This window comes from Photobacterium sp. MCCC 1A19761 (assembly GCF_037389125.1).
GTDB lineage: Bacteria > Pseudomonadota > Gammaproteobacteria > Enterobacterales > Vibrionaceae > Photobacterium.
Genome location: NZ_JAZGTF010000019.1, coordinates 1 through 57,671 on the forward strand (window position 1 = coordinate 1; position 57,671 = coordinate 57,671).

Sequence of the window (57,671 nt, forward strand, 5' to 3'; positions counted from 1 at the left end):
AACCAGCGGCTGGTGAATCAAGTGGTCAAGGTACTTGACCGGCCCGATGGCACCATCGCCATCCAGTATGGCCATCGTAAACTGGCATTTAAAACCTTCGACAAGCTGGCTGATGTTGATCAGGGTCAGGTTGTCGAGAACAAGCGTTTGGGCGCCGTGCTGAAATTTGCCCAGGCCAAGCAGGAAGAATTCGAGCAGCAACAGAAACGCTGCCGTAGCAAAAAAGCGCCGAAACGTACCGCGCAACAACGTGCTATCCGGCAATTGGAAGCGCTGAACCCGGTACTCGTTCACCCTGAACAATTCAGAGCTAGTAGCCGGAAGAAACCCTGACTTCCCTACTCTATAGCCAGTTTCTGAGCAGGATGAACTACCTTGGAAAGAGACACTTGAATCTGGGAGTCAAACAGGACATTTTAAATTAGGGTAAACAGAGTGGTACTTTTTTAACATGTAATGAGTCACTTTGGAAACCCACAAACCCCAGCCTTAGAAACCCTTTGGAAACAGTTATTTAAATGAAGTCTTGGCCGTTTTCGGCTTGTTGGCAAAACGGTAATTTCTTGTGCCTGATATCAAGGCTTTGCTGACCATGATGGTAATTCTTTGCGGATTCCGCTGATTGATAGTCGTCATGAATCATCACCCTTGCAATCAATCGAAAAAAACTTTGATAAACGAATAAATTTTGCGAGGTTCATCATGCTGCATGAATCATTTAAAAGACTCTTTTGGCGTACTTTCGATGGCATTGACCAAGCGGCTGCATGGTTTCATGTCCGCCCTATTACCGTTAAACGCTGGCTGTCCGGCGAAATTGATGTGAATCCGATGGCTGAAAAATTGCTGATTATCCGGGCCCGTGGCTACCTGCCGGATGATACCCGTTGGCAAGGCTTCCGGATTGATGAGGAATACTGTGTGATTGTCACGCCCGAGGGTCGCCGCTTTAGTCCCAAGGAATTGGAATCGTGGGCGCTCCGCTATGATGAGTATCACGCGCTGAAACGGATGTACGAGCTCGACTATGTCCCGGTGCGAACCAATGTTGTCACGCCGCTGCCGTTTCGTGGTGGTCGTCGCCTGCAATCGCCACAAAGTGACACCGTGACAAAAGACAAAAAGAAGTCTTATCGCAAGGCTCAGGCCAAACGTGCCAGCAAATAACTCGCCCGCCTGTAGTTATGAAAAAGCCCGCGATTGCGGGCTGATTGGTTTATCTTGCCATCGTTTTTCTGGTTGGCCTTGGGGGTGGTAATTTCTCTTTGCTCCAACAGTTAAATGCAATTAGGCCATATTTGGATGAAGCTATGCGTTTTGCCTGATGTAAGTCTAAATGGGTAAATCCATTTTTTTGCAACTCCTGAAGTAACATTGACTCATCAAACTCATTCGGTAGGTTCGCGAACATAACATCTAGGTTTGTCATACTGCCTCCTTCATTGTGTTGGCAATATCAAGTTACGACCTAAAAAAACCAAAGTCAACAAACTATTTAAAATCAACAACTTATATATCAACTATCCTACACTTTTGCCATTTTCGGAGCTTTTCCACTCCAGTTTCATAATCCGCTTCTCATGCTGGGCCAGCATCTTGCGCAGCTCATCGAGCACGGTTTCGTGGGCTTTGACTGCCCGGAACAGCAGATAACACATAATCAGGGTTGGCGGGTTGATACCCAGCTCGGAAAACAGTTTAATCAGCTCGCCCATGTAAGCCCCCTGACCTGTTTTTATGCCAATTTTCGATAGCCTCCCGCAGCATCCGGCGGAATCCAAACGAGTCGATATAGACCATTGCCAAGCCGTACCAGTAGTATTCCGGCACTGTATTTAAGGCGTCGGCACCATGCCGGGCACGAAGCACAGAACCATCGGCGTGGTGGTAATCAACAGCAGGTATTCGTCCTTCCAGCCGCGCTGGGCGATACTGAGCTGGTCCAGTTCGGCGGCGTTGTCGTCGCTGGTTTCAATCCAGCGGATTTCCGCCTGGGTCTTAGCTTCCCGGATGCGGTCGATATGCTCCCTCGCCTTTGCTGAAACAACGACAGACCGCCGGAAGCCACTAAACTGAATAATCACGGCTGCGGTGTCGTCGCTATCGACTTCGACCACTTGGTGTTTGGCCGTAGCCGGTCCAACGGCTAGCCTGTATTCAGCATGTCACCTACCCACCCGTTCTATGCCTGGTGCGGTTAGAACTACTCAGCCTCACCATGCTTTTGTTCAGATGAATCGTAATTTTTTGTCGCCAAATTTACACAAAGCTTCGTGTCTACGACTATTCTATTGATAACGGATGCAGTAAAAAATCATGAGATGCTGCGTAACTACATCTTCATGAGGTACCAAGGACCGACGTCGTTTCCTTGGTGAAGTATGAAATCGTGATGAGTTTGTTCAGATGGATAGCCATAGCTTTGATGCCTTGCTTGGTTCATTGGATTCGCTGACAGAGCACCAGTTAGATCGGTTAAGAAGTGAGATTTCGTCCTGCCGACGAGTGACTCACGATCAAGTCCTATCGGATGAAGAGCTGCTGATGTTCTGCGAAATGTTTGATGCCAATGAGCATTAAACATTCTTGTCCATCACACCCATTTTATTGACCGTTCGAGCGGGGCTTCTGTGTTCTAACGGACAGCACTTTAGACTCAATTTTTGTCTGTCGAACCTTACTCGATCTCGTCAATCGCTGTGGAATTCCATCCGTGGTAGCCATAAGAATAAACAGTTACGTCGTCACAAAGTCAGTTGATATCACCCAACCCCTCCCCTCAATACCTTTTCTCGTTGATATGATAATTTGCGACAGTGCCTCAGAGTACATGTTGTGACACTGTGACGATACATCTCCGGGAACCAACCAATGACTCAGGTTTTCTCAAGAGACAGATATAAAAAAGCCCGCGGTTGCGGGCTCATTAACTGACGGGTTCTACGAGTTGACTGAAGCAATGCGAGCAGCCTTCCACATTGGCGTAAATTTCTTTTGCATGCATCAAGGCTTCATCATGATTTCCATAATAACCGACGCAGGTCATTTGTTCTGGTGCTGGGAGTTGCGTGCAATCGTTTTTGTGGAGCTGGTGACGGCGTGTCACACGATCTGGTCTATCGCTGACAAAGTACAAAGAAAAACCCATTGAATCACTCCTTTCTGTTGGTACATTCATATTGTGTTATTTTTGTGACAATATTATGACAACAGGTGCATTTCAACCCTGCGGTTAGAAATTTAAAATAGTTTAAATTCAGGGAGTTGATTCATACTCAGCTCGAAATTGGTGACGTTGTCACAACTCGCTCACCTGGTCGTTTCGCGTCGTACAAGAACGCCTCGACTCGACCTACTCTCTCCTAACCATCATCCAAGTTGATGGTGATTTGGGTTTTGACTGAGTTTGCGATAAAGCAATGTTGGTGTGCCAGATGATGCATCTTTTCCAGTTGTTGTTTCGTCGGCTGTTTCGCGCTTGAGAACATGATTTTGGGGCGTAACGTTACATGTGTCACGGCGCTCTTCCCGTTGCAGTCTTGCTCTAGTATTCCAGCAGCATTGTCCTGGTAAGAGGCAACGACAAACTGCTTCTTGGCTGCAATGCCCAGGAAAGTCAGCATATGGCAGCTGGATAAAGCAGCGACAAATGCTTCCTCCGGATCAACATTCTCTGCGACGGAGTATGGCAACGGCACAACATGAGGGGATGACGAAGCCGGCACTTCAACCCCACCATCAAATCCCCACGTGTGGCCACGACTAAATTGATGATCACAGAAGGCTTCCTGAGCGCCTCGCCGCCATTTTATACATGCAGTAAATTCCGTCATCCTGACTCCGGTAGCAAATATCTTTTCGCGTCAGCGCATTAAATCACAACAAGCCTAAAACCAGTAACCAATATTGGCGCTTACAGGAAATACGTGCTTCCCCCATCGCATGACAGTCCCATGCCTTGAATAACATACGCATCTTGTCTAATATGTCGCGCGCACATTGAAGTGGGCTAATAATAGCTTGAATTAAAGGAATTTATCGGTTGAAACAAACTCAGGGATTTACATTGCTGGAAATGGTCATTGTTTGCCTGGTGGTCGGCATTCTTGCCGTGACTGCGGCCCCTCGCTTTCTCGGTCTGTCCGATGATGCCCGTTATACCATGCTGCAAAATCTCAAGAGCAATTTAAGAACATCGGTCGATCTCTTTCATGGTAAGTGGATGATCGACGGCGAACCGGATCCGAACGCCAGCGAAGGCCGTGATGGTGAATGGGGATATCTCATTTCAAATCTGCATTTTAACAAGTACGGGTATCCACGTATTATTGCTGAGCTCCAGGAGTGTGATCATATTTTGCAGAACCTACTGCCGGAGTCGACGTTTTTGCAGGAGAACACGCTGGAAATCAGCATTGTTGGGGATAGTCTGGATGGCAACAAATGCGTCTATGCCCTCACATCTTCATCGTTTGAGCTGACTTACTCAGAAACAGATGGACAGTTTGCAATCGTTCAACGTTAAACGTGACAGTGTCGCACCGGTATGAATCAGCCTGGACTCTCCGTCTATCGCTGAGTCAGTGATCATCCCTGGAGCACGAAACAGTCTCCACTACCAAATCGCATCGACTAGAGCGAAATCTACCCCGCGCAAAATATCACGCTTTGATCATGATTCAGGTAAACCCACTTGTGTCGTGATGGGCTGTGTTCTATCTTTATATGCATGAAAATCAATATGCTATCGGTGGCGTTGGTGTAGATGAAAAAAATACTGATCATTGAAGACAATGAGTTGATGGCTGAGATTCTAGCGCAGTTCATACGACGCTGTATAACATGCGAAATTTTGAAGGTGAATACGATCAACTATGCTCAGAAGTCACTCATCAGTAGTAGCCATTTGTTGGATGGGATCTTTCTGGATTTAAGTATCGAAAAGCCTCTTGATGGTCTGGATTTATTGAAGTACATCAAGCAGAACCTACCGGAAATGCCGGTTGCCATCATTACCTCTGAAAGCCAGGCTGAGGTCGTGAAACAAGTTCTCGCTCTGAGTCCTCGTGACTATCTCATCAAGCCTATTTCTGTGCAGAAAGTGCAGCGTAGTTTGTCGAAGTTTGAAATGGCCAAGGTTTCTGAGTCTAAAACCTAACGGCTTGTGTAGTCTTTGCGAATGAGAGGTCCGGCATTAACGATGTCTCTTTTATTCTCTCTCTTCCCCGGCCTCGTCTTCGAGTAAAAAAACACGATACTGAAGCGCGGATAATTTAATAGTATTACCTTGTCACCTATCAGGGTTTAAACGATAATTTCGAGCCATCAAATATGAGTTGTGCTAACAGCGTTTTGACCTGTTCCAGCCCATAATCATCAAATAACATCCCGCAATTATTGGCACCGCCGGACTTGTGAATACTCTTGATATGGCCAGACAGATGGTAGATTTTCTGAGTATTCGGGTGTTTGATACTGACGGTGAGTTTATGCCCTTCATCGAATTGCGGACCATTCATATCGTAGCGAAAGCAACACCCATTTTTCGACAGGTCTTTAAAGTCCACCAGCAGAGCTCTCTGTCCCAGGAGAATCCGCCCCTGGAGTTGCACTTCGTAACGGGCTTCACTGCGAAGCTGGAGTAGATCCATTGAGCGCGGTAAGTCGAGAATGAGGAATCGGACAGGCTTTTCGACAATATGAGCAATTTGGGTTTTGAACGAGATTTGTGCACCTTCGCCTTTCTCGGAAATCGCTTTTACCGTGAGCCAGAACCCTTCGTGAAAGTAGTCCATTGCAGCTTGCGGGCTAACGACCGGATATTCGAGGACAATATTGTTTTTGCCATTGGAGCCGATGAAAATCGTTTCCGCCCTCAGTAAGCGACCTAAGGGGGTTTTAATGCTGAATGTCACTTTGCTACCATGATTCATCATGGCAATTCCCTGAAGTCCGGTGACTGTTTTTTCTCTTTCCCGACTTGCGAGCAGTCGTTTTTTTAACTGGCTATCTTTGGCGTTCAATCTCGTCCCTATTGAAACATTACCACCCTGAATGAATTCTAATGGCAATGACTTAGATTACAAGTACCTATTAAGGCTTTTAATTCATAGGGTTAGATATTCTTTGGGTTGTATGGATAGTATTTTAGATGATTAACCTAAGCATAAAGTTATAGTGCGTTAGGGGTATACTCTGAAATACCAGCAGATACGAATCCATTTGATGCCGCATTCCAGTCTGAATTGCTATCAAACCAAGAAGTTCGGTAATATTCTCGCTCGAGAAAAGTCCATCAAAGTTATTGATAAGCTGGTGTTTTTATATAAAATGCTTTCAAAAACAAAACAATGATTTACTATGGCAATTACAATTCGAAATACGGAAGAGCATTACTATATGATCCGGGAGCTCAAAGCCCTGACTCAGAGTAATGTCACCACAAAAGCACTCATTAAGGGCGGCTATCTCGCCGTTGAGCTGGGACAACAGCTTGAAGACGAACGCCAACGGCGGATTCAGGCGGAATCGGAACTAGCGGATCTCAAGGCAACCATCGGCCAATATCTGGACAGTCACCAGGCACTGAAATCAGCGATCGATTAAACACATTTTTTGCGGCTCACGAAAGCAGCCTTCCCCCTGTTTTAAACTGATCAACGACTCAAAAAAAGCCCTCTCATGAATGAGAGGGCTCTTGGACTACAAGTTGTAGAATTACAAGACGAAGCGTTTCACTTCGTTTTCAAGTTGCTGAGAAAGCTCATTGAGACGTTGCGCTGCATTCGCACTTTGAAGCGCTTCCCCTACCAACTCGTCAGAAACACTACGAATGGCTTCGGTGTTGCTGTTTAACTCATTGGTTACCGAGCTTTGCTCTTCTGCAGCAGATGCAATCTGGGTCGCCATATCGCTTATATTCTGGACTGATGCATTAATGCGCTCCAAACTTTGGCTCGCGAACTCAGCATCCTGGACGCTGGTTTCGGCAAGTTGGCCACTTTGCAGCATCAGGTTCATGGCTTCCTGGGTCGTACGTTGCAGCGTTTCAATCGTTCCCTGAATCTCTTGGGTTGAATCATGGGTACGCTGTGACAACACCCGGACTTCATCCGCAACAACGGCAAAGCCACGACCTTGTTCCCCCGCTCGCGCTGCTTCAATCGCAGCATTCAGTGCCAGCAGGTTTGTTTGCTCTGCAATGCCCTGAATCGCGGCAATGATGGAGTTAATGCTCTGAGCGTGATCATTCAGATTCTCAATCACCTGGCGGGCACGATTTACTTCATCTGCCAGGTGATTAATCGATTGCTGGCTTTTGACCACTTGATCAACCCCGCCTTGACTGATTTTAATGGCTTCCTCAGCGTTTTGCGCTGTATTGTCGGCATTACCGGCAATCTCATGGGTCGCAGAAGACATTTCAGTCACGGCAGTCGCGACCAGGTTAATTTCATCCAGCTGTCTGGCCACAGCGTCACTGTTTTGCTTCGCAACATTAGCAGATGTGTTTGATTGAGTTTTCAGCTCATCCGCGATGTCGCGCAGTTTGACGATGATACTATGCAGACTATCGACAAATAGGTTGAAATTCACCGCTAGTTTTCCAACTTCATCGTTAGACTGAGGTTCTATCCGCTTGGTCAGGTCACCGCCACCGCCTGCAATTTCTGCCAGAGCCTGTGATACGCGCATGAGGTCTCCCATCAAGTGCTTCACCGCCAAAGCTGCAAGAGCAACTACCAATAGCGTCAGAATTGTCGATGTGATGATAAAGCTGGTCACCAGTTCGTTGCTGGCTTCGGTTTCAGTATGCTCATCAAGAATCACACCCAAAATCCAATTTACGTCCTGAATCTCTTCGAAGTAGACTAATTTTTCCACACCATTGATAGTTACAGGCTCAACTTGCCCCTGCCGGACCATCTCATTAATACGTGGCAACGTCAGGTTCGAAGCAATATCAGTCGAAGGTTTTAAAATTTTGTCAGATTCCGGGTAAGCAATAATACGCCCATCTTTTTCCAAGAGGATCGCCTGGCCGTTCCGGCCGACTTCCAATGCATTGATATCACTGATTAGGCTCGCAATGGAAACGTCACCGCCAACCACACCGGCAAGTTGTCCATTCTTCCGGAAAGATTTGGAGATGGTTATCACCAACTCCTTCGTCAAGGCATCAACGTACGCTGCTGAGAGTTCTATATTGTTTGAATTCTCTGCGGCTTGATACCAAGGACGAACGCGCGGGTCATAACCGACACGGTTATTGGGCGTCGAGCGAATCATCTCTCCAGTCGGCGTACCAATGTAAACTAACTCAAACTTTCCGCTCAATTCAGCTTGTTTCAGTGATCGTTCTCGCTGCTCCGGCGCGCTATAGCGGATCACGGTATCGACAATACTTTGTTGGATATCCATCCAGCGCTTAATGCCCTGAATCGAAGCGTCTGCAATACCAGCCACGCGAGACTGAATCGCGGTCTGTTGTTGATCACTAAGCCTGGAACCAGCCAATTGCGTCAGCACGGATGCAATGACCAGGAGTGCGATAAAAAGCAATGCGGTCAGCTTCTTCTGTAGGGAAATGTTTTTCATGATGTGGCTATATACACTCTATGATGAGATCGTTGGGATAACAGGAAAGTGCTGTCTTTTTCAACACAGCATACATGGATTCAGCTCACGCCAGTTTACATCGGCACCAGTAATGATTCGATGACAATCTTGTTTATAACTGTGATGCTCTGTGAAATATGAATTAATCAGACAATTTTTTTAGCACGAACAACTCTAGAAATATTGACCAATCTAGCAGTTTCAGGGATAGGCGCTTTTCGTGATACAAGTGTGAGCAAACCAAACATAAATCTTTTAAAATCAATCGGTTGATTTACTGATGAACTTATTGAGTGACGAGTTTTGAAACAACCAGTTCATCAAATCCCGTCTGAGGATCAAACTCCCGCTGAAAAACCAGGTTTTCATAACTGGCCAGGCAAACCTCGGCAGTATAAGACACACGTCCCTCGACAAGATGCCCGCCATATACCCGACCGGCTTGATCGGCGACCGAGATATGCAGGTGTGCGTGTTTCGGCGTTAATGTGCCGCTCAGCGTCAGGATCTCCAAGGGGCCATCCAGATGCAGCACCTGCCGTTCATCAGCTAGACGAATATCCACTTCAGTCAGGCAACCGACCCCACTGAGCATCGAGCTGGCTTGAATCGTGTGTTGAGAGAGATAATCGAGAATCGATTGTTTCAGGGGTTGCCCTTTGCTCAGGCGAAACGCATGTGGAGTCAGCATTATCTTCTTTATCAGTTATTGATGATGGATACAAAAAAGGCTTCATTTCACAGAAGCCTCTCTCACAAGCATCGGTTGCAGCCCTTTTCAGGCCTTTCGGCCCCGTTTCTTCGTCGAGGAAGCATAGGGAAAAACATTATGAATACGCTGCTTTACCTTTGAAGGAATCGTCTTGGAAAAAACTAACTTGGTGGTAAACCGATTTCTGTAGACTTTGATTTTACCGGAAAACGGCTCTTTATGGGCAATATCCTTACACCCGCGCAAAAAACCATTCGGGATTTGGCCTTTAGAATTCGTCAGCTCGCCATTTTCAAACGTCAGTACCATCACCGGACGATCTTTAAAAACCAGAAAAACGACTGCAATGGCGAGAAGGATGACATATTCCATTCCCATACTCCTTTCTGTATCAACACGCCGCTTATAGGATAAGCGTAATCAAAAAAACTGCCTGAATCGGTTTTCACTGTATGAAAACGGACATCGCCTGAGCCCGGGTTTACTCAAAATCGAGCAACTCATGGAGGTCATTTCTGATATCGAGTACCTTTTTACTGGCCTCTTCCGAACGATTACTTTCACTAATCAGATATTCAATCGTATCGGATAAGGTGCAATCCAGCATTCGGGACTTTTCTGCCAGCTTTTCCCAAACCCGGTAATCCAGGTCAATGGACTTTTTGCGGGTATGCTTCTGCTCGGCATTAAAATGGCGTTTACGCTTGGCACGGATGGCTTGTTTCAGCTTTTTATCCAGATCCGGAGCCATATGCTTGCTAATCCACTTGATTACCTTGGTCGGCTCGTGTTCAATAGCAAGTAAGTCCTGCACCGCGGCTTCTGCCTCACTGGTGTCAATATAGCAGGTGATCACCTCACCTTCTTTCCATTTTTTGACCAGGTACTTCCACTTCCAACCGGCTTCCAGGTTCTCAAGCTGCTGATATTTCATAGTTCGATGATTCTCAAACAAGGCTACACTTAAACTGTGACAGTGTAACTGTAGATGGATTAAACCTCAATTCCCTTCTACAAATTTACCGATTGTTTTCAGTGTGTTCCGAGTTAATTCCAAAAAATGATGAAACCCATGATACACCAGCTCTATGACAACCGATCTCCGGCAACTGATCTTCCTGGCGATCGTAAGCCATTGCGAATAAAGCTGCCTAATCCGTAATTCATGCGACGACTGCCTATTATGCAGTCATTGATTCCTTTATACTGCTGTCTTTTTCACAGTAACGACATAAAGCTATAGCCCATGCATGAACAAACCTGGCGTACAATGACTCCAGACTACTCGAAGTTCCAAACTATCCTTGATCAATATGACGATCTGACCCCTGCACCAACGGGAACCTTGCAAGATCGCCTCTCGGATGCGGTACGCCGGTTTACAGCCGTTGAGTTACAGCCCCGCGTGCTTCGGATCACGGCGCCAGACAATAAAGTGTATCGTGACTATGTCATCGAACTGCTGACACACTACAACAACCATCATCAAAAGCAGCAGTCCGCCCCGGAAAGCAGCCCGATTATCATCGGCGAAAATGTGACCGAGCAGAGCCTGTTCGGCGCCGTCTACCCGCCACTTGAAGAAAACAAGCTGGCGAAATCACAAATCAAACACGGCTTAGTCCATCAGGCCAATCATGGCTACCTGGTTCTCTCTGTCACCAGTATTCTTGCCAACCCGAAGCTATGGCCACGACTCAAAAGTGTTCTGATGAACGGCACGCTGGACTGGCAGCCGGCGAGCACAAAGACGTTATACCCCCTGCCGCCGGCTGAACAACTGAACGTCAAGCTGGTGCTGATTGGGGATCGCTATCTAATGGCTGAGCTGGAGAATGCTGAGCCGGACATCACATCAGGTTTCTCGATGTATGGTGAGTTTGAGCAGGACGTCGTGCTCGACAATCAAACTTTGCCGCTCTATCTCACTTACCTCAAGGCACTGACCCAAAAAGCGCAGTTGCCTGAGCTTGCCGATCACCACGCACTGCAAGTGCTGATGAAAGCCGGCGCCCGTTTCACAGAAGATCAACGCCGGGTGCCGCTGTGTCCAATCTGGCATCAGAGCCTGCTGTGCGAAGCTGCCATTGAATCCCAGGGTGAGAGCATCACTGCAGCACATCTCAAAGCCTCATTCAAAGCCCGGGAGTACCGGGAGTCATACCTGCCTGAGCGCGCGATTGAAGACATTCATCACGGACAGGTTGTAATTGACTGCCAGGGTGAGCAAGTTGGCCAGGTCAACGGTCTGACCGTTGTCGAGATCCAGGGCCACCCGACTGCCTATGGTGAGCCGGCGCGAATTTCCTGTGTTGTCCACTTTGGTGACGGCGATATCTCAGACGTTGAGCGTAAGGCTGAACTGGGCGGGAACATTCACGCCAAAGGCATGATGATTATGCAAGCCTTTATCAGTACGGCACTGGATCTGGACCAGCCGCTGCCTTTTGCGGCCTCGATCGTATTTGAGCAATCTTATTCTGAGGTCGATGGTGACAGTGCGTCGTTGGCTGAACTATGCTCTTTAGTGTCGGCGCTAGCGGTGCAGCCGATTAATCAGCAAATTGCAGTGACTGGTGCAGTCGATCAATTTGGACGTGTTCAGGCCGTAGGCGGGATCAACGAGAAAATTGAAGGCTTCTACAAGGTTTGTGCGTTTCGCGGCCTGACCGGCAAACAGGGTGTCATTTTACCGAAAACAAATCTGGGTAATCTGTGCCTGAACGATGAAGTGATTGAGGCGATCCGCGCCGGTCAATTCCATCTGTGGGCTGTTGAAAGTGTTGATGACGCCTTACCGCTACTGACCGGACAAGTCTTCCGGGATGAGAACGATGACGCGGAAACCCTGCTCAACCGCATTGCTGAGCGGATTGAAAACATTCACCGCGGCGATCATGATCATCATAATCATTGGGTTACGCGTATTCGGAACTGGTTTGTCCAGCACTGATCCGAGTTGTTAGGCGTACATGTGTAAGCTAAATTGCCTCCATACATTTCAAGGAGCTAAATAAGTCTGATGAAACGCCAGCAATCTTATAACTACGAAGAACTCGTTGCATGTGGCAAGGGCGAACTATACGGTCCGGATTTCCCATCCCTGCCATCTGACAACATGCTGATGATTGACCGAATCATTGAAATCACCGACGAAGGCGGTGACCACGGAAAAGGCTTCATCCATGCAGAGCTGGATATTACCCCTGATCTTTGGTTCTTTGACTGCCACTTCAAAGGTGACCCTGTCATGCCGGGCTGTCTGGGTCTGGATGCCATGTGGCAGCTGGTTGGCTTCTTCCTGGGCTGGAACGGCGGCGAAGGTAAAGGTCGTGCGCTGGGTGTCGGCGAAGTGAAATTCACTGGCCAGATCCTGCCGGAAGCAAAGAAAGTGACTTATGAAATTCAGCTGAAGCGTGTGATCAACCGCAAGCTGATCATGGGTGTTGCTGATGGCCGTGTCCTGGTCGATGGCAAAGAAATCTATGTTGCCAAAGATCTGAAAGTTGGCCTGTTCAAAGACACGTCTACATTCTGATTCTTGCTCAATGCAGTACATCGAAAAGGTCGCTCACGCGGCCTTTTTTGTGACTGTCTATTGTGACCCTGTCACCCATCCTGTGGCGTTCGTGTAGGGCTTACTTGACTATCATTAACTCATGCCACAGCAAACCACTTCCCCGGTCGCCTGGTGCTTGTGCTTTATTCGCAATGTCATTCGCTGACAGTACCTTCTCCTACTGATAATGCTCTCCGGTGCGTTTGGTGATTCAGATCGCTCCGTGACACCGTCACTCAGAAATGCGTGGCAATAGACTGAGACTTGAGTATTCCGGTATTCCCTATCTTTCCAGGATGCCAGACGCCGGATAACAAAAAGCCCCTTCTCCTGAAAGGGGCCATATAAGGGTGATATGAAGGGATTTATTTATATAGGCCAGAGTGCAAGTCTTCCCTTGCTTCTCGCCAACCACCTAGCCAATTCGTACGGGCATCCGCCGCCTGATAGGGGCATTCTTCACTGGAACGACCATTAATACCAGCTTGATAGCCACGAGCCTGAGCGCGTTCCAAACGATCCCGCTTTTGTCTCTTCATAGTACAATTCCTCATCCTTATCTGCGTTTCTTGCAATTAAGTGTCATACTGATGGAGTTTTTGTGACTCCACTCTGTAAGAATTGGCCAAACGGCACTAATGATCAACCCCTGAAACAAGTCAGGCTCACAAAGTGTGAGCCTGTATGAAAAATGAGCAATTTTGACAAAAAATTACTTTTTACGACAGAACCCGATAAAACCCAACAGAGTCAGGGCCAACATGCCCAATGACGCGCCGCTGCGCTCCACTGTTGTGGCCTGTGCCGGACGCTGTTCGATTTCACCGCCAGCCACAGGAACCAGCTTCACAGCGACCACACGCTCGTCCGTACTACATTTCGCTTCTTTGGTTTGATCCTGATAACCGCCGTCACACTTAAATGCAGTGGCAGAGATCACCCCGGCATCATTAATATCAGTGGCCTGCGCAATGCGGTACACATTGTTCGCATCACCGACACTGCCGCCATAGGTCAGATCATCCAACATCCAGGCCGTGTTACCCTGTAATGGAGAACCTTCCACATTGCTGCCTGCCAGATAGGTAAAGGCACGTTGACGACGCTGGCGTCCATTGGTCTGGTTCACACTTTCCGAGTCAACCCAACCCACCATCTGATCCTTGTTATTGATCGCGGCCGGGAAGCCGTTCACGCCCGTAAAGAAGATTGATGGGTTAATTGCAGAATTCAGCTGAGTCAGGCTGCCGCTGGTATGGTCATACACAAACATGGTTTCAGCGAATGAGCGGTTTTCAGAGTTCACACTCTTGCTCAGGCCAATCACCTTGTTATTGGTATTAATGTCGGTTGCAGCAGAGAACAGCAGCTTGCGCTTATTGCCCTGCTCGATATCCAATCCTGGGATAATCGTGCGCTCCCACTGCCCTTCACCATTGGCCGGATCGAAGTCCGTTTTTGGTGTGTAGATGGCAGCACGGATCACGTAGTAATCCCCATTCACCGTATTTACAGCATTGTTGTTGATTGAGTCAGTCGAGAAGCCTGCCACGACCGGTTTGCCGTCAATCAACGCCACAGCACGAGCTGAAGCCTGGAAAGAGCGCTCTTGCGAACCATCCGGATCCTGCGCCGGGTAGCTGTTGTTGCTCCCGTCTACCCGTTGTGCCAGCGGCACGGCGTTGCCGGATACAGCGCCGGCATTATTAACTGTCCAGAACACCGCATCATTGGCAAATACCGAGAACTGGCACTCCCGCGTGTTATACAGGGTATTCAGGTTATTCGTCGCGTAATCGCCACACTGAGGAAACAGGGAGCTATTCAAGTTCAGGCGATCGTCGCCATTACTGTCGGAAGGCAGCTTATCCGTGTCAGAGAGCTTGCTGGTACTAAATGCGGCACTACCGACCACCAGCAGCTGGCCGTTATATTCCACGGCATCCCAGGCCAGTGTCTGGCCCATCTGCGCCACCAGCGCTTCTGAACTGTTCACCGGATTTAAGCCTTCGCTCGCCCCAGCCGCATTCACAAACCCACGTTTATTAAACTGGCGGGCGTAACGATTGTTACTCTCAAAGAATGCAGAACTGGTGATCCCCAGCTGATACGCATGACCGGAAAACTCACCAATGCGATTCACCACGGCGTTGGTGGTGCTGTGTGAACCCACCAGCGTTCCCAGCTCAGCAACCGCAGCGGCATCGTATTTCGACGGATCACCCGCAAAGGTTGTAATTTGAGATAACGCCCCGGCGGTGGTTTCTACCAGCGGGTAAGCATTGCTGTAGTAGCTGTCGCTCCAGGCCACCTGCTCGCGATGCAGGCCCCCGAAACCACTGCCGTCATGGGGTTGGTTTTCGTTGCTGAACAAGCCGTAGTAATTATCACGAGCCCATTCGTCACAAGTGTTGAAACCCAGGTTATTGCTACAGTAGGAACGCAGCGAGAACTTATCATTAATTTCCTGATAATTATCGCTCAGGAAGGCCACTTCATGGCGATAATCAACCCCGTCGGTCCCGAACCGGCTTTCCCCGAAAACTGAATAAGTCCCGGCATCACAAGCCGTTGCAAAGCAGTTTTCCGTCCCTGTGCTCGGGGAAACACCCTGAGCATAGAATTCAACACGTGACTGCAAATCCGACGTGTTCTTATCGTAATACTGCGCAGAGCCGACACCACTGCCGGTCCCATCAACTTCAACAACCTGATACACCGCCGCTTGCGCCTGCGTGGCACTGGCAATCAGTGCAGCGAGTGTCGATAACTTTAACGTCTTATGTTGCATTAGGATTCCTTCTGCATTGCTTCCAGCTCTTCCCAGCGTTCAAATGCCTGCTCAAATTCAGCTTCAGCCTCAGCAAGGCGGTTCAGCGTCGCTTGAGTATCATTTTTCACATCTTGGAAGAAGGCAGGATCGTTAATCAGTTCCTGCAGCTGGGCAATTTCGTTTTCCAACTCTTCAATTCGCTGCGGCAGGTCTTCCAGTTCCTTCTGAAGCTTATAAGACAACTTCTTCCCGGAACGGGCACGGCTCGCCTGCTGCTGCTTGTTCTCTTCTTTTTTCTTGGCTGATTCAATTTGTGCGGCCTGCTCTTTGGCAAGCTGCGACAATGAATTGGCCCGCTGCTCCATGGCATCGTGGTAACCGCCGACATACTCGTCAATGACACCGTTTCCTTCGAACAACCAGCTCGTTGTCGCTGTGTTATCAACAAATTGACGGTCGTGACTGACCAAAAGCAGCGTCCCCTGATAATTGGCAAGAATTTCTTCCAAAAGTTCCAAGGTTTCGATATCCAAATCATTGGTTGGCTCATCGAGAACCAGCAAGTTGTTTGGCTTGAGGAACAGTTTGGCCAGCAGGAGTCGGTTTTTCTCGCCCCCGGACAGAGCTTTCACCGGCGTACGGGCACGTCGCGGATGGAACAGGAAGTCCTGCAAGTAACCCAGGGCATGGCGGGTCCGGCCATTCACCGTCACTTCTTGCTTCCCGTCAGCCAGGTTATCCATCACTGTTTTTTCCGGATCCAGGATTTCACGGTACTGATCGAAATACGCCACTTCGAGCTTGGTCCCGCAATGCAAGTGACCCTGTGACGCTTCCAGCTGCCCTAACAACAGTTTCAGCAAGGTACTCTTGCCGCAGCCATTCGGGCCAATCAGCGCAATACGGTCACCGCGCATGATGTTAAAGCTGAAGTCTTTCACAATCGGCTTGTCACCATAGCTGTAGGACAGATGTTCAGCTTCAAAGACAATTTTGCCGGAGCGCTTGGCTTCCTGAAGCTGCATGTCTGCCTTACCGACCACTTCCCGTCGTTCGCTGCGTTCGCGACGAAGCTGCTTCAGGGCTCTGACCCGCCCTTCGTTACGAGTTCGGCGTGCCTTGATCCCCTGACGGATCCACACTTCTTCCTGGGCCAGTTTCTTATCAAATTCCGCGTTCTGCTCTGCTTCAACGCGCAACAGCTCTTCTTTATCTTCCAGGTACTTTTCGTAGTCACCCGGGAAAGAAACCAGCTGACCGCGGTCCAGATCAACAATACGGGTCGCCATCGACTGAATAAAGGCCCGGTCGTGCGAAATGAAGACAATAGAGCCACGGAACTCTTTCAGGAAGCCTTCCAGCCACTCAATGGTGGCAACATCCAGATGGTTGGTCGGCTCGTCAAGCAACAGAATATCCGGATCGCACACCAGCGCCCGGGCCAGTGCCGCTTTACGCTGCCAGCCACCCGACAAGTCTTTCAGCTGGGTATTGGGCTCCAGTTGCAGATGCTCAAGCACCGCCGTGATTTTGTTGTCAAACTGCCAGGCATCGGCGTGGTCGATTTTCTCCTGCGCTTTCGCCATTCGGGCAAAATTCGACTCGCTCGGATCATGGCTGACCAGATCCAGAAGGTGGTGATACTCACGCAGTACTTGACCCACTTCTGCCAGCCCTTCTGCCACAAAATCAAACACGCTACCTTCGGCATCACGCGGCGGATCCTGCTCTAAACGAGACACACGCAGTTCAGACTGACGCTGGATCGTCCCGTCGTCCAACAGGACATCACCGGCAATGATCTTCATCAGAGTCGACTTGCCAGCGCCGTTGCGACCGACCAGACAGACACGTTCATTCGGTTGAAGCAGAAATTCGGCGCGATCAAGCAGTGCATGATCGCCATACGCCAACTGCGCGTTACTGATTTTAATTAATGCCATTACTTTCTAACCATGCTGCAAGCTCGGCGGCATCAAACGGCCAGCCAAGTTCAGAAATTGAATCGTCGTGAAGTTGAACAGAGAGCACCGGAATGGTGACACCGTAACGAGAAAAAAGCGCATCATCGAAAGCGATATCCACAACTTTCACGCGCTCTTTCATCCCGGCATCCAGGAGCAGGCCATAGGCCTGCTCACAGAGATGACATCCTTCCGTGCTATATAACGTGATAAGCACTTAGTCTTCCTTGTGTGTGATAATCCAGCAGTTGTGGATCTGCTTGTTACGGGCAAAATCCAGCGGCAGCGTTTTATCAGAGATATTTTGCGCTGTCAGGCCCAGCTCTGCCAGTTTGTCGAAATCCATCTTAAAGTGGCGCTTGTTGTTGGAGAATACAATCTGGCCACCCGGACGCAGCATCCGCTTGAGGTTTTCCATCAGCATGATGTGATCGCGCTGGACATCAAAGCTCTGCGTCATGCGTTTCGAGTTCGAGAATGTCGGTGGATCGATGAAGATCAGGTCGAATTTGTCATCGACTTCCTGCAACCACTGCAAGCAATCCGCTTGGATAAACTGATGCTGACGGCCAACCTGACCGTTCAGCGCCATGTTGTCCTGAGCCCAACGCAGGTAAGTATTCGACATATCGACAGTTGTGGTCGACTTCGCGCCACCGCAGGCGGCATGCACCGATGCCGAGCCCGTGTAAGCGAACAGATTCAGAAAATCTTTCCCTTTGGCCATCTCACCCAATTTACGACGGGTGATCCGGTGATCCAGGAACAAACCCGTATCCAGGTAATCATACAGATTCACTTTCAGCTGCACGCCGTACTCATTCACATTCATGTGACGCTCAGCGCTGGACAGCTTCTGGTACTGGCTCTTCCCTTTCTGGCGCTCACGAACCTTCAGAATGACTTTGTCATTTTCTACACCAGTGACCTGAATCGTCGCACGAAGGATATCCATCAGACGGCGGCGTGCCATTTCTTCAGGGACCGACTTCGGCGCGGCGTATTCCTGAATCACCAGATAATCCTGATACTTGTCGATTGCCGCATTGTAGTTCGGCAGATCGGCATCATACAGGCGGTAGCATTCGACGCCTTCTTTCTTGGCCCACTTGCTCAGCTTGGCAATGTTCTTCTTCAGGCGGTTGGCGAAATCCGGCGCGACTTCGGTCTCTTCCAGCTTCCCTTCCGCTTCGCCTTCAACCTGCTGAACCCCACCACCGGTGATCAGGTAGGTTTTCAGGACACAATCCAGGGCGCCGTTACGAAGCTTGAATTGTTTGTCGGCACGCATCCGCAGGCAGCTCAACAACTCGTTAGACGCTGAATAAATAGCTGCGGTTGAACCGGCAAAGGCCAGTTTCAAACGCTTACCAAATTCTGTATACAGGCTGATCAGCTCCGGCGTCGTTCCCAGACGCTCACCATAAGGCGGGTTACACAGGATCACGCCATTGTCAAAACCAGTCGGACACATCAGCTGCTTCGCATCACCATAATCGAAGTCAATCAGCTCACTGACGCCGGCACGTGCGGCGTTCGCACGGGCAATACTCAGCACCCGGCGATCCTGCTCACGGCCAAAGAACTTGGTTTCGACCTTAGCCGGGCCACGACGGGCTTTGACATTCGCTTCGGCGTGAATTTCCAGCCAGGTTTCACGGTCGAAATCTTTAATCGACTCAAATCCCCAACGTTTACGCTTGATACCCGGCGCAATATCCGCCGCGATCATTGCCGCTTCAATCAGCAAAGTACCGGAGCCACACATTGGATCGAGCAGCGGTTTCTCGGGTGTCCAGCCACTTTTCATCACCAGAGCTGCGGCATGGGTTTCACGCAGCGGCGCTTTGCCGGCATCGGTACGGTAACCCCGTTGATGCAGGCCACTACCGGCCATATCCAGGCCCAGCACCCCTTTTTCACCAGACAGGCGCATATGGATGCGGAGATCCGGGTTCTGACGATCAATGTTTGGGCGTGGCATGTCCGCTTTGGTAAAGCGGTCCACAATGGCATCTTTAACTTTTAAGGCGCCATACTGGCTGTTGCGAATTTCACGGTTGGTCCCGTTGAAATCGACAATAATGCGGGTGTTGCTGTCGAAGTAATTCGGCCAGTTGATTGCCGTCGCACCCAGGTAGAGATCCATATCGTCACGAACGTCAAATTCACCCAGCACCTGGATGATACGGGAAGCGACACGTGTCCAGAGACAACAACGATACGCTTCCGCCTGCTCTGCCCGAAAACGGACACCGGCATGGACAACCTGGATCTGCTGTGCGCCAAGTTGTTCTAATTCTTCTGCAAGGAGGTTCTCAAGACCTCGGGAGGTGATAGCTAGATATTGATTCATGGGGTTCTTTTCACATATATGTTGCCGGGAATTATAACCGAAATCAGACCAAATACCTTGTGCTAAACCGCCCCAGACCGACTGTTTAACTAAAAAAGCGTCAACCCTTTCAACATGCACCATGCATCAGATGCCCCCGGCGGGAAACAATCCGACACCATTGAGCCTGTTTCCTTAGAAACACAATCCAAAAAACCTGTCTCGCTTTATTGTTGATGTGAGTACACACTGCCGCATTTATTGGTCATGCACATCCACCGATAATCACGACAGACAATTGTCCACTCAGAGAAACATGATTATAACTTGTTGTTTTTGATAGACTTAATCTATGCCGATCTATTTATCGTGTGGTAATGACTCAACTCATTCGTGATTGCTTACCAACCCAAGCGTCTTATTTTGACGAATACAGATCCCACTCTTTCCTAATTGGAAATTATTTCAAAACAGGAAAATATGGCACCTGTCATTGAATTTCATGAACGGGGAAAATGGGGAAGATCATCATAATTCCTTAAAAAATAAGCGCTAAAATATTGGTGCTTTTTTGCTCAATTTTGGAAAAAAGAGGCAAAAAAAAAGTGCTAATTTTTTGGAAATTTCGAATTAAAGTCACTTAATTTGTTCAAAAATAAACCTTATTTTCGTCACAAATAAATGTCCTTACTAAAGGCATGGGTGATTATTGAGCGGTTTAATTTCAGTAACTTCCCGAACTCAGTCGTCAGATACTCCCCCCTCTCCAGTCTGAAACAATATGGTGACTTATCTGCATTATGAGCTGGCAGGAGAAGGATCACGGAAGCAGTGTTCGTCAAACGTGCTCAGAAGACATCAGAAGACGCGTCTACCCGATGGTCATACCGTCTTACGGGAGCCAATTCTATGGCGTCAGGCGTTCATGGGGAAAAGGTAGCAGCACTGTCAATTCATCGCTGAGGCAGCGTTTGGCTGCGTATTTGAAAATAACTTGATGGAAGTGTCGCGCAGGTTTGCAGGTGCTTTTGGTATCGGTGGGAATGGTATCGGGACGGGTCACGTCCAACAGGAGATGTTTACCGGATGGCGATCATCCCCTGCTGTCAGCCAACGAGAGAAAAATTCAAATGTTTTTCAACGATATAGACTTGCATGCGATCGTTCATCACCTTGATGATGTCGCAAAATGCCATTTCTTTGGTACTGGTCAGTGATAGCGGCGTCTCTTCTGCCAGCATACAGAGGCTGGCACACCCACTATTTTCGATCACCAGGTATTTTGCCGTTCCGAACTCAGTTTCCAGCGTCACGATATCCGCTTCTTGTGGCTCACACGCCTCTCCCTGAGTGTGGAAAAACCAGCTTTTCGGCATCATGGGCTTGTGAAAACGGCTCGCGGCCACCGCATTGAGGGCCAGTTCGGCTTTACGGGGCTCGGAAAGCTCCAGATCCGCAATACTCTCCACGAAAGTCTGAAACACACTGGCATCATCAACGGTAAAATCTGTCCGTTCATAGGCAGCGGTGATCAGGTGCTTCGTCGGAATAGAGACCCGAAAAATCATTTCATCGCCCAAATCTAACATCAGGGAATCATGCTTTGAGTCAAAATACCATGTCCATGAGTTGTTAGGCTTCAGCATGTAACTACTCCAAAATCAGTTCTTTATACTGCTTATCCAACGACATAGAAAAAACTTTAGGAGAATTTTACTGTGCCGATGTCAAAATAAAAGGGGAAATAAACTGCTGATCTTAATGAGATTCTGCTGAAAGTTTGACAAAAATCGGGCTTATTCGGATCCTGGGATAGTTACAGACAAAAATAAAGCCCCTGCAATGATCATGCATTGCAGGGGCTCATCGAATAACGCTGTCGGAACAATGGTTAAATATTGGTCACGATATCTTTCACCAGCTTCGGACCATGATAGATAAAGCCGGAATAGACCTGTACCAGCTGCGCGCCGGCCATCATCTTCTCTCTCGCCGCAATAGCAGAGTCGATTCCACCGACACCAATGATTGGCAATGCCCCATCCAGCTCTTCAGCAAGGCGACGAATCACTTCGGTACTGCGATTCTGTAACGGACGGCCGCTCAGGCCACCAGCCTCATCACAATGCGGCATATCCTTGATCAGTGCACGATCAAGTGTAGTGTTGGTCGCAATAACGCCATCGATATCATTCTTGATCAGGGACTGTGCAATCTGGCCGATCTCATGATCCTCAAGATCTGGCGCGATCTTCAGCGCCAGCGGCACATACTTACCATGTTTCTCGGCCAGCTCTTTCTGTTTTTGCTTCAGTTGAGACAGCAGATCATCCAAGGCTTCACCGTACTGCAAGGAACGCAGCCCCGGCGTGTTTGGCGAGGAGATATTCACCGCGATGTAACCGGCATATGGATAGACTTTATCCATACAGATCAGGTAATCCTCTGCCCCCTTCTCTACCGGCGTATCTTTGTTTTTACCGATGTTAATCCCGATGACACCGTCATACTTGGCTTTTTTGACATTTTCTACCAGTTGATCAACCCCGAGGTTATTGAAGCCAAAGCGGTTGATAATCCCTTCTGCCGGAAGCACCCGGAACAAACGCGGCTTGTCATTACCCGGCTGTGGACGCGGTGTGACGGTGCCTACTTCGACAAAGCCAAATCCCATGGCGCCGAAGGCATCAATACATTCACCATTCTTATCCAGGCCTGCAGCAAGGCCAACCGGGTTTTTAAATTTGATTCCCATCACTTCAACGGGACGATCAGGAACGTGTTGTCGGTAGAAAAGATCGAGAGGAGTGCCAGTAAAGCGAGAAAGATTTTTGATTGCCAGATCATGTGCTTTTTCAGCATCAAGCTGAAAGATGGCGGATCGAGCGAGGCGGTAAAACATTGTACCTCCTTATAAAGGCCCCGTATAAACGGGATGACATTATTCACAGAAATATCGCTAAATACAACGACTATTTTTGATTTTCTTCATCAAAAACAGCGCTTTTCTTGAAATACTCGTCGGGATTCCATAAAAGTAACAGTTTTCAGGCAAACGATTACGCTGTGGTAACAGGATGATCACGCAGATTCGCAACGGATACCCTACCCGCGTTAAATCATATTCCAGACATCAAAGCAGAAACGGAGAACATCAATACATAGCTTCCTTCCAAAGGATAGGCAAAAAAAAACCGCTATGCCGGGGCATAGCGGTTCATTCATCGGTTCAGCGTCAATGTCGTGCCGTGCCAGGGTGCCTTACACGGCTGGACGACAGTTCAGGTTCAGTAACATCAGCTCACGCAGGGCAACCGAGAACTTGGCAAACTCATGGGTGGTCCCCACTTTGAATTCGGCCAGCACGGTGTTCCAGCGCTGAATTGCAACCTTATGTTCTGCTTTCCAGTCTTTAATCAAGACTTCAGCTTCCTTCCCTTCCGGATATGACGTAATAACAGCTGATGTCAGCTGGCGTTGCTGCCAGTCCAGATCTTCGCGGAACGAGGCGCGTGCCAGGGCCTGCCAGTGGTTCTCAACCGGCTGGTTGTGAACCTGCTGCAGGAACCAGTGCAGGGATAGGTCCGCACCTACCACAAAGTACACGCGAGAGATAAAGTTGATGTCTTTATCCAGTTCTTTAGTGATCTGGGCGATATCCAGTGCCGAGTACAAGCTGCTCAGGCGAGCGATCCCGTGTGCCAGCGCTTCAGGTACACCTTGCTCAATCATGACATTCGCTTGATCGTCATGCTCTTTCACTTCTTCAGTGACAAGGTAACTTTCCAAATTATCCTGTAGTTTCTGGACAACCGGCTGGTAGAACGCAATTTGCTGCTCGATACCCAGCTGACGGTCACGGTTACGCAGCATCCAGCGTGTAACGCGGCGCAGCATGCGACGACAGCGATACAGCATGTCGTACTGCACTTGGGCAGCTACCACATTGTCCAGTTCACGGATCTGGTCGAAGAACTTGTCAAAGCCGTAAATCTCACGGCCAACGGCATAAGCAGAAGCGATTTCAGCAACCGATGCCCCTGTCTCTTCCTGCAGACGCGTTACAAAGTTACAACCCATCTCGTTAGACATCTGATTTGCCAACGAGGTTGCAATCAGTTCCTGACGCAACGGGTGCAGATCCATCTTGTCGCTATACTTCTCTTGCAGCTCTTTCGGGAAGTAAGCCGGCAACAGACGGGCATGGTAAGGATCGTTGGCGATCTCATCGGTCACCATCTCCTCTTTCAGAACCATCTTGCCATAGGCAACCAGAACCGCCAGCTCCGGACGAGTCAGGCCCATACCTGATTTTTCGCGCTCAGCCAGGGTATCGTCATCCGGCAGGTATTCCAGGTTCCGATCCAGCTTGCCTTCTTTTTCCAGGTGATGAATAAAGCGAATCTGCTCTTTCAGCAACTGAACTTGCTGCTGCTGCGTGACAGAAATCGACTCGCTCTGACAATAGGCGTCATCCAGAACAATCTCGCCCACTTCATCTTCCATTCGCTCAAGCAGTTCGTTGCGCTGCTTGTAGGTCAGGTCACCACTGGCCACCAGACCATTCAGCAGGATCTTGATGTTGACTTCGTTATCTGAACAGTCAACACCACCTACGTTATCCACAAAGTCGGTGTTGACCAGGCCGCCTGTCTTCGCGAATTCAACACGGCCCAGTTGAGTCATACCCAGGTTACCGCCTTCACCGACGATCTTAGCACGCAGCTCACCGCCGTTAATCCGCAGCACATCATTCGCACGGTCGCCTACATCAGCATTGGTCTCACTGGCCGCTTTGACATAAGTCCCGATCCCGCCGTTCCACAGTAGATCCACTTCCATTTTCAGGATCATCTGGATCAACTCGTTCGGTGGAACGCTCTGCTTGCGGGTACCCAGCAGTTTCTGGACTTGAGGCGTCAGCTTGATCGACTTGCTGCGGCGGGAGAAGATACCGCCCCCTTCAGAGATCAGACTCACATCGTAATCTTCCCAGCTTGAACGCGGCAGGTTGAACAGACGGTTCCGCTCTTCCCAGCTGCTTGCTGAATCCGGATTCGGATCCAGGAAGATATGCATGTGGTTAAAGGCTGCGACCAGTCGGATGTGTTTCGACAGCAGCATCCCGTTTCCGAAGACGTCCCCGGCCATGTCACCGATACCCGCACAGGTAAAATCGGTGGTCTGGCAGTTAATGCCCAGCTCACGGAAGTGACGCTTCACTGATTCCCAACCACCGCGGGCCGTGATCCCCATCTTCTTATGGTCATAACCGTTCGAACCACCGGATGCGAATGCATCGCCCAGCCAGAAGTTATAATCATCAGACACTGAGTTAGCCAGATCCGAGAACGTTGCCGTCCCTTTATCTGCTGCAACAACCAAATATGGGTCGTCGTCATCATGGCGGACCACATCGGCTGGTGGCAGAAGCTCACCATCGACGATATTGTCGGTTACATCCAGCAGCGCACGAATGAAGCGCTTGTAACAACGCTGTCCTTCAGACCAGATTTCTTCACGTGTTGTCATCTGTGGCTGACGTTTACACACGAAACCACCTTTCGCACCAACTGGCACGATAACCGTATTCTTCACCTGTTGTGCTTTCACCAGGCCCAGAATCTCAGTTCGGAAGTCTTCCTGACGATCAGACCAACGCAGACCACCACGGGCAACTTTACCGCCGCGCAAGTGCACCCCTTCGATATCCGGTGCATATACGAAAATCTCGAAGAATGGAACCGGCGCGGGGATTTCCGGAATTTCAGATGGACGCAGTTTCAGGGACAGCCATGGCTTCGGCTTGTCTTGCTCGTCTTTCTGATAGTAGTTGGTACGCTGGGTCGCCAGGATCATTTCCATGTAGCGGCGAATGATCCGGTCGTCATCCAGGCTTTCAACGTTATCCAGTTTCTTATTCAGTCTCGCGATCAAATCCTGCTCGGCTTTTTCCGTGTGCTTCTTCTTCGGATTGAAGCGCAGCGCAAACAGGGACACCAGATCACGAGCCAGGTCGCTGTGATTTGACAGCGTCTCTTCAATATAGTGCTGACTGAACGGGAATCCGACCTGACGCATATAGCGGGCGTAGCTTCGAAGAATCGTGATCTGGCGACCGGTCAGACCGGCACACAGCACGAGGCGGTTGAAACCATCGCTTTCAATATCGTTATGCCAGATGGCTGAGAAGGCTTCCTGGAAGCGGTCACGCGCTTCTGCCAGATCGATTTCATCACAGGCATTGAGCAACATGGCGAAATCAAGGATCCAGTAAACGGTTCCATTGGCAGTGACGATCTCGTATGGTGACTCACCAATCACGCGCAGCCCCAGGTTTTCCAGCATCGGCATCACATCCGACAGATGGATTGGCTCATCGCGATGGAATAGCTTGAGCTTCACAAAGTTGGAGTTCACGCTTTTTTCCTGAGGACGGTAGAACAGCATCCCCAGTTTATTGTCTTCACTCAGGCTTTCCAGTTGCTCGATATCGGCAACCGCAGAGCCCGGCAGCATTTGTTCTTTATATGAGCGAGGGAAAGCGCGCGCATAGTTCTTCGCCAGCGGCGTGCCTTTGTTTTCACCAAAGTTAGCAACCAACGAGGTACTCAGGCGATCTTCCCAAGCAGCAGCGGCTTCAACCAGGTTGTGTTCGATGGCTTTGACGTCCACATCAAAATTATTGTTATCTACGCGCACGATGTAATGAGTTCTCGCTAGCGGACTTTCAGAGAAGAAAGTCGTAAATTCGACATCTTGATCCGAACCAAAGTACTCTTTCAGGATCTTTTGAGTTTTACGGCGCAACTCGGTGTTGTAGCGCTCTTTGGTGACATACACCATGCAGGAGAAGAAGCGGCCGAATGGGTCACGACGCACAAACAGGCGCAGCAGATCACGGTCTTGCATGCGTACCACGCCGCAGCCGACATCTAGCATTTCTTTCTCGTTGGCCTGGATCAGCTCATCGCGCGGATAGGTTTCCAGCAGGTTGTTCAGGGCTTTCCAGGAATGAGAGCCTTCAGAATAGCCACTGGCTTTGAGGATCCGCGACACCTTATTGCTGATCAGCGGAATATTCATCGCCGTCTGATGATAGGCCGTGGACGCATACAAACCGGTGAAACGGTGCTCGCCGACCACATTACCGTTCTTGTCAAAGCGACGAATACCAATGTAGTCAGTGTAAGCCGGACGATGGACTTTCGACTTACCGTTGCTCTTGGTCAGGATTAGCAGATCGGTTTTACGTGCTTCCAGGCGGGCAGATTCCGGCAGCTCAGATAACGTCAGGGAACGGGCTTTGCCGGATTTACTCAGCAAGCCAAGACCGGTTCCTTCACAAGGAAGTAGCTCGTAGTCCCCTTCAATCGGCAGCAGATCGTACTGGTGGTAACCCATGAATGTGAAGTTATGGCGTGTGACCCAATCCAGGAAAGCAATCACCTCATCACGCTGTGCATCGTCAACCGGCAGCTCAGCCGCTTTCAGTTCATTGACGATCTCCTGCATTTTACCCTGCATGGCATGCCAGTCACTGACAACCAGATCGACATCTTGCAGCACTTGTTCTAGTTCTTCTTTGAGTGCTTTCATTTCCGCCTTATCGTTCAGGCGGTCAACCTCAATATGGAACAGGGTTTGCAAATCACCATCCTGACCACAAGCTTCGGTGATCACGCCCTGCTCATTCCGCTTGAAGTAATACGGGCCATTAAGCATCAGGTGGCTTGTGATCCCGAGACGGGTCAGCGTCATGCGGACCGAGTCAACCAGGAATGGACGATCTGGGGTTACAATTTCAACCACAGTGTGGGTCGATTGCCAGCCGTAACGGCTGAGGGTCGGGTTATAAACCCGAACAGAGATTTGATCCGGTTTGTTTTGCACAAGGTGATGCCAAAGGCTCAGCACTGCACCATATAAGTCAGATTCATTCCTTTGCAGCAGATCGTCGTCTGCCAATTGACCTAATAATTTTTGAGCAAAAACTTCTACTAATGACTGCTGCGGGGTCTCAATCTTGTCCTGGATTAAGCCATACACTTTTTCAAGCAGTACCGGCACTATAGGGTCAGGTGCGGTCATAGCAAATGCTCCATCGTCATATTCTATTATCGATCTAGTATAGGGTTTTTATATCAATCCCATGGGCCAATCGAGGTGTATTGGCACACGGTATCGGTATTCGTTCTGTGAGGGCTATTGTAGGGTGTTTTGTTGCGAAAGGGTTACGATAATAACTCTGTAACAGGAAGAAAAAATCGAATATGTGACTAAGGTTAAGATTTTGACTGGTCGGAATATCTGACGGTGATGAAAAGAGCAGCGGTGCCCCTGAATAACGCGGTTCATTGGTCTAACCAATTATTAATACTGTCAATTTTTGTAGTGGTAAATAGCTGAAAACCAGATATCCCATTCGCTCAAAAACCATGCAATGCTGTCCTGCTGGCCCCATTAGACACAAGCAAATGTTAAAAAACAGTAAACAAAAGTATCGTCAAGTCACCGTCATGGGCCAACGATTGACGTTCCGGTGAATCGTTCAGGTTATTTGTTCGATCGCTTCAATTCGGTTCTGGGCATTCACCGTCACCCGAAACCGCCCTTTGACTCCCAACTGACTCAGGAATGGCCGAAACCGGGATGCCGGCAACTGAAGCTTCAATCCATTATCGGTCACGACCAGAACAGTACTGGCAGCGCCTGAGTAATGACCCAGATACGACTGGTAACTGATGTCCATCGAAAAGGTATAGTGTCTCATCATCTCACTTTCAGTTGTCTTTCTTTATCTGCTTTTCAACAGAAACAGGCCCCCGCTTCCGGAGGCCTGATACATGATGGCTGATGGGTCAGTTTACTGATCCAGCGCTTTCTGTACTTTTTCGAACAGATCTTTCGCCAGGTTCTCCAACCCTGCCAGTTTTTCCAGTTCAGCACGCATCAGCGCCTGACGCTGCGCATCATACTGACGGTACTTTAGGAAAGGTTCAATCAAACGCGAAGCCACTTGCGGGTTGCTGGTATTCAACGCGGTCAGGATTTCAGTCAGGAACTGATAGCCTGAGCCGTCTTTCGCGTGGAAGCGTACCGGGTTGTTGGCACAGAAACTGGCCACCAGGCTGCGGGTCCGGTTCGGGTTCTTCAAATCAAATGCCGGATGTTTCATGGTTGCACGGACATTGTCCAGCGCATTCTCGGCAGGATTTTTACCTTGCAGAATGAACCACTTATCCATGACCAAGCCATCATGCGTCCACTTCTCACTGAAGTCAGCCATCTGTGCTTCACGGCACGGCAGCTGTGCGTCATTCGCCGCGACCATGGCAGCCATGGTATCTGTCATATTGTCAGATTGCTGATACTGAGCCGTCGCCAGCTGATCACCATGTTCGGTGTTCGCCAGGAAGGCGAGGCAACGATTGCGCAACGCACGTTTTGCCATCGCGTCGTGGTCAATCGTATAAGCCGGTTGCGCCAGTGAATGGTAAATGGCCGAGAACTCATCAACCATTTCGGTGGCCAGCACTTTTTCCAGCTCACTGACGACATGGTGAATCGCATCCACATCGACAGTTTTATACCAACCGGCAATTTCATTCTCGCTTGGCAGCGTCAGCACTTCTGCAATAAATGCAGGATCCAGGGTCTCATCCAACAGGACACCACGGAACGCATCCACCACAGATTCAGGCAGCGCGAAGGCTTCGCCCTGTTGTACACGACTGACGTTTTCGCGGATGTATTTCGCCAACAGGCTCTGACCGGCATCCCAACGGGCAAAGGCATTGCGGGCATGCACCATCAGGAAGATCAGATCTTCATCACGGTAATCGTATTCCAGGATCACCGGCGCAGAAAACTCACGCAGCATAGAAATAACCGGCTCTTCATCGATTTGGTCAAACTCGAACACCTGCTCAGCTTCCGTCACGTCCAGCACATGGTGAATGGCTTCACCGTTACACTGTAATGCAATTACTTCGCCCTGGCGGTTATACAGCTCGATATCGAACGGAATATGCAGCGGTAATTTCTCCTCCTGACCCGGAGTCGGTGCAGTCTGCTGCTTAATCATGACGCGGTAACGTTTCTGCGCTGCGTCATATTCAGTTGCGACACTCACCACCGGTGTCCCGGCCTGGCTGTACCAGCGACGGAAACGCTCCAGGCTGATCCCGGACGCATCTTCCATCGCCAGGACAAAATCATCACAGGTTGCAGCTGTACCGTCGTGGCGTTCAAAATACAGCTTCATCCCGGCCTGGAAGTTGGCTTCACCGAGCAAGGTGTGCATCATCCGAATCACTTCACTGCCCTTCTCGTACACGGTCAGGGTGTAGAAGTTATTCATTTCAATCACTTTTTCCGGACGGATCGGGTGAGACATCGGGCCGCGATCTTCAGCGAACTGCGGGCCGCGCATGATCCGGACATTATTGATCCGGTTCACCGGACGAGATCCCAAATCCGACGAGAACTCCTGATCGCGGAACACGGTCAGACCCTCTTTCAGGCTCAACTGGAACCAGTCACGACAAGTCACCCGGTTCCCGGTCCAGTTGTGGAAATACTCGTGGCCAATTACGGACTCGATGCCCTGATAGTCGGTATCGGTCGCCGTGGACGGATTCGCCAGAACATACTTGGAGTTAAAGATATTCAGTCCTTTATTCTCCATCGCCCCCATGTTGAAGAAATCGACGGCAACGATCATGTAGATATCCAGATCGTATTCCAACCCGAAGCGCTCTTCATCCCACTTCATGGAGTTGATCAGCGAGGTCATCGCGTAATCCGCCCGGTCCAGGTTGCCTTTGTCGACGAAGATTTCCAGTACGACATTGCGGCCACTCTGGGTGGTATAGCTATCACGCAGTACATCAAAATCACCGGCAACCAGCGCAAAAAGGTAGCTTGGTTTCGGGAACGGGTCCTCCCACTGAACCCAGTGACGGCCATTGTCCAGATCACCGCCATCAACACGGTTCCCGTTGCTCAGCAGGTAAGGCATGGAAGCTTTGTCGGCAATCACCTTGGTTTTAAAGCGCGCCAGGACGTCCGGGCGATCAAGATAGAAAGTGATTCGACGGAAGCCTTCCGCTTCACATTGCGTACAGAAGCCCTCACCTGATTTGTACAAGCCTTCCAGTAAGGTGTTTTCCTGTGGATTGACTTCCGTTTCAATCGTCAACGTAAACTCAGCCGGGACATTGTGAATTGTCAGACCGCTTTCGGTCTCCTCGTACTCAGTCCAGGTTTCGCCATTGATTTCCAGGCGTACCAGCTTGAGACAATCACCGTCGAGCACCAGCGAAGTGGCCTGCTCTGCCTGACGCTTCACCTGGCTTACCGCAACAACACGTGTTGCCGTGTCATGGAGATCAAACTTCAGGTCAATATCCGTAATGGTGTAATCGGGTGCCTGGTAATCAGCGCGGTATTTGGCTGTTGGCTGTGTGGTGGTCGGTTGTTCGGCCATATTCGTTTCCTTGTTTTTTCCGCCATGGCGTTCATGCCATGAGTGAGCGGCTGACACCTGTCATTATTCTGTCTTCGTGGCTGGCGTTCAAGCCCAGCCTGCCGGTTTCATAGACCGGCCCCCGGGGATTCTATTTTCCGGGGTATCCTATTGTCTATAATTAAAAAAGTGATCATAGATCGCCACATGCCCCGAGATACCATAGCAAATACAGGGTTAAAATGACGAAATCCAGAAGATTACCCTTTAAGAAAATAATATGGTGAGTGGACTTGTTGTTTTCAAGGTTTCGGCGTAAGGTACGTCCCTATTTTTTTAGTCTATTTTCGATGCTTACGGTCAAATTAGACTCAAAACAATGTAATATTCTCGGATTGCGATAGACAACTACATTAGCTATGACTCATACAGGACACACTGGGGTAATCGAATCCCTGCTTGATACTGATGCATACAAATTGCATATGCAACAAGCGATCTTTCATCAATACCCTAATATTGAAGCGGCTGCAGAGTTTCATTGCCGTAGCCAAGAAGACCTTCGTCCTTACTGCCGTGAAATTCAAGCCCAGGTCGAAAAACTGGGGGAGCTTTCTTTTTCTGAAGATGAGCTGGCCTATCTGGCAACGCTGCCGTTCTTTCAAGCCGACTATCTGGACTACCTGAAAACTTTTAAACTCAACAGTGCTCAGGTCGAAATCGACGCATCCGGTGACCAACTGAGCATTATGATCACGGGTAAGTGGCTTGATATCATCCTGTGGGAAGTCCCCTTGCTGGCAGTCATCAGCGAAGTTCGCTCGTCAAAATGCTATCCGGAATCCTCGGCACAAGATGCCATTCGTCAACTGAAGCTGAAGCTGGCGGACTTCTATCAACGTGCAGAAGGCACTGATTTAAGTGAGTTCGCCCTGGTTGACTTCGGAACACGGCGCCGTTTCTCCAAAGAAGTCCAAGAGGCGATTGTCGACTATCTCAGCGAGAACGTGCCGGAGTTCAAGGGAACCTCGAACTACCACCTGGCGCATACGCGCGGCCTTACTCCTGTCGGCACCCAGGCACATGAATGGTTCCAGGCGCACCAACAGCTGTCCGGGGAACTGGCAGATTCCCAACAGCTGGCACTTAACCGCTGGTTGCAGGAATACCCGGATTCACTTGGCATCGCCCTGACCGACTGCATCAATATGGATGCCTTCCTGCGTGACTTCGATCTGCGTCTCTCCGAGCGTTTCAGCGGATTGCGTCATGACAGCGGTGACCCGATTGCCTGGGGTGAAAAAGCCATCCGCCACTATGAATCCCTGGGAATTGATCCGAAGAGCAAGACGCTGGTCTTCTCCGACAGCCTGACTTTGCGAAAAGCGCTGGAGATCTACAAACAATTTGCGCATCGCATTAACATCAGCTTTGGTATCGGCACCCAGCTGACTTGTGACCTGCCCGGCGTGGATACACTGAACATCGTCATCAAGCTGACCGAATGTGAAGGCCGCCCGGTTGCGAAGATTTCGGATGAGCCGGGTAAGAGTATTTGCCGGGATGAAGACTATCTGTCACAGCTGCGCCAAGCGTTTCAACTGGCGAACAGCTAAGGGACTATCATCCCCTGTTCATGAAAAAGGCTTGCCTCGGGGCAAGCCTTTTTTATGCTTCATCTCGGATCTCCGGGTAGCCCCAAACAGAAGTCGACGTCATTCGCGAACCATCACCGCTTCCATTCCGAATTGCTTGTTGGTCAGCGTCAGCGTATTTGACCCCAGCTGGAACTGGCTGTCATGCTGCCCGTCTTCGTAAATCAGCACAATCCGATCGTCTTCGATAAAGTAGATCCCCTGGTGCTCCCGCTTGCGGCCATCATCTCCGGAAACTTTTGCCGAAAACAGAAAATCCGGACGCAGAGAAATCTCCAGCCCGGAGACCCCGTCACCGACATCCCGACCTGTAATTCGTGAGGAGCGCCAGTTGCCCGGCAAATTTTCCGGTGCCAGCTTGGTAAACCGCGCACCATCAAGAACAAACTGGTTATAGCTGAGCAGATAACTATGTTGTTGTTCCGGCTGCCCTTTTGCCCGGAAGGTAACCGAACTTTCATCGATATCGTAAATCCCTTCCCAGGCTTCAACCGTACCATCGACTTGCAGGAGGCGGATCACAAACTGATAGGATGACTTGAACTTGATATTCATTGCCCGGTAGCTGACCCCGTCGGTACTGACTCCGTCATCGGTGCTGCTGAACCAATACCAGTCCCCTAATAACAAAGGGTAATCAAACTCTGTTAAATCATCGGCATACGATAGTGAACTCAAGAATAAAGCAACGGCAATCAGTGTCGACTTCAACATAGCGCTACCCCAACAACAAAATGAAGTTCTTCTTAAACCCTAGTCGGCAAATGGGCGCTATGCCTAAAAATGATGAGCAATATCACACTAATTCGAAGGGCCATCTTATTCTTAAGACAGTCTCAGCCACCAGAACCTGCTGTGAATACAATCAGGTACCGAACATCTCGAACATCGCCAGGCAGATACAGCCCCCACCGGCGCATAAAAAAACGGTACCGAATCCGGTACCGTTTCAATCTTTCAACAAGCGGGCTTCAACCCATGACAGTGCTTGTGGTCTTAGCTGGAGACCTTAATAAGATCGGCCGTAATAGCGACTGCTTCATCAAGGTAAGCATCCGGCGCTTCGTAATCTTTTGGAATATCATCCAAGGTTGCGAACACCTTCTTGCCCATCGCTTTCTGACGCTTGTTCAGGCGAGTCAGACGTTCAACGTCGTCTTTCTCCTGCTCAGCAATCCGCTTCTTCTCATTCAGAGAAATCGTATTGATGTCTTTCTCCTGCTGATAACGCTTGATATCTTCCTGGATAAAACTGAACTCCAAATCACGCTTGATGCGTTTTTCATGGTTCGCCACCAGGTTCGTCAACAATGGGGAAAAGTTATGTACTTTCTGGTACTGCGCCGGTTTGATGCTATCCCAAGGCAAGGCATTGTCTTCAACACTTTCACCGGTTTCTGACGGATCAACGGCAGACGGGAACGGCACATCCGGGACAACCCCCAGGTTCTGCGTACTGCCACCGTTAATACGGTAGAACTTCTGAATCGTGTACTGAACATGACCCAGCGGCTGATCAAACAGATCATAAATATGATTCAGCGAACGGTGCTGCTGCACTGTGCCTTTCCCGAACGATTGCTCACCCAGAACCACAGCCCGACCATAGTCCTGCATCGCCGCAGCGAAAATCTCGGAAGCCGAGGCACTATAGCGATTCACCAAGACCGTCAGCGGATTATCGAAATAAACCCGATCATCAGAGTCGCCATTGACCTTGACCCGGCCATAGCTATCTCGGACCTGGACAACCGGACCACTGTTGATGAACAGACCCGTAAGGGCTGTCGCTTCTGTCAGTGCCCCACCGCCATTATTCCGCAAGTCAATCACGATGCCGTCAACCTGCTGATCATTGAGTTTCGCCAACTCCTTCTTGGTGTCTTCCGACAAGCCGACGTAGAAACTTGGGATCTCAATCACCCCGATCTTCCGCCCTTGCGAGAATTTCACCTCGGATTTCACTGCACGATCTTCAAGACGGATCTTGTCGCGTACAATTGTGACATCGTAACTTTTGGTGCTGCTCCCTTCCGGCAGGATCTGCAGCTTCACTTTGCTGCCTTTCGGACCTTTGATCAGTTGGACGACATCATCCAGACGCCAGCCAACCACATCGACCATATCTTTGCCGTCTTGCGCGACGCCGATGATCCGATCCCCGGCAGAAAGACGTTTCGAGTCGGAAGCCGGTCCACCAGCTACCAGCGAGCGGATCACCGTATAGTCATCCACCACTTGCAGCACGGCGCCAATCCCTTCCAGAGACAGGTTCATCTCGGCCTGGAACTGCTCAGCATTTCGTGGTGACAGATAACTGGTATGCGGATCCACTTCGCGGGCAAACGCATTCATATAGATCTGGAACACATCTTCATTGTGAGTCTGTGTCAGACGCTTCAGCGCATTGTTGTAGCGTTTGCTGAGGGTCTCTTTGATCTCCGGCCATTTCTTGCCGGTCAGTTTCAGATTCAGCGCATCATATTTGACTCGCTTACGCCAAATCTCGTTGAGTTCGTTGCGATCTTTCGGCCATGGCAACTTAGAACGGTCAATCACGAAATCTTCATCAGTATTGAAGGTGATTTCCCGATCCAGCAGTGTCAGGGCGTATTGATAACGGTCGTATCGACGTTTAAGAGACTGATTGAATATATCGAAAGCAGCCGTGTTTTCACCACGTTTCAGCTGATCATCAAGCTGATACTGCCACTGTTCAAACTGCTTGATATCTGAAGCAGTCAGGAAGCTTTTATTGAAGTCCAACATTTCGATATAACGGTCAAAAATGCTGGCCGAGAACTGGTCGTCTAAGCTGAATTGTCTGTAATGCGAGCGAGTGAACCGCGACGCTATCCTTTTACTGGCCGTGGCATGCTGCTTTTCAGGCACCAGCGCCGGCAAATCACTTAGCGAATATTTAGCCTCTAGGGCTTGTGCTGAAGCTGCCAGCATCATGCCGGCAGCGATCAGTGAGAAACGGAATCGACATTTCATACGTCGAGCATTCTCCTTTACGAACGAAGGTGCTCCGCTTTTACAACCATGGTCAGTCCATTGGTCAAACGTACACGAACATCGTCCTTATTAATTTCAACGATAGTCGCCGGCATGTTTCCGGTGCCCATGTTGACACTGACAGACTTACCTACGATAACTTCATCAGCATTCAACGCACGGGTCGTTTCTGCAGGCTTTTTATTTAGCTTAGTCGTTTTTTGTTTGGTGCTCTTAGGTTTAGACGATTTAGCGCGAATTTTTTTCGCCTTGTCCTCACCTTCTTTGCCAGCAGCCGCTTTCGCTTCTGCCTGCTCTTTACGGCGAGCACGAACTCGAGCCTTGCTATCCTCGAGCGCTTTTTTCGCGTGTTCTACGTGTTCTTCTTCCAATACGCCACACTCGTTGCCGTCAAGATCAACACGACTGGCGCCGGCTTTCACACCATGCAGGTAACGCCAGGAAGAAGTGTATTGACGCAGCGCAGTACGCAGCTGAGTCTTACTCACCTTCGGGTCTTCGCTCAGACGTTCCGCCAATTCTTGGAAGATACCAATTTTCAGTGGCTTAGCTTCACCTTCAACGGTAAAGCATTTTGGGAAACGCTCAGCAATGTAGGCAATCACTTCTTTACTGTTCGTTAGCTTTTCAGAGTTTTCCATGGACTTTCCTGACAATGCGAGTGAGACTCGCCTTTTGTACTTTAATCAAAAAGAAATTGTCTCGCTATTATAGTTACCTAGCACTGAAAAACCACTGTAAGCATTCAATTAGAGCCTTTTTTGTAGTTCCTTGACAAAACTCACTAGTCCATCCTCATCGGATTGGTCAAATCTTGACAAACTTGGGCTATCAATATCCAGCACACCGTATAACTCGCCGTTCACACGAAACGGAATCACGATCTCAGAATTACTGGCCGCGTCACAGGCAATATGCCCTTCAAACTGATGAACATCCGCAACGCGCTGCACTTTGTCCTCGGCGATCGCCGTACCGCACACGCCGCGCCCGACCGGGATGCGCACACAGGCTGGATTGCCCTGGAAAGGACCAAGCACCAACTGTTCGCCTTTCAAAAAGTAAAAGCCGGCCCAGTTAATATCTTCTAACTCCATAAAGAGTAACGCACTAATATTAGAGATATTAGCAATCAAATCCGACTCGCCTTCGATCAGTGATACCGCTTGTTTCGTGAGTCTTTCGTAAAACGCTGACTTATTTTCCATGGCTTACTCCTTGCTTAGCCTCTAAAATAAAACCCTTTGCAATAATAGGAATCATTATCACTGTGAAAGGCAACGAAAACCAAATGATTAACTGGTCTTGGCTGGTAACGCAAGCAAAACATCATCGGCCACGGCTCATTGCCGCCAATATCATCGCCGTTCTGGCGACACTGATCAGTGTGCCCATCCCCCTGCTGATGCCGCTCATGGTTGACGAGATCTTGCTGGATAAGCCCGCTCAGGGTATTGAGTTCCTTAACTTTTTCCTGCCTCAATCACTACAAACGCCCACCGCATACATTTTCCTGGTGCTGTTGTTTGTCGTGCTGATGCGGATCAGCAGTCAGGCATTAAATATTTTACAAAGTCGTCAGTTTACCCTGGTTGCAAAAGACATCACCTTCAATATTCGCCGCCACCTGCTCGATAAGCTCGGCCGGATCAGCATGCGCCAGTATGAAGAAAAAGGCAGCGGCGGCATCACCTCGCATCTGATCACTGACGTGGAAACCATCGATAAATTCGTCGGTGACACTCTGAGCCGTTTTCTGGTCGGCCTGCTCACGGTGGTGGGCACCGCGGTGATCCTGCTGTGGCTGAACTGGCAGTTGGGGCTGTTCATTCTGCTGGTTAACCCGGTCGTGGTTTATGCTTCCAAGAAAATGGGCAACCGGGTCAAAACCCTCAAGCGAAAAGAAAACCAGGCATTTGAGAAATTCCAGCAACGCCTGGTGGAAACCCTGGATGGGCTCTACCAGTTACGCGCCTCAAACCGGGAGCGGGAATATCTGACCCAACTCAAAGCCAGTGCTGATAACATCCGCTACGACGCCGACAAATATGCCTGGCAATCCGAAGCCGCCGGCCGGATCTCATTCCTGTTGTTTCTGATCGGCTTTGAGCTGTTCCGGGCCATGGCGATGGTGATGGTACTGTTCACCGATCTGACCATCGGCCAGATGTTCGCCGTGTTCGGCTACCTGTGGTTCATGCTTGGCCCGGTTCAGGAGCTGCTCGGCATTCAGTTTGCCTGGTACGGTGCCTCAGCCGCCATGCAGCGACTCAATGGCCTGATTGCGCTGGAAGAAGAAGTCCGCCCGGTTGCAACCGTCAATCCGTTCAGAGCCGGGGAAAGTCTGCAAATCGATGTCCGTAATCTGCGCTTTGCCTACGATGAAGATAAAGAAGTACTTCGTGGCCTGAACCTGTCGATCCCGGCCGGAAAACGGATCGCGCTGGTTGGCTCCTCCGGTGGCGGGAAGTCAACGTTAATCCAGCTTCTGCTGGGGATTTATCAAAAAGACAGCGGCGATATCCTGATTAACGGCGCTCCGGTTGAAGACGTCAGCTACGAAGCGCTGCGGGAAAAAATGGCGGTGGTGTTACAGCACCCGGTGCTGTTCAACGACACTCTGCGCAACAACCTCTGCATGGGTGCGCACTTTAATGATGAACAGCTCTGGCAAGCCTTGGACATTGCCCAGATGATGGACGTCACCGAACGGCTCACCAAAGGCCTGGATACCGAGATTGGCCGTCAGGGGATCCGCCTTTCCGGCGGTCAGCGGCAACGTCTGGCAATCGCCCGGATGATCCTGGCCAATCCGGACTTTGTGATCCTGGATGAGGCAACGTCAGCGCTCGATACCGCGACAGAAGCTGCCTTACATAAAGCCCTGAATGAGTTTCTGGCCGACCGAACCACACTGATTGTTGCTCACCGTTTATCTGCGGTTAAGCAAGCTGATTTAATCTATGTGCTTGAAGACGGCCAAGTCAGCCAGTCGGGTACGCACGCTGAGCTCGTGAATGAAACCGGGTTATACCAGACCCTGTATGGTTCCATTCAGTCATCAGAACCCCATGCGAACTCAGCCACAGAAGCTCGAGTCGAACCACAAGGGGCTGTAGCCAGAGTGAATGTAAAATAATATAGTGTTCATAATTGATAATAGCGGCCCTTGAGCCGCTATTTATTTGCATAGTAAAGGATTAAACCACCATGTCACTGGCAAGACGATGTCCCGGATGCGATTTAGCCATCATGCCGCAAGTCGCTCAACAAGGACAAAGTGCCTATTGCCCTCGCTGCAATACCCGATTATACCGAGGCGGCACTTCACGATTTAACAGTGAGCTGGCTATTGCCCTGGCGTGTCTGATCCTGTTCATTCCCGCGCATGTATTACCGCTCATTACGATCCGCCTGTTCGGCGTGATGATCCCGGCAACGCTGCCGTCAGGCACCTTTACCCTGGCAGCCGACTTTCCTATTGTCGCCTTGCTCATCCTGTTTTGCAGCAGCATCGCCCCGCTACTGGTCAGCCTCTCGGTACTCGGCGCTCAGGCTGGCCTGAAATGGCGGCGATTTTCTTTGTTCCGTCTCTCGGTACTCACGATCGAGCACCTGCGCAACTGGGCAATGTTTGATGTTTTCCTGGTCGGCCTGGCGATCTCCTGCTTTAAAGTGCAGGATTATGCCGACATCTATGTCGGCCCGGGCCTCTACTCGTTGATCATTCTGCAAATCCTGATGTCATTACTGATCACCCGGGTCAGCGTCCATCGCTATTGGGAAGCCTGGCAACCGGAAGGCGAACATAATGATGACGAGCTGAAAGCCCAGTGCCATAGCTGTCATTTAACCCAGGCTCAGGGCGATCACTGTATTCGCTGCACGGCACCGCTGTATCACCGGATACCTCACTCGATTCAGAAGACCTGGGCGTACTTGATCGCAGCCACGATTTTTATTTTTCCGGCCAACCTGTATCCGATTTCCATTTTTCTCAATAACGGGAAGCGGGTCGAAGATACCATTTTTTCCGGCGTTGCATCACTGGTGAAAAACGGCATGGGCGGCATCGCGGCGATCATTTTCATCGCCAGTATCGTGGTGCCCGTTGCCAAAATTCTCGGCCTGGCGTTTCTGCTGCTGGCCATCCAGTTCAAACGCCGGGTCAACCACCTGCACCGGATGGTGATCTTCCGGATTATTCAATGGATTGGCAAATGGTCAATGATTGATTTGTTTGTGATTTCAATTATGGTCACCCTGATTGACCGTGACCAACTCCTCGATTTTACACCCGGCCCGGGCGCGATTGCCTTCGGGGTTGTGGTTGTACTTACCATGCTGGCTGCTGAAAGCCTGGATTCTCGTCTGATATGGAACAATTATGAACGACAGACTCGATAACCAAGAACCAGAACCTGTAAACATTAAACGAGATCGCGGCATCTCTCCTCTTTGGATTCTCCCTCTGCTCGCACTCGTTTTAGCCGGATGGCTGGTCTACAAAGCGGTCAATGAAGCCGGCCAACGAATTAAGATCCACTTCAGTGATGCGGCGGGCCTGACTGCCGGTCGCACGACCATTCGCTACCAGGGCCTTGAAGTCGGTATGATCCGCGATGTCGTTCTGTCGAAAGATCTGAAAAGCATTTATGTCGAAGCCGACATCTATCCGGAAGCCGTCAAAACCTTGAAAGAAGGCACCCAGTTCTGGCTGGTGAAACCCAAAGCCTCGATTACCGGTATTTCCGGGCTGGATGCGCTGGTGTCGGGCAACTACATTGCCATGCAACCCGGTCAGGGAGACAGTGCCTATGAGTTTACGGCCCTGGATACCCAGCCTTCCGACCTGACGCTGGGCGAAGGGCTGAAAATCCAGCTCCGCGCGCCGAGCCTTGGGTCGGTGAACATCGGCTCTCAGGTCATGTACAAGCAAATCCCGGTGGGTGAAGTGTATAACTACACCCTGAGTGAGAGTAAAAAGCGCGTCCTGATCGACCTGTTGATCAAGCCGCAATATGCTGAGTTGGTGACCAATAAAAGCCGCTTCTGGAATGTCAGTGGTATGAGCGCCAATGTCGGTTTCAACGGCATTGATGTACAGTTTGAAAGTTTGTCGGCCATGATCGGCGGCGCAATTGCCTTTGACTCGCCGGATGAAGGTGTGGCCATTCCCCCCGGAAAACAGTTCCGCCTGTATCCGGATTTGAATACTGCCGGGCGCGGGATCGCGATCACCATCGAGCTCCCGGACAACAACAACGTTAGTGCCAACGGCGCGCCAATCATTTACCGCGGCCTGGAGATCGGCAAGATCTCCGATCTGCGTCTTGATAAGCAGCGCCAGAAAGTTGTGGCGCATGCGGCCATCGAACCGAGTATGAGCGAGCTCCTGACCACCGGCTCACGGATCCTGCTGGAAGAAGCCGAAGTCTCTCTCACCGGCGTCAAGAATATCGGCAACCTGATCCGGGGGAACTTCCTGACCCTGATCCCCGGTAACGGCGAAGACGCGCGACGTTTTGTTGCCATCACCCAGGATCAACTGCTGGAGCAACAACCCGGTATCGCGACCTTCGCCCTGTACGCCGATCACAGTCATGGCGTGAAACGCGGCACCCTGTTGAAACACCGGGGCCTGGAAGTCGGCCGGGTTAAAAGTGTCACGCTGGAAAGCAACCGGGTACGGTTTGATGTGGTTGTGCTGCCGGAGCACACTGCGCTGGTTCGCTCAGCCAGCCGCTTCTATCTAGACGGCGGAATTGATGCCACCATCAGCGCCCAGGGACTAAATGTGAATGTGCCGCCGGCCGATCAACTGATTAGTCAAAGTATCAGCTTTACCAGCAGCGGCAGCCGTAAGATCCTGACCCACTACCCGCTTTACGAGAGTAAACAGCTGGCGACCCTGGCGGCCGAGCAGCAGCAAGGTCAGTCGACCTTTACCCTGTTTGCTGACGAGCTGCCGCCGGTTTCAGCCGGAAGCCCGGTGCTGTATCGCAATCTGCCGGTGGGCGAAGTTAAAGACTACGCCCTGACCCATGACGGTGTCACGGTCAGCCTGGCGATCAAGAATAAGTACCGTCACCTCATTAATGGCGAAACTGTGTTCTGGAATCGTTCCGGCGTGGAAGTTGAAGCCGGGATCGGGGGCTTCAATATCAAGGCCGATCCTCTGGCCACACTGGTCAAAGGTGGTATTGCGTTTGACACCCTGCCGGGCATCGCGAACAAAACCGCACATCGCTTCAAGCTTTATCCAAGCCTGAAAGATGCGAAAAACTTCGGCCTGACCATTACCCTGACCGCGAGTGATGCCAAAGCCGTTTCCGTCAATAGCGACATTCGTTATCAGGGCGTCAACGTCGGTAAAGTGCTGGAAATTATTCCGAACTTCAAGTCCGGAAATGTCAGCATTCAGGCGCGTCTGTTCCCGCAATATGCCGGACAGCTTGCCAAAGCCGATAGCCATTTCTGGCTGGTCACACCGAAGATCAGCCTGTCCGGCACCAAGAACCTCGACTCTCTGCTCAGTAGCTACATTGCCGTTGAGCCCGGCACCGGCAGTTATTCTCAGACCTTCACACTGGGGAAAACAGAACTGGCCAAAACCGGTTTGACAGTGATCCTCGAAAGTGAAGAGCGCGGCTCCGTCAGCGAAGGGACGCCACTGCTGTATCGCGATATGCAAGTGGGTCAAGTCGTCAATGTGTCGCTGGGTGAGCTTGCCGATCGCGTCATTATTGAAGCCCAGGTTGAGGAGTCCTACAGTCACCTGGTTCGCACCGACAGCGTGTTCTGGAATGTTTCCGGACTGGATGTCACCATCGGCCTGACCGGTGCCAATGTGGAAAGCGGCACGGTCGATAGCCTGCTTCGCGGCGGGATTGCTTTCGCAACACCGGAGCAACAGCCTTTATCACCGATTGCCGAACCAGAATCTCATTTCCTGCTGCACCGGCAAGCCAAGCCGCAATGGCGAGAGTGGCGCACTGCCATTCCCCGTCACTGAAACATGACATCCCAGCCATAAGAGTCAAAGGAGTCAAAGGAGTCAAAGGAGCGCACCCGCGCTCCTTTTTTCGTGTGAGTCCCCGCTGAGAATCGATTATTCACCGACTTTGGTATAGACTCACGCCCCAAGCTAGTTAACTGAGACATTCCCTTGCATCCGAACATCCACCTTCCTGAAGCTTACCTTGAGCAGATCCGCCAAATCATGCCAGAGCACCTGAGCATGGATGAGTTCATCGCCTGTTGTAAAACCCCGCTCCGCCGCAGCATCCGGGTTAACACCCTGAAGATCAGTGTGGCTGATTTCCTGGCGCGGGTTGCAGACAAAGACTGGACGCTGACCCCTGTTCCCTGGTGTGAAACCGGCTTCTGGATTGAGCGTGAAGACGAAGACAGCGTGTCGCTTGGCAACACGGCCGAGCATATGGCCGGGCTGTTCTATATTCAGGAAGCCAGTTCGATGATGCCGGTGACCGCCCTGCTCAAAGACAATGATCGCTTGGACTGCGTCCTTGATATGGCTTCTGCCCCCGGCTCTAAAACAACCCAAATCGCCTGCGCCATGGAAAACCGGGGCGCGCTGGTTGCCAATGAACTGGCAGCCAGCCGGATCAAAGTGCTGCACGCCAACTTGCAACGCTGTGGTGTGTACAATACAGCCCTGACCCATTTCGATGGCTGTGTCTTTGGCGGCTGGGCGCCGGAGTCTTTTGACTCCATTTTGCTCGATGCGCCCTGCTCCGGTGAAGGCGCGATTCGTAAGGACGAAGATGCCATGGCGAACTGGAGCCTGGCATCGGTTGCAGACATCGCAAGCGTCCAACGCGATCTCATCGTCAGTGGTTTTCAGGCCTTAAAACCAGGTGGTGTTATGGTCTACTCGACCTGTACCCTGAACTTGCAGGAAAATCAGCAAGTCTGCCATTATCTGAAAGAAACTTTTGGTGACGCGGTCACATTTGAGCCTCTGGGCAATCTGTTCCCTGGCGCCGAGCAAGTCCTGACGGAAGAGGGATTCCTGCATGTTTACCCTCAGGTGTTCGACAGTGAAGGTTTTTTTGTTGCCCGGATCCGTAAACATCAATCCGTAGAATCCCCAAAAGTGAAAAAGCGACTCGGGAAATTTCCATTTAGCCTTGCCGGTGAACAAGAGCAGGCGCAAATTACCGCCAGCCTGAAAGCGGATCTGGATATTGCAATCCCGGCAGGAAGTGAGATTTGGCTTCGAGACAAAGAAGTCTGGCTGTTTCCGGCCAACCTGCGCGCACTGCTCAGTGAAATTCGATTTCAGCGGATCGGTGTAAAACTCGCCGAGCAGCATAAGAAAGGCTACCGCTGGCAACATGAAGCGATCATGACCCTGGCAAGCGGTCGTGAATCCGTGGCAACCGAGCTTACAGCACCGCAAGCGAAAGAATGGTTCATGGGTCGGGATATCCGCCCGGAAAACTTAAGTGGCCAAGGGGAAGTGATTATCACCTATCGTGACTACCCGATTGGCATCGGCAAATGGGTTGGCAACCGCATTAAAAACGGCCTGCCGCGTGAGTTGGTTCGTGATAAAAACCTATTTGAATTCTGACCGGTATCACGATGGGGATCATCAAAGGGTCTAGTTTAAAATAAACCTGACGCCAGTTTTTCAGCACAAGTGTCAGAATTGAATGACATTCTCATTGCCAAAACTGGCAAATTATACTGCTTGAACTACCATTGATAGTGTAATTGATCTCCATTTACTAACCAGTTAGCGCAAGGCTCTCACGAGCCATTCCCCTAAGCCCGAAACAGGAGTCGTTTCGGGCTATTTTTTGCCTTTTCTCTGCCATCTCCCCTGCCTGCTGATCCCCATCTGAATCAAGGTTGGGTCAAGCACATCGGAAAAACGATTGCATCACTGCCAACGAAGGTAACGCCGGTTTCTTCAGAAAGGAAACAACCGTCGCGTTCATCAATCAAATCGGGCTTTGTCCCTCTATCAAACAGAATCTCATTCTCGACCAAGAACAAAATTAAAAATAAGCCATTGAATTAAATGAATATTATGAACATGACAGCTCCATCAATAAATTTGAACAACTTGCACGATATTTTCCACTATCATCGCCCGTTGCTCTCCCATATATTGACTGCCAAGCACGCAACACTGTGAAGGAATGAACCATGTCAAACGTACTTGTTTTAAAATCCAGCATTCTTGGCGACTACTCTCAATCAAACGGCCTGATTGATCACTTAATGGCTTCTTGGGAAGGCAAAACCACGGCAATCATTGAACGTGATCTGGCAGCGAACCCGCTTCCGGTTCTGGATGGTGAACTCGCCGGCGGCCTTCGCGGCGGAGATAATCTGAACGCCCGCCAGCAAGAAGCCCTGGCGCTGTCTGATCAACTGATTGAAGAGATTCAAGTCAGTGACACCCTGGTGATTGGCGCGCCAATGTACAACTTCACCATCCCGACACAGCTGAAAAACTGGTTTGACTTGATTGCCCGTGCAGGTGTGACGTTCTCATACACCGAAACTGGCCCAGTAGGACTGCTGACAGGGAAAAAAGCAATCCTGGTGACGACCCGTGGGGGCATGCACAAGGATGGCGGTACCGATCATATGGTGCCTTACCTGAAAACGGTTCTGGGATTTATCGGAATTACCGATGTTGAAGTGGTTTACGGTGAAGCCCTGGCCATGGGCGAAGAAATGGCAGCAAACGGCATTGCCGCAGCAAAAGCTGACCTCGAAAGCCTGAGCGCCTGATTACCTGATAATCACGCTGATCCATCCCTTTCTGGCATTCAGGAATGCCCGAAATCGATTCTACTGCTAAAAGTGACAAGATTGTTCTGGATATTCCAGCCTTATCCGTCGATACGGATAAGGTTTTTTTCCATTATGCCGACGCAAAAACCTGATATTGAGCCACTTGCTGCCGGAATAAGGACATCACGTCTGAAAACTCAGGAATGAGTGTCATCGTCCCGCTTTCAGGTTCATAAAACCCGATTTCTCGGTGCGCCGGTCGAAACATCAGCCTGAACCCTTGCTCCGTTGGCTGGATCCCGAATTCATCCTCCCGATAGACCTTCTGATTGTTGTCATAACAGTCAGAAAAGAATCGCAACAGCTCATGTGCCGCCGGGGACTTAAACATCTGATCTCCAATGGTTGCACCATTACAGTCCGAAGCTATCACCCGAAACCCCTGCTCACTGTATTTCATCAACTCAAACAGCCGATGCCGCTGGGCCTGTGTTGGCTTCACCGCCGTATGGACTCGCCCGCGTGCTTCATAACGGATGATTCCGGTAGCAACCATCAGATTGACAATGGTCAGTTCATCGCAAGCGCCTTGCATTTCTTCCGGCAGCAACGCAGCCACAGCGCGATGATATTGCCGGTGGTCCAGATCCGATCGCTGCAAATTCAGTAAGCTGCCATCTGGCAATACATACCCGCCATCTTTCTGAATCCGCGTTACCCCAAAATGTGACACCAGTTGTGAGATCAATGCCTCACCGTTTTGTTGTTTTATGTTATTCATAGCACCTATCCATCTGAAATAAGTCCCAAATTTTCAGATAGATTTATGATTCATCACTCAATAAGAAAAATCAGTGCGACAACTCTCATTATTTATAATATTCCCAATACAAATCAAGGAAGCCTCAACTGCCCTCACAAATCTGGCGGCCTCGCAGGACTTCTCCGCCTCATGGATGAGTCCATGCGGTCATTTGAATGACTGGACGATTCATCAACCTGGGCTATAATCAATATTGAAAAGCGTTTCTTTCTGCCAATAGGTCTTACAGAGATGAGGGGAAAGAGGAGCAACCACGTAAGTTTCTGGGCTTGCAGCGTGGTCAACGAGAGCAAAAGCATAACCCTGTCGTCGCTAACTCTCGACGCGCTTTTCACACTCTTCCTTGAGAGGATCATCCACCTGCATACTGCAGGTTTTTTTATTGCTCATTTTCCATGGTGATTCACAGGGCACGCCTCAGCAATTGCGTGATCACTGTGGCAGCGCTCCATGTTTGCAGATGAAGTTTGCGGATGAATCACCTAACCCTCAGTTTCCAATTCTGACGTTTCTACACCGGCAAGTGTCATACTTCCCAATCCGGCGCGCCTGTTTGGTTCGAGGGAGTTAGCCGATCTTCCGCCCAACTTAAGGCAGCCATCACACATGGAAAACCCAGCGTACTGATCAGCAGGATCAGGCTATGGCGAATTTCTTCGGCACTCGCCCCGGCCGCCAGGGCCCGTTGGGTGTGGCTGTGCACCGCCCCTTCCGAACGACAGGCTGCCGCCGCTGCCAGTTGCAGCAGCTGCGCGGTTTTCTCGTCAACCGGTCCTGATTGCTTTGCCGTTTTTCCAAGCGATTCCACGGCGTCCAACAGTGACGGGTATTCTTGCTGCATCCTGCGGTACTGTGTTGATGGTTGTTCCGACATAGCTCCTCCTCACACGTCAGGCTTCATCTGGGCAGCTTCCGGGCAGATGACGATGTGACGGCATAACTGCCACAGTCAACCCGCAGCCGCGATGCCGGGCCCTTTGATGATTCGCCTCAGTTCAACATTTCGGTCTCTAAAGCGTAGCTGCTGAAACGGATCATTAGGCGTCCTAACTTCAATTCAAACCTACCGCTTACCCTCAAAGGCAATTCTGTTCAAACGGCAACAAAAAACCCGGCCAGGCCGGGTTTCGGTATTCAGGGTTCAACGAAACACCTTCAATGATTACGGTGTTATCGCAACGCCATCATGATTTTGGCTTTGAAGCCAGCTCCGCTTTCTTCAGCTCTGTTACTTTTTTGCTGATTTCACGGCGTTCTTTTGACAACTCTGCGCTGATAATAATGTGATCATCCACGCGGTCTTCATAGTCGCCTTTCATGTTCTGGATGATTTCAACGATCTGCTCATGCGTCATATCTTCCTGGATATAATCCAGCAGGTTTTCCAGCAGCTCAACACGTTTCCGGTTATCACGGACCTTACGATCGTTATCCAGAATTTCACGCTTCAACTTATTTTTGCGGCGTGTCTGGCGAACCAATTCAAGGATAGTGCTCATGGTTTGTCCTTCTATGAAACTACATTTCCCAACTAAGCTCGTTATAACAGAAAGTTATGTTGTTACTCAAGTCACAATTTTGCGCATCGAAAAAAATCGCAGTTTCTTTGATTTCATCCCATAAAATCAGATTTTTGCGAAATCGAAACAGCCGCCTTCAAGACCGGAGGCACCTCACACAAGCAGGAAAATACTTACAATACAACCGTATAGAGTTTGAGAATCGTTCTAAATTTCGTCTTAAAGCTGTGAATGCAACCACAAAACAGCCATTTTAGTATTTGCAAACAGCATATCAATGCCTACTCTTTTAGTGTCAGTAGTGTTTGGCAGTGATGAAACAATATGAACGTAAGCACTTCAGTATCGGAACTTGTGTAAGCATGTTGTACAGAAGGAAGAGTTTCAATTGTCACCAAGGTTAAATATTTATTGGCGTAATGTGTTGATGTAAAAGATTCAGGAGACAACATGTCTAAAGCAACAGGTACCGTTAAGTGGTTTAATGAAGAAAAAGGTTTCGGTTTTATCACTCAAGATAATGGCGGTGCTGACGTATTCGTTCATTTCCGCGCCATCACTGGTGACGGGTTCAAGACACTCGCTGAAGGCCAAAAAGTATCTTACGATACTGAGCAAGGACCTAAAGGTCTGCAGGCAGCGAACGTCGAGAAATTGTAATAAAATTTTGCATAAGTATGAATAAGGGCCACTCTGGCCCTTTTCTCGTTTTGAACGGCAAAGCGATTTCCTGTTATATTTTCACCCATATAGAGGGGTTTATCACCAATATCCTGTAAATCCCAAAGATTCTGCTACCTTTCGCTGATACTAAGTTCACACTTTCTTCGATAAAGGCTTAATTCAATAAGTATTTGCTTGCCCTCCCCATCGCAATATGGCTTAATACCCATCGGCCTGTAATGCAGTCCTATTTATGCAGCAAATTGAAATAGAAAACTTCGTTCCACCACTTTGCAAGAAGTGTCGTTGTCCTGAAGAGCTCCATTGTCCTTTTGTCCATAAGTAATTGATTATGCTGGCTTAAGTGCGCTGATATGCGCGAGATTCATATTTTTCAGGAGACATCACATGTCTAAAGCAACTGGTACCGTTAAGTGGTTTAACGACGAGAAAGGTTTTGGCTTCATCACTCAAGACAACGGCGGTGCTGACGTATTCGTTCACTTCCGCGCTATCGCTGGTGACGGCTTCAAATCTCTGGCTGAAGGCCAGCAAGTATCTTTCGACATCGAGCAAGGCCAGAAAGGTCCTCAAGCTGCGAACGTTGAAAAAATCTAAGTCTTTTAGATTTTAAAGAATACAGGAAGGGTGCCAATGGCACCCTTTTTCTTTGGCTGTTGCTCAGCCTTGCTACCTCTCCTGCCCAGCTCTTATCCGGTCTCAGGTTCATCACGACCTGGCCGGGCAGGATAAAGCGGCTTAGTTACTCAAGTTCAGGCTGTAGCGTACTGCTGTCATATCGACCCAGCGCTGATAACCCAGATAATCATTTCTTGAATCGCTATGCATTGAGTTCCCTTGCTGACTAAAGGTGAACTCACCCGGAACATAATCAACACTTTCAGGCGCGTCACCATCGGTCAGTTTCACGTTGAAAGGCGTCGACGCATTAATCGACTTCGTTCGGTCGATCAGAGTCGCCAAGGTTGCCGAATGCTCGCCCGGATTCTCCACATCCAGATTAAAACGAAGTCCGAGCACCATCTCCCTCAGCGCACTGCCTTCTTTATGCTGGTATAGCCATGCGCCACCAATATTCTCGACCGCGATATGTTTGACACCGATGTCATAAGCCATCCCTTGCCGAATCCGATACAGTGTCGACCCCACATAACCTTCGACGTAAAAGTCCAAACTCTCCGGCCAACGACTGTAGCTGTAATTTGACGATTCAATATTACCAGCGCGTAGGCGAATATCTCCGTCATCAAACTTATCATTGGCATTGATATCAAAGGTCACGGTCAGTTGTGTATGCCCTACGTTCTGTGCAACCTCGTTGGCCAGTTCAACTTCGACATCCAGCCAGTTTTTGATTGATTTACTGTTGAAAGCATAAGCAGAGTTTTCCGAATGCTCCACAATATCATCTTCAGAGGTACAACCCACCAGGGGTAACACCAAAAGACTCGGCAACAACAACGCCAGTTTTTTCATTCTTATGATTCCTTTATCCCACAGCATGGACGACCACAATTCAGACGATGGTGCCGCCTGTCGATCCCTTCACCATACCGTTTACTGTATATGTCAAATTCAGAGCACAAATCAGTCGCCATTTTATCTGAAGATCAAGGACATAGACTAAATATTCGATAAAGACATCATCAATAGTGAACTACATCACATCACAGCCCCAGTTCACCACTTTCAAAGAAAAAAATCGAGCGCTCTTCAGCGCTCGGTTCCAGGGTCAATATCATTTTGTGATTTAGTGATGCAGGTAAATCAATGCAGTCAGGTCAACTCCGGAATTCAGGCCGGTGTAATCATCTTGCAGATCCGACACCACCGCTTGCGCGTGCTGGCTGTACACACCCTCACCCGGAATATAGTCTGCACTGTCTGCGCTCAACATCATCGCCACCTGAACCGGCGTGTCGGTCTTGATTTCGTTCACACGGGCCAGCAAGGCACCAACCTGTTCAGCATCTTGTAACGAATGTTCAGGAGTTTTATTCACTTGGATAGCAAAGACAGAATCCAATGTCTTCTCCCCTGTCGTCCCTTGAGCTTGCCCCAGCCATCCCAACCGTTTCACGTTGAGCACCACGCTTCCCTTAGACTGGGATGTATGGACCTGATTTGAGAATGCATGATCTTGTAGCTGATATAGCGTGCCATGAAGCATGCTTTCAACAATCAACCTCGAATCAGAAATCCAGTTCGGGCTTAAAGGCTCAGCCGTCGCCGGTTGCAGCACTCGAAAGCGAATATCCCCATCATCAAACATCGCATTATGATTGATGTCATAGGTGATGGTGAGCGCCGGTTGCGCCAGCGTAAAACTATCGTTCACCTGGGCAAGCGGGTGTCGAAAGTGCAGTAACATCTCGAAAACAGCTGGGGCGTTGGCTTGTCCCGGGATAGAAAACGGCGCCGATTGCATGCCTACCATGGTTTTTGTAGACGTCTCGGCCGTATTGATGATGATCTTCACGCTATCTGAACCTTTGCGATTGCCGGTATCGGTGACGGTCAGCTCAAACACATATTCACCGACTTGATCCGGGTAGATGAACCGCGCACTCAGTTCATCAGCATCCAGCAACGTCACCTGGCTCGGGCCACTGCTCTGACGCCACTGAACCGACTTGGTATCGTACATATCCAGATGATGCGTCACCTTCCCTTGCAGGGCCACCGTTGTAATTGGTGTTGAGATCACCTGATCATCCCCGGCATGAACCTCCGGTTGCTTCTTTTTATCCCAGTCATCGGCGTCCGTGCTGCACCCAACGAGCAATACAGCCACAACCAAACACCAGAATCCTTTTTTTACATTCGATAAACACTGAGCCACAACGCCTCCTTAATCTCGCCGGCTGAATATTCTTGTAAAGAAGTAAAGAACAACACCAAAGTTAACAGGACAAGTGACGTGGGTCTGTGGCGATGCGGAGACGTTTTTGGACAGTTTGTGACAGGTTTTCAGACAGCGGACGTTACAGCAAGGGTGACATGTTTCGGCCACACCATGGTAAATTTTGCCCCGCCAAGTGCAGAATGCTGAATCGACACTTGCCCTTTGTGCCAAATTGCAATTTGCTGGACAATCGCCAGCCCTAAACCATGCCCGCTATGTCGCTCTCGCGGGGCGTTATTTTCCTGGGCAAACGGCTCGAACACTTTACTCCACGCGCTCTCCGGGAGCCCGCAGCCATCATCTTCGACAACCAGCGAACATTGATCCCCATGGCAGGTCAGCGATACCCGAATCGTCATCTGGGCAAACCGTCCGGCATTCGACAGTAAGTTGTTCAGGGCGCGGATCATCGCCCGGCTATCCATAATGAGTGTGCTGCTTCTCATTGCATCACAACAGTGATAGTCGATCATCAAATCGGTTTGCTCATCCTGAAAATGTGCCAACTCCCGCTCAATCTGTTGTGCCAGGTTGCACGCCTTGAACTGACTGACATCTGCAATGCGGCTATAACGGGATAACACCAAGGTTTGATTAATCAGGTGGTCTAAATCATCAATGCTGGCGCGAATGACATTTTCATATTTATCTTTCTGCGCCGTGGTGGTTTCTTCACTCTCCAGCATCTCAAACGCAAAACGCAAGCGGTATAGTGGTGTACGCAAGTCATGGGCAATGGCATTGGTCATTTCCCGCTGGCCCAGGATCATTTCTTCAATGCTATCCGCCATTTGGTTAAACGATCGTCCCAGTCTTTCCACCGTAGAAGAGCGGGAAACTTTAGCCCTCAGCTCAAGCCGCCCTTCCCCAAAATCGTTGGCGGTGACTGCCAGGCGATTCAGGTCGCGCCACAAGGGGTAAACCCACAAAAACATCGCGGCGGAAATACAGAGCACGAAAGTGATCAATAAAAGCACATAGTACTGCCCGAGGGGATACTGAACGTCAATCTGATCCGCCTTCAACACATAGGGCGTGCGAAGACGATAATACACAGTCACCAAGCCATCCGGCTGCTGCTGGACCACCGGCTGACCGCTGGCCATCGTCTCATTTTCTGTTGCAGACAACACCAGTTCTTCGTCAGTCTGCAAGGTCAGGGAAAACGGAAACTGCGGACTGACCGACTGAAGATACTGAGGCCACTCAGTGACCGGAAGCGCATCCATCGATTGTGCCAGGAGGTGTAAAGTACCGACACTGTTACGGCTAACATGCTCAGCCAGGGACTGATTGAGCCCCAATGACAGAGCCCAGGCACTTTCTTTCACCCGATGCAGCAACACACTGTGATCCGTGGTGGTTAACACATAAGTCCCCGCCATTAATTTTCCTTGTTGTTCAGAATCGAGCTGCAGTGCCTCAATCGGTTGTAGCTGCAGGGAATAACCGAAGGTTTCTGACAATCCCTCAATCACCTCAGGCCACTGTGCCGATGGGACGGCCTGCAATTGTTGCTCTATCAGATAAAAGGTTCCGCGGTATGTTTTTTCGTAATAGTTTTCTTCCACATACGCGTTGATCAGGCCAATCGGGCTCAACCCCGTCGGCAGGATTAAGAACAAGGTTGGCATAAACACGGCAAGCCACAGCACCGAAAACGCTTTCAACATAATGTCAGATCCCCCGGGAAATTAACGGATACAAAGCTGATAGCCTTTCCCGCGCACCGTTTTGATCACCTGATCCTGCTCTTTGGCGTCATCCTGGAGTGCTTTGCGTAACCGGGAAATACGCCGATCGATGGAACGGTCGAGTCCATCGTATTCTAATCCTCTGAGTTGCTGGATAATGTCTTCTCGGGTCACGACTTCACCACAGTGTTTGGCCAGCAGGCACAGGAGTTCAAATTCTGCGGTGGTGAGCTCGACCGGCTGGCCGTAAAGCAGCACCATTCGCCGGGTCAAATCAATCTTAAGCGCGCCAAATTGATAATCGAACGATTGTTGTTCCGAGGAGGCAAATTGCAACGGTGCGGCTCTGCGCAGCAATGCCCGGATCCGGGAGAGCAATAAGCGGGGCTGCACCTGTTTGATCACATAATCATCCGCGCCTAACTCGAGTCCGAGCATCTGATCGATATCATCATCCAGTGCGGTTTGCATTAAGATGAACCCTTCATACTGCTGTCGGACCTGACGGCAGACTTCCATCCCGCTCAGGCCCGGCAGCATAATATCCAGAATCACCAAATCCGGTTGTTCGGCAATGATGCGCGTCACCGCGTCCTGGCCATCACTCACCACCGACACGGTAAATTCGTAGCGCTCAAGGAAATCTTGAATCAACACCGCCAAATCAAGATCATCTTCAACCAACATGACCCGCTTATTCATGCCAACCTCTGACATATCATCCATGTGTTCAACGCCATCTCCTGTACTTTTCCACCGATCATACAAGATCTCCGGCACTAGACTGTGACAGTTTGTGACGACTATCCGTTGTCTCCCGTCTCCGGATCAGACCTGAACCGGAATCGCGATCCGCTTCTGATATTGCGCCATTGCCATTAAGCACAGGGCCGCCACCATCGAGACCATAATTACCGTCAGCCAGGTTGTTTCAAATCCCCAATAATCAATCGCCAGCCCGATCAGCGTGAAGCTTGGTAACACAATCAGGTTTTTCATGGTGGTTAAGACACCCTGGATCCGCCCACGATGGCTTTTAGGCGACTGATTGGCAAGATAAACCCCCTCTTTGGTCACCAGCAACACTTCGGCAGCCGAGAGGAAAAACCAGGCGAAGAAATGAATCGGGATCGTGGGCAACGCCATGACAAGCACATACCCCACCGCGAACAGCAGACCAGCATATGCCAGAGTGACGATCTCAGCCTGATGAGTTGTCAGTCGCATCAGCAATGGCGTGATCACCACCACCAGAATACAGGCATAGGTCATCAACTGACCGAACAGCACCGGGCCATCAGTACCAAAAATATGATTCAGATACAGCGGGCTGGTCATCGTCATTTGGTTCAGGGCGACCCATAACAGCGCACATAACCCGGTAAAAACCAAGAGTCTGGGACGCTGCTTGAGCACTTGCCAGACCGAGCCATCCACAGCGCGTTCCAGTTCAGAATGCGCCTCGTCCTCCGAAACACGATTGTGCTCATCAGTGCGGATGAAAATCATCACCAACCCAATCCCGACCAACGCAGCAATCCCGTTGCCCCAGAAGATCCAAGTAGTGTAATTCCAGAACAGATATCCGGCCACCAGCGGCCCCGCAGCAGAGCCCAGGTTAAATGCCAGGTAGCTTAACGACATCACCGCATCACGGTTGGTCGGGGTCGACAGATCCGCAACCAACGCATTACTGGCCGGAAGCGCAACCCCGAAAAAGAAATAGGCGGCAAACAACAGGATCGGGATCAACTGAGCATGATCGCTATAGAATCCACAAATCAGCAGGATCACCGCACCTGCCAGCTCCCCCCATACCATAATTTTTTTGTGACCCAGGCTATCTGCCAATTTGCCGCCGCACAGGCCGCCAAGAACAAACAGAGCCATCACGCCCATCGCCAGCGTACCGGCAACCGTCGCGGAATAATTCAGTTTTTCCGTCAACAAGAGCAGGAGAAAGGGAATGATGAAGTTGCCCAGGCCCAGGATAAACCGGGCCACAGCGATGACATAGATGTTACCCGGTAACCCACGATACAGCGCGAGCGAACATAATAATTGATTCAGCATGCAGTTCCTTGCATTGATGCACAAACGCCGGTAACTCCTGCCAGCGCGAAAAAATGTGTGGCAGCCGTTTCACCGAGCTGCCACGTCATCAAGAAAATTCAGATTGCGGGATCAGCTGACAATCGCTGACTGAATGCTCGATGAGATGATCTCATCAAACATCTCAGCCTGACCGGCAGGGAGTAACTGCCGGTGAATTTCCCGCCGTTTCGCTTCTCCGCAAAGGCGCTCTGCGATCCAGCCGGTTAAATACAAACTCGACAGGCAGCCACCCGCTGTCGCGATATTCCCATCGACAACCAGCGCCTGATCCTCAACCGTGGCGCCCATCGCTTCCAGACTTGGTTTCGCATCCGGGTGCGTGGTCAGCTTCCGTCCCACCAGCAAACCCAACCGGTAAAGAATAAATGAACCGGCACAGATGGACCCAATCAACTGTCGTTCGGGATCCAGGCGGAAAGCCCCCATGAATTCAGGATCGTCAAGCACCGCCGGCACGCCTTTATAACCACTGACAAACAACACGGCATCTGCCGCGTTGGCTTGCGCAATATGGCCATCCGTTTGAACTTCGATGCCGAGTGACGATGTATGGCTTGCTTTGGTCCCCAGAACACGAACCTGCCAGTCCTTATCGGATTGACCGAAAATATCTCTCATTAAAAAGAAATCGACATCGGTGAATTCATCAAATAAAACAATCGCAATTTGATACATAACGCCTCCTGGGGGGACAAGGTCCGGTTAACTGTTTGGGTCGTGAATGAAATCGAAAAAATGCTCATCTTCCGAAGCGACGGCAAAGCCCAGCTTGTGGTACAACGCGACAGCCGGCGCATTATTTTTAAAGCAGCTGAGCGTCAGCGGTTTCCCTGCCCGGCGAGCTTCCTGTTGCAGCTGGTTCGTGATCGTCACGCCCAGCCCTTGGCCCCGCCACGACTCAAAGACCGCCAGCAGGTGAAGATGAACGCTTTGCTCGGTGTGCTTATAACAGACAAGCCCAACGCGCTCTCCCTGAAAGACAGCCCAGTAAAACCACGCCGGTTGTAACCGGGACGCAAAGTAATGCTGCTGAAACGCCTCGTCCCAGCCAAAGGCGGCCTCGATCACGGGCTGCATCGACGATTTGAAGATTTCAAACGTTAAAGGCTGCTCTGTTTTACTTACGCCGATTAATTCTATGTCCATCACCCCGTCACTCCTTCGGGTCAATTCCGTGCTACCCTATTGAGCAAACGCGAGCTTCATAATATGTTGCGGCCCGGCAGCCCCACCAAGATACAAGGATTCGGTATCTTCAAACCCGCCGCTTAAATAACAGTGCTTTGCGCCGGGATTTTTACAATTGACCGTCAAATAAATTTGTTGGAATTGCGGATAATGAAGCGACAAGAAACCGCTGAGTTCCTGCACGGCTAATTTCCCTAACCCCTGCCCCTGATATTGCTGGCCAATCAGATAAGCACGGAGTCCCAAACTGCCCGGCTCAGCAAACTCGTAATTGTTGGCATAAGTCGTATCAATCAGAAAAAAACCAACCACACGATCGTCTGACATAATCACATGGGGATGAACGACGTTATCGATATTCACCAGAATTTCATCAATTGTCCCGACAAATTTAAGCTGTTCTTCAGACACACTGAGCTGGATCACTTCATCCAGATGATGATGTTTCATTGCTTCAATACGAACCACAGTTCTTCCTTATAACTGACTAAATGAGACATCCTGAAATGTGCAGTGATATTTCAGGGCAACCACCAGAGCGACCGCTTATTCTGCGATTTCAAAGATAGAATCAATCATGATCGGTAGATTTCCGCGAACAGAATTCGCGCCAAACACAAAAGTCCAGTGCGACATCCTGTCACCGCAATATGCTATCGCACTGATATATAAATACAATCGTGAAAAAGAAATTAATAAATAGTCACAGACATGTTATCGATTGACACCTTATCAACATGATAGCATTCTGTGCTTTACGGGATTTTACCGCCCTGAAGGATTGCAATCTTAAGCCATGGTGTCATCAGATATAACAGCACCATTTGATGGCATATGAGGAAATTACCGACATCCACCGC

General features: G+C 49.9%; 50 protein-coding genes and 1 pseudogene (1 of these 51 running past the window's edge). 16 read left to right on the top strand and 35 right to left on the bottom strand.

Annotated elements, in window-relative coordinates; all coding sequences use genetic code 11:
- Both VV869_RS16440 and VV869_RS16445 read left to right on the top strand, forming a co-directional pair.
- Nucleotides 1-333, top strand: a pseudogene (locus VV869_RS16440) (ISNCY family transposase); the annotation flags it as partial.
- 273 nt (nt 334-606) lie between these two features.
- Nucleotides 607-1,167 (top strand): phage protein, encoded by a 561-nt coding sequence (locus VV869_RS16445; protein WP_337736009.1) that lies wholly within the window; start codon nt 607-609, stop codon nt 1,165-1,167.
- 353 nt (nt 1,168-1,520) lie between these two features.
- Here VV869_RS16445 and VV869_RS16450 read toward each other — a convergent pair whose 3' ends face one another.
- Both VV869_RS16450 and VV869_RS16455 read right to left on the bottom strand, forming a co-directional pair.
- Nucleotides 1,521-1,715 (bottom strand): hypothetical protein, encoded by a 195-nt coding sequence (locus VV869_RS16450; RefSeq protein ID WP_337736010.1) that lies wholly within the window; start codon nt 1,713-1,715, stop codon nt 1,521-1,523.
- 120 nt (nt 1,716-1,835) lie between these two features.
- Nucleotides 1,836-2,117 carry a hypothetical protein gene (locus tag VV869_RS16455; protein ID WP_337736011.1) on the bottom strand — a complete coding sequence of 94 codons (282 nt, stop codon included), beginning with the start codon at nt 2,115-2,117 and terminating at the stop codon, nt 1,836-1,838.
- 289 nt (nt 2,118-2,406) lie between these two features.
- Here VV869_RS16455 and VV869_RS16460 point away from each other — a divergent pair, with 289 nt between their 5' ends.
- Nucleotides 2,407-2,580 carry a hypothetical protein gene (locus tag VV869_RS16460; protein WP_337736012.1) on the top strand — a complete coding sequence of 58 codons (174 nt, stop codon included), beginning with the start codon at nt 2,407-2,409 and terminating at the stop codon, nt 2,578-2,580.
- A 346-nt stretch (nt 2,581-2,926) separates the two neighbouring features.
- Here VV869_RS16460 and VV869_RS16465 read toward each other — a convergent pair whose 3' ends face one another.
- Both VV869_RS16465 and VV869_RS16470 read right to left on the bottom strand, forming a co-directional pair.
- The gene (locus VV869_RS16465; protein ID WP_337736013.1) at nt 2,927-3,148 is read right to left on the bottom strand and encodes a hypothetical protein; all 222 of its coding nucleotides are present in this window, start codon (nt 3,146-3,148) and stop codon (nt 2,927-2,929) included.
- A gap of 214 nt (nt 3,149-3,362) precedes the next feature.
- The gene (locus tag VV869_RS16470) at nt 3,363-3,833 is read right to left on the bottom strand and encodes an OsmC family protein (protein ID WP_337736014.1); all 471 of its coding nucleotides are present in this window, start codon (nt 3,831-3,833) and stop codon (nt 3,363-3,365) included.
- A 209-nt stretch (nt 3,834-4,042) separates the two neighbouring features.
- On the opposite strand from VV869_RS16470, the gene VV869_RS16475 reads away from it, so the two are divergent.
- Both VV869_RS16475 and VV869_RS16480 read left to right on the top strand, forming a co-directional pair.
- Complete coding sequence (locus VV869_RS16475) at nt 4,043-4,525, top strand: type II secretion system protein (protein ID WP_337736015.1); 483 nt, start codon at nt 4,043-4,045, stop codon at nt 4,523-4,525.
- A 240-nt stretch (nt 4,526-4,765) separates the two neighbouring features.
- The gene (locus tag VV869_RS16480) at nt 4,766-5,158 is read left to right on the top strand and encodes a response regulator (protein ID WP_337736016.1); all 393 of its coding nucleotides are present in this window, start codon (nt 4,766-4,768) and stop codon (nt 5,156-5,158) included.
- A 139-nt stretch (nt 5,159-5,297) separates the two neighbouring features.
- On the opposite strand, the gene VV869_RS16485 is transcribed toward VV869_RS16480, so the two are convergent.
- A complete protein-coding gene (locus tag VV869_RS16485; RefSeq protein ID WP_337736017.1) occupies nt 5,298-6,023 on the bottom strand; it encodes a flagellar brake protein in 726 nt (241 codons plus the stop codon).
- Nucleotides 6,024-6,360: 337 nt separating this feature from the next.
- Between VV869_RS16485 and VV869_RS16490 the strand changes: the two genes are divergently transcribed.
- Nucleotides 6,361-6,606, top strand: a complete 246-nt coding sequence (locus VV869_RS16490) for a hypothetical protein (RefSeq protein ID WP_337736018.1) — start codon at nt 6,361-6,363, stop codon at nt 6,604-6,606.
- Between the two features lie 111 nt (nt 6,607-6,717).
- Here VV869_RS16490 and VV869_RS16495 read toward each other — a convergent pair whose 3' ends face one another.
- From VV869_RS16495 to matP, 4 genes are all read right to left on the bottom strand, one after another.
- A complete protein-coding gene (locus tag VV869_RS16495) occupies nt 6,718-8,598 on the bottom strand; it encodes a methyl-accepting chemotaxis protein (protein WP_337736019.1) in 1,881 nt (626 codons plus the stop codon).
- 307 nt (nt 8,599-8,905) lie between these two features.
- On the bottom strand, nt 8,906-9,310 hold the full coding sequence (locus VV869_RS16500; RefSeq protein WP_337736020.1) for a PPC domain-containing DNA-binding protein: 405 nt from the start codon (nt 9,308-9,310) through the stop codon (nt 8,906-8,908).
- A gap of 87 nt (nt 9,311-9,397) precedes the next feature.
- The gene (locus VV869_RS16505) at nt 9,398-9,703 is read right to left on the bottom strand and encodes a DUF3634 family protein (protein ID WP_337736021.1); all 306 of its coding nucleotides are present in this window, start codon (nt 9,701-9,703) and stop codon (nt 9,398-9,400) included.
- Nucleotides 9,704-9,812: 109 nt separating this feature from the next.
- Nucleotides 9,813-10,265: a macrodomain Ter protein MatP gene (gene matP, locus VV869_RS16510; protein WP_337736022.1), complete on the bottom strand. Its 453-nt coding sequence runs from the start codon at nt 10,263-10,265 to the stop codon at nt 9,813-9,815.
- 312 nt (nt 10,266-10,577) lie between these two features.
- On the opposite strand from matP, the gene VV869_RS16515 reads away from it, so the two are divergent.
- Nucleotides 10,578-12,284 (top strand): Lon protease family protein, encoded by a 1,707-nt coding sequence (locus VV869_RS16515; protein ID WP_337736023.1) that lies wholly within the window; start codon nt 10,578-10,580, stop codon nt 12,282-12,284.
- A 69-nt stretch (nt 12,285-12,353) separates the two neighbouring features.
- On the top strand, nt 12,354-12,869 hold the full coding sequence (gene fabA / locus VV869_RS16520; RefSeq protein ID WP_337736024.1) for a bifunctional 3-hydroxydecanoyl-ACP dehydratase/trans-2-decenoyl-ACP isomerase: 516 nt from the start codon (nt 12,354-12,356) through the stop codon (nt 12,867-12,869).
- Between the two features lie 386 nt (nt 12,870-13,255).
- On the opposite strand, the gene rmf is transcribed toward fabA, so the two are convergent.
- The 10 genes from rmf to pepN form a co-directional block, all read right to left on the bottom strand.
- The gene (gene rmf, locus VV869_RS16525; RefSeq protein ID WP_261602787.1) at nt 13,256-13,429 is read right to left on the bottom strand and encodes a ribosome modulation factor; all 174 of its coding nucleotides are present in this window, start codon (nt 13,427-13,429) and stop codon (nt 13,256-13,258) included.
- Between the two features lie 173 nt (nt 13,430-13,602).
- Nucleotides 13,603-15,681 carry a DUF3466 family protein gene (locus VV869_RS16530; protein WP_337736025.1) on the bottom strand — a complete coding sequence of 693 codons (2,079 nt, stop codon included), beginning with the start codon at nt 15,679-15,681 and terminating at the stop codon, nt 13,603-13,605.
- Complete coding sequence (uup, locus tag VV869_RS16535) at nt 15,681-17,606, bottom strand: ATP-binding cassette ATPase Uup (RefSeq protein WP_337736026.1); 1,926 nt, start codon at nt 17,604-17,606, stop codon at nt 15,681-15,683. Before uup ends, VV869_RS16530 begins: the two co-directional genes overlap by 1 nt.
- A complete protein-coding gene (locus tag VV869_RS16540) occupies nt 17,593-17,844 on the bottom strand; it encodes a glutaredoxin family protein (RefSeq protein ID WP_337736027.1) in 252 nt (83 codons plus the stop codon). Before VV869_RS16540 ends, uup begins: the two co-directional genes overlap by 14 nt.
- Entirely contained in the window at nt 17,845-19,983 is a 2,139-nt protein-coding gene (rlmKL, locus tag VV869_RS16545) for a bifunctional 23S rRNA (guanine(2069)-N(7))-methyltransferase RlmK/23S rRNA (guanine(2445)-N(2))-methyltransferase RlmL (protein WP_337736028.1), read from the bottom strand.
- A gap of 1,085 nt (nt 19,984-21,068) precedes the next feature.
- Nucleotides 21,069-21,608: a cell division protein ZapC gene (locus VV869_RS16550; RefSeq protein WP_337736029.1), complete on the bottom strand. Its 540-nt coding sequence runs from the start codon at nt 21,606-21,608 to the stop codon at nt 21,069-21,071.
- A gap of 245 nt (nt 21,609-21,853) precedes the next feature.
- Nucleotides 21,854-22,864 carry a quinone-dependent dihydroorotate dehydrogenase gene (gene pyrD / locus VV869_RS16555; protein ID WP_337736030.1) on the bottom strand — a complete coding sequence of 337 codons (1,011 nt, stop codon included), beginning with the start codon at nt 22,862-22,864 and terminating at the stop codon, nt 21,854-21,856.
- Nucleotides 22,865-23,223: 359 nt separating this feature from the next.
- A complete protein-coding gene (locus VV869_RS16560) occupies nt 23,224-28,053 on the bottom strand; it encodes an NAD-glutamate dehydrogenase (protein ID WP_337736031.1) in 4,830 nt (1,609 codons plus the stop codon).
- Nucleotides 28,054-28,513: 460 nt separating this feature from the next.
- On the bottom strand, nt 28,514-28,735 hold the full coding sequence (locus VV869_RS16565) for a DUF2835 domain-containing protein (protein WP_337736159.1): 222 nt from the start codon (nt 28,733-28,735) through the stop codon (nt 28,514-28,516).
- Between the two features lie 93 nt (nt 28,736-28,828).
- Nucleotides 28,829-31,453 carry an aminopeptidase N gene (gene pepN, locus VV869_RS16570; protein WP_337736032.1) on the bottom strand — a complete coding sequence of 875 codons (2,625 nt, stop codon included), beginning with the start codon at nt 31,451-31,453 and terminating at the stop codon, nt 28,829-28,831.
- 398 nt (nt 31,454-31,851) lie between these two features.
- On the opposite strand from pepN, the gene pncB reads away from it, so the two are divergent.
- Entirely contained in the window at nt 31,852-33,048 is a 1,197-nt protein-coding gene (pncB, locus tag VV869_RS16575) for a nicotinate phosphoribosyltransferase (RefSeq protein ID WP_337736033.1), read from the top strand.
- 99 nt (nt 33,049-33,147) lie between these two features.
- Here pncB and VV869_RS16580 read toward each other — a convergent pair whose 3' ends face one another.
- The 4 genes from VV869_RS16580 to VV869_RS16595 form a co-directional block, all read right to left on the bottom strand.
- Nucleotides 33,148-33,801 (bottom strand): lipocalin family protein, encoded by a 654-nt coding sequence (locus VV869_RS16580; protein WP_337736034.1) that lies wholly within the window; start codon nt 33,799-33,801, stop codon nt 33,148-33,150.
- Between the two features lie 282 nt (nt 33,802-34,083).
- Nucleotides 34,084-36,084 (bottom strand): carboxy terminal-processing peptidase, encoded by a 2,001-nt coding sequence (prc, locus tag VV869_RS16585; protein WP_337736035.1) that lies wholly within the window; start codon nt 36,082-36,084, stop codon nt 34,084-34,086.
- A gap of 17 nt (nt 36,085-36,101) precedes the next feature.
- On the bottom strand, nt 36,102-36,746 hold the full coding sequence (proQ, locus tag VV869_RS16590; RefSeq protein ID WP_337736036.1) for an RNA chaperone ProQ: 645 nt from the start codon (nt 36,744-36,746) through the stop codon (nt 36,102-36,104).
- A 108-nt stretch (nt 36,747-36,854) separates the two neighbouring features.
- On the bottom strand, nt 36,855-37,313 hold the full coding sequence (locus VV869_RS16595) for a GAF domain-containing protein (RefSeq protein WP_337736037.1): 459 nt from the start codon (nt 37,311-37,313) through the stop codon (nt 36,855-36,857).
- An 83-nt stretch (nt 37,314-37,396) separates the two neighbouring features.
- Here VV869_RS16595 and VV869_RS16600 point away from each other — a divergent pair, with 83 nt between their 5' ends.
- From VV869_RS16600 to VV869_RS16620, 5 genes are all read left to right on the top strand, one after another.
- Nucleotides 37,397-39,244 (top strand): ABC transporter ATP-binding protein, encoded by a 1,848-nt coding sequence (locus VV869_RS16600; RefSeq protein ID WP_337736038.1) that lies wholly within the window; start codon nt 37,397-37,399, stop codon nt 39,242-39,244.
- 71 nt (nt 39,245-39,315) lie between these two features.
- Nucleotides 39,316-40,512: a paraquat-inducible protein A gene (locus VV869_RS16605; RefSeq protein WP_337736039.1), complete on the top strand. Its 1,197-nt coding sequence runs from the start codon at nt 39,316-39,318 to the stop codon at nt 40,510-40,512.
- A complete protein-coding gene (locus VV869_RS16610) occupies nt 40,493-43,120 on the top strand; it encodes a PqiB family protein (protein WP_337736040.1) in 2,628 nt (875 codons plus the stop codon). Before VV869_RS16605 ends, VV869_RS16610 begins: the two co-directional genes overlap by 20 nt.
- Before the next feature lie 153 nt (nt 43,121-43,273).
- A complete protein-coding gene (gene rsmF, locus VV869_RS16615; protein ID WP_337736041.1) occupies nt 43,274-44,704 on the top strand; it encodes a 16S rRNA (cytosine(1407)-C(5))-methyltransferase RsmF in 1,431 nt (476 codons plus the stop codon).
- A 581-nt stretch (nt 44,705-45,285) separates the two neighbouring features.
- The gene (locus VV869_RS16620) at nt 45,286-45,879 is read left to right on the top strand and encodes an FMN-dependent NADH-azoreductase (protein WP_337736042.1); all 594 of its coding nucleotides are present in this window, start codon (nt 45,286-45,288) and stop codon (nt 45,877-45,879) included.
- Between the two features lie 133 nt (nt 45,880-46,012).
- On the opposite strand, the gene VV869_RS16625 is transcribed toward VV869_RS16620, so the two are convergent.
- From VV869_RS16625 to VV869_RS16635, 3 genes are all read right to left on the bottom strand, one after another.
- Complete coding sequence (locus VV869_RS16625; RefSeq protein WP_337736043.1) at nt 46,013-46,663, bottom strand: hypothetical protein; 651 nt, start codon at nt 46,661-46,663, stop codon at nt 46,013-46,015.
- A gap of 568 nt (nt 46,664-47,231) precedes the next feature.
- Nucleotides 47,232-47,579, bottom strand: coding sequence for a carboxymuconolactone decarboxylase family protein (locus tag VV869_RS16630; protein ID WP_337736044.1), 348 nt, complete (start codon nt 47,577-47,579; stop codon nt 47,232-47,234).
- A gap of 310 nt (nt 47,580-47,889) precedes the next feature.
- Complete coding sequence (locus tag VV869_RS16635) at nt 47,890-48,204, bottom strand: DUF496 family protein (RefSeq protein WP_261599959.1); 315 nt, start codon at nt 48,202-48,204, stop codon at nt 47,890-47,892.
- Between the two features lie 471 nt (nt 48,205-48,675).
- Here VV869_RS16635 and cspE (VV869_RS16640) point away from each other — a divergent pair, with 471 nt between their 5' ends.
- On the top strand, nt 48,676-48,885 hold the full coding sequence (gene cspE, locus VV869_RS16640) for a transcription antiterminator/RNA stability regulator CspE (protein ID WP_255390498.1): 210 nt from the start codon (nt 48,676-48,678) through the stop codon (nt 48,883-48,885).
- Nucleotides 48,886-49,296: 411 nt separating this feature from the next.
- Nucleotides 49,297-49,506 carry a transcription antiterminator/RNA stability regulator CspE gene (gene cspE, locus VV869_RS16645; protein ID WP_337736045.1) on the top strand — a complete coding sequence of 70 codons (210 nt, stop codon included), beginning with the start codon at nt 49,297-49,299 and terminating at the stop codon, nt 49,504-49,506.
- Between the two features lie 141 nt (nt 49,507-49,647).
- Here cspE (VV869_RS16645) and VV869_RS16650 read toward each other — a convergent pair whose 3' ends face one another.
- The 9 genes from VV869_RS16650 to VV869_RS16690 all read right to left on the bottom strand — a co-directional run.
- Entirely contained in the window at nt 49,648-50,385 is a 738-nt protein-coding gene (locus VV869_RS16650) for a hypothetical protein (protein WP_337736046.1), read from the bottom strand.
- A gap of 274 nt (nt 50,386-50,659) precedes the next feature.
- Entirely contained in the window at nt 50,660-51,703 is a 1,044-nt protein-coding gene (locus tag VV869_RS16655; protein WP_337736047.1) for a PKD domain-containing protein, read from the bottom strand.
- Between the two features lie 176 nt (nt 51,704-51,879).
- Entirely contained in the window at nt 51,880-53,487 is a 1,608-nt protein-coding gene (locus VV869_RS16660; RefSeq protein WP_337736048.1) for an ATP-binding protein, read from the bottom strand.
- Nucleotides 53,488-53,508: 21 nt separating this feature from the next.
- Complete coding sequence (locus VV869_RS16665; RefSeq protein WP_443147332.1) at nt 53,509-54,225, bottom strand: winged helix-turn-helix domain-containing protein; 717 nt, start codon at nt 54,223-54,225, stop codon at nt 53,509-53,511.
- A gap of 111 nt (nt 54,226-54,336) precedes the next feature.
- On the bottom strand, nt 54,337-55,581 hold the full coding sequence (locus tag VV869_RS16670; protein ID WP_337736050.1) for an MFS transporter: 1,245 nt from the start codon (nt 55,579-55,581) through the stop codon (nt 54,337-54,339).
- A gap of 111 nt (nt 55,582-55,692) precedes the next feature.
- Nucleotides 55,693-56,298, bottom strand: coding sequence for a DJ-1/PfpI family protein (locus VV869_RS16675; protein ID WP_337736051.1), 606 nt, complete (start codon nt 56,296-56,298; stop codon nt 55,693-55,695).
- 27 nt (nt 56,299-56,325) lie between these two features.
- The gene (locus tag VV869_RS16680) at nt 56,326-56,769 is read right to left on the bottom strand and encodes a GNAT family N-acetyltransferase (protein ID WP_337736052.1); all 444 of its coding nucleotides are present in this window, start codon (nt 56,767-56,769) and stop codon (nt 56,326-56,328) included.
- A 36-nt stretch (nt 56,770-56,805) separates the two neighbouring features.
- Complete coding sequence (locus VV869_RS16685) at nt 56,806-57,279, bottom strand: GNAT family N-acetyltransferase (protein ID WP_337736053.1); 474 nt, start codon at nt 57,277-57,279, stop codon at nt 56,806-56,808.
- 391 nt (nt 57,280-57,670) lie between these two features.
- A protein-coding gene (locus VV869_RS16690) for a DUF3955 domain-containing protein (protein ID WP_337736054.1) crosses the window boundary here: on the bottom strand, nt 57,671 shows a 1-nt sliver of it. The gene runs 227 nt beyond the window's last position; just 1 of its 228 coding nucleotides falls inside the window; its start codon lies beyond the right edge, outside the window — the gene reads right to left on this strand; only part of the stop codon is in view: it crosses the right edge, with 1 base visible at nt 57,671.

What these genes read in the sequence shown, in the direction of transcription:
- VV869_RS16450 (WP_337736010.1), bottom strand. Translation starts at nt 1,715, where the DNA reads ATGGGCGAGCTGATTAAACTGTTTTCCGAGCTGGGTATCAACCCGCCA.
- VV869_RS16460 (WP_337736012.1), top strand. Translation starts at nt 2,407, where the DNA reads ATGGATAGCCATAGCTTTGATGCCTTGCTTGGTTCATTGGATTCGCTG.
- VV869_RS16465 (WP_337736013.1), bottom strand. Translation starts at nt 3,148, where the DNA reads ATGGGTTTTTCTTTGTACTTTGTCAGCGATAGACCAGATCGTGTGACA.
- VV869_RS16470 (WP_337736014.1), bottom strand. Translation starts at nt 3,833, where the DNA reads ATGACGGAATTTACTGCATGTATAAAATGGCGGCGAGGCGCTCAGGAA.
- VV869_RS16480 (WP_337736016.1), top strand. Translation starts at nt 4,766, where the DNA reads ATGAAAAAAATACTGATCATTGAAGACAATGAGTTGATGGCTGAGATT.
- VV869_RS16490 (WP_337736018.1), top strand. Translation starts at nt 6,361, where the DNA reads ATGGCAATTACAATTCGAAATACGGAAGAGCATTACTATATGATCCGG.
- VV869_RS16495 (WP_337736019.1), bottom strand. Translation starts at nt 8,598, where the DNA reads ATGAAAAACATTTCCCTACAGAAGAAGCTGACCGCATTGCTTTTTATC.
- VV869_RS16500 (WP_337736020.1), bottom strand. Translation starts at nt 9,310, where the DNA reads ATGCTGACTCCACATGCGTTTCGCCTGAGCAAAGGGCAACCCCTGAAA.
- VV869_RS16505 (WP_337736021.1), bottom strand. Translation starts at nt 9,703, where the DNA reads ATGGAATATGTCATCCTTCTCGCCATTGCAGTCGTTTTTCTGGTTTTT.
- matP (WP_337736022.1), bottom strand. Translation starts at nt 10,265, where the DNA reads ATGAAATATCAGCAGCTTGAGAACCTGGAAGCCGGTTGGAAGTGGAAG.
- VV869_RS16515 (WP_337736023.1), top strand. Translation starts at nt 10,578, where the DNA reads ATGCATGAACAAACCTGGCGTACAATGACTCCAGACTACTCGAAGTTC.
- fabA (WP_337736024.1), top strand. Translation starts at nt 12,354, where the DNA reads ATGAAACGCCAGCAATCTTATAACTACGAAGAACTCGTTGCATGTGGC.
- rmf (WP_261602787.1), bottom strand. Translation starts at nt 13,429, where the DNA reads ATGAAGAGACAAAAGCGGGATCGTTTGGAACGCGCTCAGGCTCGTGGC.
- VV869_RS16530 (WP_337736025.1), bottom strand. Translation starts at nt 15,681, where the DNA reads ATGCAACATAAGACGTTAAAGTTATCGACACTCGCTGCACTGATTGCC.
- uup (WP_337736026.1), bottom strand. Translation starts at nt 17,606, where the DNA reads ATGGCATTAATTAAAATCAGTAACGCGCAGTTGGCGTATGGCGATCAT.
- rlmKL (WP_337736028.1), bottom strand. Translation starts at nt 19,983, where the DNA reads ATGAATCAATATCTAGCTATCACCTCCCGAGGTCTTGAGAACCTCCTT.
- VV869_RS16550 (WP_337736029.1), bottom strand. Translation starts at nt 21,608, where the DNA reads ATGCTGAAGCCTAACAACTCATGGACATGGTATTTTGACTCAAAGCAT.
- pyrD (WP_337736030.1), bottom strand. Translation starts at nt 22,864, where the DNA reads ATGTTTTACCGCCTCGCTCGATCCGCCATCTTTCAGCTTGATGCTGAA.
- VV869_RS16560 (WP_337736031.1), bottom strand. Translation starts at nt 28,053, where the DNA reads ATGACCGCACCTGACCCTATAGTGCCGGTACTGCTTGAAAAAGTGTAT.
- VV869_RS16565 (WP_337736159.1), bottom strand. Translation starts at nt 28,735, where the DNA reads ATGAGACACTATACCTTTTCGATGGACATCAGTTACCAGTCGTATCTG.
- pepN (WP_337736032.1), bottom strand. Translation starts at nt 31,453, where the DNA reads ATGGCCGAACAACCGACCACCACACAGCCAACAGCCAAATACCGCGCT.
- pncB (WP_337736033.1), top strand. Translation starts at nt 31,852, where the DNA reads ATGACTCATACAGGACACACTGGGGTAATCGAATCCCTGCTTGATACT.
- VV869_RS16580 (WP_337736034.1), bottom strand. Translation starts at nt 33,801, where the DNA reads ATGTTGAAGTCGACACTGATTGCCGTTGCTTTATTCTTGAGTTCACTA.
- prc (WP_337736035.1), bottom strand. Translation starts at nt 36,084, where the DNA reads ATGAAATGTCGATTCCGTTTCTCACTGATCGCTGCCGGCATGATGCTG.
- proQ (WP_337736036.1), bottom strand. Translation starts at nt 36,746, where the DNA reads ATGGAAAACTCTGAAAAGCTAACGAACAGTAAAGAAGTGATTGCCTAC.
- VV869_RS16595 (WP_337736037.1), bottom strand. Translation starts at nt 37,313, where the DNA reads ATGGAAAATAAGTCAGCGTTTTACGAAAGACTCACGAAACAAGCGGTA.
- VV869_RS16600 (WP_337736038.1), top strand. Translation starts at nt 37,397, where the DNA reads ATGATTAACTGGTCTTGGCTGGTAACGCAAGCAAAACATCATCGGCCA.
- VV869_RS16605 (WP_337736039.1), top strand. Translation starts at nt 39,316, where the DNA reads ATGTCACTGGCAAGACGATGTCCCGGATGCGATTTAGCCATCATGCCG.
- VV869_RS16610 (WP_337736040.1), top strand. Translation starts at nt 40,493, where the DNA reads ATGAACGACAGACTCGATAACCAAGAACCAGAACCTGTAAACATTAAA.
- VV869_RS16620 (WP_337736042.1), top strand. Translation starts at nt 45,286, where the DNA reads ATGTCAAACGTACTTGTTTTAAAATCCAGCATTCTTGGCGACTACTCT.
- VV869_RS16625 (WP_337736043.1), bottom strand. Translation starts at nt 46,663, where the DNA reads ATGAATAACATAAAACAACAAAACGGTGAGGCATTGATCTCACAACTG.
- VV869_RS16630 (WP_337736044.1), bottom strand. Translation starts at nt 47,579, where the DNA reads ATGTCGGAACAACCATCAACACAGTACCGCAGGATGCAGCAAGAATAC.
- VV869_RS16635 (WP_261599959.1), bottom strand. Translation starts at nt 48,204, where the DNA reads ATGAGCACTATCCTTGAATTGGTTCGCCAGACACGCCGCAAAAATAAG.
- cspE (WP_255390498.1), top strand. Translation starts at nt 48,676, where the DNA reads ATGTCTAAAGCAACAGGTACCGTTAAGTGGTTTAATGAAGAAAAAGGT.
- cspE (WP_337736045.1), top strand. Translation starts at nt 49,297, where the DNA reads ATGTCTAAAGCAACTGGTACCGTTAAGTGGTTTAACGACGAGAAAGGT.
- VV869_RS16650 (WP_337736046.1), bottom strand. Translation starts at nt 50,385, where the DNA reads ATGAAAAAACTGGCGTTGTTGTTGCCGAGTCTTTTGGTGTTACCCCTG.
- VV869_RS16660 (WP_337736048.1), bottom strand. Translation starts at nt 53,487, where the DNA reads ATGTTGAAAGCGTTTTCGGTGCTGTGGCTTGCCGTGTTTATGCCAACC.
- VV869_RS16665 (WP_443147332.1), bottom strand. Translation starts at nt 54,225, where the DNA reads ATGTCAGAGGTTGGCATGAATAAGCGGGTCATGTTGGTTGAAGATGAT.
- VV869_RS16670 (WP_337736050.1), bottom strand. Translation starts at nt 55,581, where the DNA reads ATGCTGAATCAATTATTATGTTCGCTCGCGCTGTATCGTGGGTTACCG.
- VV869_RS16675 (WP_337736051.1), bottom strand. Translation starts at nt 56,298, where the DNA reads ATGTATCAAATTGCGATTGTTTTATTTGATGAATTCACCGATGTCGAT.
- VV869_RS16680 (WP_337736052.1), bottom strand. Translation starts at nt 56,769, where the DNA reads ATGGACATAGAATTAATCGGCGTAAGTAAAACAGAGCAGCCTTTAACG.